We start from the raw sequence: 57,671 nt of genomic DNA on the forward strand, positions 1-57,671 counted from the left end.
CGCGAAGCACGACGCTGCCTCAAGCGCTACATCGCTCGCGACCTCTACCGACAACTCGAAAACCCCACCCCGACCACTTGACGAACCATAGGAGCGTCCTTCGGGCACGATGCCGGAAGGGTGGGTGCAACGGGTCACCGGGTCTCGAGACGGTCGCTGCGCGACCTCCTCGACCAACGGGCCGACGGTCGCTGCGCGATCAGCTCAGGTCGAGGCCCGGGTAGAGCGGGTGCTTCTCGAGCAGGTCGGCCGAGCTGGCGCGGACCTTGTCGGCCACACCCTCGCCCAGCACGTAGGTCGCCTTGGACGGTGCGCCGGCCTTGTTGGTGCCGGCTTCGGTGTTCTCCAGGACGTGGACGATGAGGTCCGCGACCGCGTCGAACTCGTCGAGACCGAAGCCGCGGCTGGTCAGCGCCGGGGTACCGATCCGGATGCCGGAGGTGTACCAGGCGCCGTTGGGGTCGGAGGGCACCGAGTTGCGGTTGGTGACGACACCGGCCTCGAGCAGCGCCGACTCGGCCTGGCGACCGGTGAGGCCGAACGAGCTGACGTCGAGCAGCACGATGTGGTTGTCCGTGCCATCGGTGACCAGCTTGGTGCCGCGGCGCATCAGGCCCTCCGCGAGACCCTGCGCGTTGTCGGCGACGGCCTGGGCGTAGGTGCGGAACTCCGGCGTGCGGGCCTCGGCGAACGCGACCGCCTTCGCAGCCATCACGTGCGACAGCGGGCCACCGAGCACCATCGGGCAGCCGCGGTCCACGCTGGGGGCGTACTCCTCGGTCGCGAGGATGAAGCCACCACGCGGGCCGCGCAGGGACTTGTGCGAGGTGCTCGTGACCACGTGGGCGTAGGGGATCGGGTCCTCCTCGCCGGTGAACACCTTGCCGGCGACCAGGCCGGCGAAGTGGGCCATGTCGACCATCAGCGTGGCACCGACCTCGTCGGCGATCTCGCGCATCTTGGCGAAGTTCACGCGGCGCGGGTAGGCGGAGTAGCCGGCGACCAGGATGAGCGGCTTGAACTCCTTGGCCTTGGCGCGCAGGGCGTCGTAGTCGATCAGGCCGGTCCCGGGGTCCGTTCCGTACTGCTGCTGGTGGAACATCTTGCCGCTGATGTTCGGGCGGAAGCCGTGGGTCAGGTGGCCGCCGGTGTCCAGGCTCATCCCGAGCAGACGCTGGTTGCCGAGCTCGTGGCGCAGCTTCTCCCAGTCCGCGTCGGAGAGGTCGTTCATGTTCTTGACGCCGATGTCCTTGAGCCAGGGGCCCTCGACGCGGTGGGCCAGGATCGCCCAGTACGCCGTGAGGTTGGCATCGATGCCGGAGTGCGGCTGAACGTAGGCGTACTCGGCGCCGAACAGCTCCTTGGCGTGCTCGACAGCAAGGGACTCGACCGTGTCGACGTTCTGGCAGCCTGCGTAGAACCGGTGGCCGACCGTGCCCTCGGCGTACTTGTCGCTGAACCAGGTGCCCATCGTGAGGAGCACGGCGGGCGAGGCGTAGTTCTCGCTCGCAATCAGCTTGAGCGAGGCCCGCTGGTCGGCGAGCTCCTGGCGCGTGGCGTCCGCGATGCGCGGCTCCACCGACGCGATGACCTCGAGCGCCTGGCGGTAGGCACTGCTGACGAGTTCGCCGTTGAGGGTGTTGTCGCTCATGGCGCACAGCGTAGTGGTGATGGCCGACAGGATCGGCACGGGCGCGTGCACCGGAGTGACTGGCGAGGTGACAGGCGACGCCTCGTGTGACCTGCGTCGCAGCAGAGGAGCGTTCACGCTCAGGACACCCTCCGTGCGTCCAGAATTCGAGACGCACGTCCACATCATGAGATCGACATTTGGTGGGAGGACGTCCGAAGGATGAGACTCGTTGACATGGTCACTGCTGCTACCCATGCGCACCTCGTGGTACGACGCCACGTGGACTTCGGGCGCACGCGCAGCATGTTGTGTTGGCCCCGCTGATCACGCCGACCTCCAACCCGACGAGCCGCGTGTCGATGATCCCTTGAGGATCGATCGAACGCCATCAGCGAAGGACCTCCTCTCCGCATGCCCGACCTGCGCTTCCAGTCCCAGCCCCCTCGCCACACCGAGGTGCCCCGCCCCCGCCGCGCGGAGGGCCAGTGGGCATTCGGCTACACCGAGCCGCTGAACAAGAACGAGCAGTCCAAGAAGGACGACGACCCGCTGAACGTGCGGGACCGCATCCTCTACACGTACTCCAAGCGTGGCTTCGACTCGATCGATCCCGCCGACCTGCGTGGGCGCTTCCGCTGGATGGGCCTCTACACCCAGCGCCGCCCCGGCATCGATGGTGGCCGCACCGGGTCCATGGAGGAGGAGGAGTTGGACGACCGCTTCTTCATGCTGCGGGTCCGTTCCGACGGCAAGCTCCTCTCCCCCGCCGCCGTGCGCACCCTGGGTCAGATCGGCGTCGACTACGCCCGGGACACCGCCGACGTCACCGACCGCCAGAACATCCAGTACCACTGGATCGAGATCGAGAACGTCCCCGCGATCTGGGAGCGCCTCGAGGCGGTCGGCCTGCACTCCCTCGAGGCCTGCGGCGACTCGCCGCGCCCGTTCCTGGGCTCGCCGGTCGCCGGCGTCGCCAAGGACGAGATCATCGACGGCACGCCTGCGCTGGAGGAGATCGAGCGCCGCTACATCGGCAACAAGGACTTCTCGAACTTCCCGCGCAAGTTCAAGACCGCGGTCACCGGCCACCCCAGCCACGACATCTCCCCCGAGACCAACGACGTCTCCTTCGTCGGCTCGATCCACCCCGAGCACGGCCCGGGCTTCGACGTCTGGGTCGGTGGTGGCTTGTCCACCAACCCGATGCTCGCCCAGAGCCTCGCGGTGTGGATCCCGCTCGACGAGGTTCCCGACGTGTGGGCCGGCGTCGCCGGCATCTTCCGTGACTACGGCTACCGCCGGTTGCGCTCGCGCGCCCGCCTGAAGTTCCTCGTCGCGGACTGGGGCGTGGAGAAGTTCCGCGAGGTCCTCGAGAACGAGTACCTCGGCAAGAAGCTCGTCTCCAACCCGACGCCGCCCGCGCCCGTGGGTCACCGCGACCACATCGGCGTGCACGAGCAGAAGGACGGCAAGTTCTACATCGGCGTCGCGCCGACTGCCGGCCGCGTCTCCGGCACCGACCTGGTCCGTCTCGCCGACCTGCTCGAGGAGTACGCCGTCACGGGGGCCCGCCTCACGCCGTACCAGAAGATCGTGCTGATCGGCGTGGACGCCGACAAGGTCGAGCCCCTGCTGGACCGGCTCGACGAGATCGGTCTCAGCGGCCGCCCGTCGAACTGGCGCCAGAACACGATGGCCTGCACCGGCATCGAGTTCTGCAAGCTCGCGATCGTGGACACCAAGGAGCGCGCCCGGCTGCTGATCGCCGAGCTCGAGAAGAGGTTCCCCGGTCTCGACGCGCCGATCACGATCAACGTCAACGGCTGCCCCAACGCCTGCGCGCGGACCCAGATCGCCGACTTCGGCCTCAAGGGCCAGCTCGTCGTCGACGAGAACGGCGACCAGGTCGAGGGCTTCCAGGTGCACCTCGGTGGTGCGACCGGCCTGCGCGCCAACTTCGGCCGCAAGCTGCGCGCCCACAAGGTCACCAGCAAGGGCCTGGACGACTACATCACCTCGGTCGTGAGCAACTACCTGACCGACCGGACCGCCGACGAGGCCTTCGACGCGTGGGTCCACCGCGCGGCCGAGGAACTGCTGCGCGGCGAGGTCACCCTGGAGCCGAAGGCGCTGGAGTCGGTCTGATGACGGAGTCGGCATCGTCACGGGCAGTGCCGTACCACTGCCCGTACTGCGGCGAGACCGACCTCTGGCCCCACGAGCCGACGGGTTGGGAATGCCGCGGCTGTCGGCGGGCTTTCAAGGTCGAGATGCTCGGCCTCACGCCCACCACCCGAATCACTGAAGAAGGAGGTGCCTCATGACCGCTCCGGCCACCGCCAGCGCGCGGAACTTCCGAGGCATCCACACCGAAGGCCGCTCCTCCGAGGAGCTGCGCGAACTGGTCTCGCACTGGGGAGCCGAGCTCGAGCTCGCCCCGGCGGAGGTCATCATCGAGTGGGCCGCCGCCACCTTCGGCGACCGGTTCTGCATCACCTCCTCGATGGGTGACGCCGTCCTCGCCCACCTCGCCGAGAAGGTCGTCCCGGGCGTCGACGTCGTGTTCCTGGACACCGGCTACCACTTCGTCGAGACCATCGGCACCCGCGACGCCGTCGCGGCCACGATGAACGTCAACCTGATCACGATCAGCCCTGTGCAGTCCGTCGCGGAGCAGGACGCCGAGTACGGCCCTGAGCTGTACAAGCGCGACCCCGACCTCTGCTGCGCACTGCGCAAGGTGAAGCCGCTGGCCGACTCGCTGGCGAACTACGACGCCTGGGCGACGGGACTGCGCCGCGCCGAGACGCACAACCGGGTGATCGCGCCCGTCATCGGCTGGGACGCCAAGAAGCAGAAGGTCAAGGTCTCCCCCATGGCCCGGTGGAGCGACGAGCAGATCGAGCGCTACATCGCCGAGAACGGCGTACTCGTCAACCCGCTCGTGTACGACGGCTACCCGTCCATCGGCTGCGCGCCGTGCACCCGCCGGGTCGCCCCCGGCGAGGACCCGCGCAGCGGCCGCTGGGCCGGCACCAACAAGACCGAATGCGGCATCCACTCATGACGACGACGTCATCGGTGGCAACCGACCGCATCGTCCCCGACGAGAGGGGTATCTCCTGATGGCTGCTCCCGCACTCATCGCCCTGGCCCACGGCAGCCGCGACCCGCGCTCCTCGGCCACGGTCACGGCACTGATCGACGCGACCAAGGCGCTGCGCCCCGACCTGCGCATCGAGAAGGCGTTCCTCGACCTGGCCAAGCCCGGCTTCCAGACGGTCGTGGACCGCCTCGTCCGCGCCGGGTTCGACGAGATCGTCGTCGTCCCGCTCCTGCTCACCGAGGCCTTCCACGCCAAGGTCGACGTGCCCGAGGCGATCGCCGAGGCGACCACACGTCACCCCGGCCTGAAGATCCGCACCACCGAGGTCCTCGGCCTCGAGCCGCGCTTCCTCGAGGTCCTCGACGAGCGTCTTCGTGAGGCCCTGCGCGGTGCGCGGGTCCGCGAGCTCGACGCGCTCGTGCTGGCGGCGGCCGGCTCGACCGACCCGCTCGCCAACCAGGCCGTCGCTCGCCTTGCGCGGCTCTGGGGCGCGCACCACCGCCTCCCGGTGACCGCTGCCTACGCCTCCGCCGCACCGCCCGCCACCGGTGAAGCCGTGCGGGCGTTCCGGGCCGAGGGCCGTCGCCACATCGCCGTCGCCTCGCTGTTCCTGGCCCCCGGCAACCTGGTCGACCGGGCCTCCGAGCTCGCCATCGAGGCCGGCGCCGTCGCCGTCGCCGAGCCGCTCGGTGCCCACCCGGAGATCGCGCGGACGATTCTCGCGCGGTATGCGGTCGGGGCCGTGGAGCTCGTCCCTGTCTGACGGCAGTTTCACCGCCTAAGCGGTGAAACTGCCCCTGGGCGCACGGAATTCCCTGTGCCCAGAGGCAGTTTCCTGTGCCCAGTCCGGCTCTAGAGCACCATCGTCTCGAGCAGTCGCTCCAGGGTGCGGGCCGGGTCCGAGGTGACGCCGCCGTGCACCGGACCGGGTTGCAGGACCGTGCTGCGCGGGGCCTTCAGGAAACCGAACCGGGTGCTCGCATCGTCGCGTTCGGCGCGCGATCCGTACGCCGTCGCCCGCATCCCGACGCCGAAGCCGGTGTGCGCCTCGCCGCTGCACACCCGCTCGACCGCGTCCAGCGCGGCCTGGACGGCATCGAGGTCGACGTCCGCGGAGAGCGCGCGGATCCGCGCAGTTGGCACCGCGGACCGGACCCCGAGGAAGTCCTGGTCCGGGCAGTGCAGCACGACGGCGACGTTGACGAACTCCTCACGCTCCACGCGCGGGACGCAGCGCAGTGTGACGTACTGGTACGGGCTCACGCCCCGGCCTCCGTCGGCGTCGCGGGGAGCCACGCTCGCCCACCGTCGCGGCGTGCCACGAGGAACGCCAGGTAACGGGCGCGCAGTTCGTCCGGGGTCTCGGCCTCCGGGGCCGGCTCGAGCCAGTCGTCACTGACGTCGGCCAGGACGGCCGACAGGGCGTCGTCGGTCAGCAGCGAGGCGAGCTTCTCGTCCTGGTCGCGCGCAGCAGCGGCGTACCTGCCGAGGATGTGCTCGGAGGCGTCGTACGGCTGACGCGCGAAGCGAGCAGGATCGCCGGGACCGCCCGGCCAGGAGTGGTGGAAGTAGAGCGACGCACCGTGGTCGATGGCCTGGAGGGTCCCCCGCCACACGAGCAGGTTGGGGTTGCGCCAGCTGCGGTCCACGTTGGCGGTGAAGGCGTCTAGCCAGAGCACCCTGCCCGCGAGGTCGCTGTCGGGCGACGTGCTGGGGTCGTAGCCGAAGGAGCCCGGGAGGAAGTCGATGCCCAGGTTGAGGCCGGCACTGGCGTTGAGGAGGTCCTGGACCTCCTCGTCCGCCTCGTAGCGGGCGATCTCGGGGTCGAGGTCCAGCACGACCTGGTCCGGAGTGGGGATGTCGAGCAACCGGGCGATGCCCGCGACGATCACCTCGGCCACGAGCACCCGCGGCCCCTGACCGGCGCGGCGGAACTTGCAGACGTAGGTGCCCAGGTCCTCCGCCTCGACGATGCCGGGCAGGCTGCCGCCCTCGCGCAAGGGCGTGACGTAGCGGGTGACCCGGACCTGAGGAAGCGAGGTCACAGGGGCATCTCGTTCTCGAGCCGGCTCTTCTGCTCCGCGACGTCGAAGTCGGCCGCCGGCCACTGGAGGTCCAGGGACCGCAGGGCATCGAGGAGCAGGGTGCCGATCGCGAGGTTGCGGTACCACTTCTTGTCGGCCGGGATCACGTGCCACCGGGCAGATTCGGCGTTGGTGCGCTCGATCGCGACGTCGTACGCCTCCTGGTACGCCGGCCACAGCTCACGCTCGTCCAGGTCCCCCGGGTTGAACTTCCAGTGCTTCGTCGGGTCGTCGAGGCGAGCGGCCAGACGGATCCTCTGCTCCTCGGCCGAGATGTGGAGCATGCACTTGATGATCGTGGTGCCCCGCGCGGCAAGCGCCGCTTCCCAGTCGTTGATCGCGCCGTAGCGGCGCTCGATCTCCTCGGCCGGCGCGAGGCCACGGACCCGCGCGATCAGGACGTCCTCGTAGTGCGACCGGTCGAACACACCGATCAGGCCCACCGACGGCAGGGCCTTCTCGATCCGCCAGAGGAAGTCGTGGCTCCGCTCCTCCTCCGTCGGCGCCTTGAACGAGGTGATCCGCACCCCCTGCGGGTCCATGAGACCGACTGTCGACCGCAGGGTGCCGCCCTTGCCTGAGGTGTCCATGCCCTGCAGCACCAGCAGGATCGACCTGTTGCCGCCCGCCTTGCCGTCCGCGAAGAGCCGCTCCTGGAGATCGGCGAGCTCGGTCTCGAGTGCGAGCAACGCCGCCTCGCCGTCAGCCTTCTTGCCCTCGAAGCCGGGCGCCGCATCGGTGTCGATCGAGGCGAGGTCCACCGGCCCGGGCGGGATCCGAAGTGAGGAAGTCAGGTCCGAGGTGGGGAACGCGGTCATGCCAGAACCCTAGATGAGTGAGTCCTTGGACTTGCTCACCTAGTGCGCCTGACCACCACGCCGGTCGACGATCGGAGGCGTCGAGGACCACGGGAAGTCGATCCACGCGTCGGTACGACGCCAGACGTACTCCGGGTTGATCACCGTCCACGGCTTCTCGTAGATCACCGCCGTACGAGCCTCCGCGACGTGGTCGACGAAGAAGTCGCGCACGACCTCCAGCGTCTTGCCGGTGTCGGCGACATCGTCGGCGATCAGGACCTTCATGCCGGTCAGGTCGATTGCGGCCGGCGTCGGCGGCAGCATCATCGGGACGTCGAGGCGCTGGTTGACGCCGGTGTAGAACTCCACGTTGACCGCGGAGAGGTTCTTGACGTCCAGCGCGTAGCCGAGCCCCATCGCCAGGCCGAGGCCTCCACGTGCGATCGCGAGCACGATGTCCGGCTCGAAACCGTCGTCGACCACCTGCTGGGCGAGATCACGCACCGCCGTGCCGAACAGCTCGTAGGTGAGGATTTCGCGCTGCGGCGCCGTGGGCTCAGTGGTCACCGGACCATTCTGCACCGGCCGCATCCGCGCCGAGCTCCTGGCGCACCACCGAGTAGGCCATCCCCGGGGAGTAACCCTTGCGGGCGAGCATGCCGACCAGTCGCCGAGTGGCGACCTGCTGGTCGAGCCCCCGCATGGTGCGCAGCTTCTTCTGGACCAGCTGGCGTGCGGCGGCATCCTCGTCACCGGGGTCGACCTCGGCCAGCACGGTCTTCGCCGTCTCGTCGGCGATGCCCTTGCGGCGCAGCTCCATGGCCAGCGCCGTCCGGGCCAGGCCGCGGGTGCGCTGGCGGCTCTCGATCCACGCCCGGGCGAAGGCCTCGTCGTCGACGAGTCCGACCTCCTCGAACCGGTCGAGCAGGCGCCCGGCCACGTCCTGCGGCACGTTGCGCTTCGCCAGGCGCTCCTCGAGCTCGTGGCGGCTGCGGGCCTTGATGCTCAGCTGGTCCAGCAGGATCTTGCGCGCCACCGACTCCGGGTCGGCGTCCTCACCCGGCACACCGGGCGGGGGTTCGGCGAAACGAGCCATCTCGGGCTTCCTCCTGTGTCGTGCCTTCAGTCGGTCGTGCCTTCAGTCGGTCGTGCCTTCAGCTGGTGCAGGTGGCTAGGTTCGTTCGGGCGCCTTCGGCGCCTCCCGGRCTGYCCCGWGCGGCTCGAAGCGGGGACCCCGCCGCCGGCCCCCTCACCTGCGCGACGGTCATCTCACGCGTTCGCCGACGGCACCCCGACATCGCCGCACGGGCCACCCGTCCGGCACCGAAGACACCCGAACGAATCAACCTCACGCGGGAGCTCCGGCGCCTCCCGGACTGCCCCGWGCGGCTCGAAGCGGGGACCYCGCCGCCGGCACCCCGACATCCCCGCACGGGCCACCCGTCCGGCACCTAAGACACCCGGACGGGTCGAACTCACGCGAGCGCGATGACTCAGAAGCTGTCGACCCCGATGGGCTCGTCGGAGAGCTCGGTGAAGTCGCCGTCGACGGTCGGGGTGACGCCGAGCTTCTCGAGGATCTTCTTCTCGAGCTCGTTGGCGAGGTCCGGGTTGTCCTTGAGGAAGGTGCGGGCGTTCTCCTTGCCCTGCCCGAGCTGGTCGCCCTCGTAGGTGTACCAGGCGCCAGCCTTGCGGACGAGGCCTGCCTCGACGCCGACGTCGATCAGGCCGCCCTCGCGGCTGATGCCCTTGCCGTACATGATGTCGAACTCGGCCTGCTTGAACGGCGGAGCGACCTTGTTCTTGACGACCTTGACCCGGGTCCGGTTGCCGACCATGTCGGTGCCGTCCTTGAGGGTCTCGATGCGACGCACGTCGAGGCGCACCGAGGAGTAGAACTTGAGCGCGCGGCCACCGGTGGTGGTCTCGGGTGAGCCGAACATGACGCCGATCTTCTCGCGCAGCTGGTTGATGAAGATGGCCGTCGTCTTGGACTGGTTGAGGGCACCGGTCATCTTGCGCAGTGCCTGGCTCATGAGTCGGGCCTGGAGGCCGACGTGGCTGTCACCCATCTCGCCCTCGATCTCGGCGCGCGGCACGAGGGCGGCCACGGAGTCGATGACGATCAGGTCGAGGGCGCCGGAGCGGATCAGCATGTCGGCGATCTCCAGGGCCTGCTCACCGGAGTCGGGCTGGGAGACGAGCAGGGCGTCGGTGTCCACGCCGAGTGCTGCGGCGTAGTCGGGGTCGAGGGCGTGCTCGGCGTCGATGAACGCGACGATGCCGCCGGCGGCCTGGGCGCTGGCCACCGCGTGCAGGGCGACCGTCGTCTTTCCGCTGGACTCCGGTCCGTAGATCTCCACCACGCGGCCGCGGGGCAGGCCGCCGATGCCGAGCGCGACATCCAGCGCGATGGCTCCGGTGGGGATGACGTCGAGCGGGGCACGCGTCTCGTCGCCGAGTCGCATCACCGAGCCCTTGCCGTACTGCTTCTCGATCGTGAGAAGTGCGGTCTCGAGTGCCTTGTTGCGGTCGTCTGCAGCCATCTGCCTTCAGTCCTTAGGTCGTGGTGGGCCAGGTACAGCGGCGACGTTACGACGAGGTCCCGACACAGCCTGGTCAGCTGTTTCGTGGTTGTGGACAAACCCGCCCGACGTCGTACCTGTGGACAGCTGGTGGTCACACCGAACCGTCGTGCGACACAACCTAGCCGAACACGTGTTCGAAGTGGCGCTACGTCGTACGGCGTGTCGTCGTGTCGCCGTCGCGGGCGCCCTCGGCTGCCGCACGAAGGGCTGCGCCGAGGACACCGGCGACCATGACGAGGCTGAGCAGGGCGAGTGCGGGGTAGTCGGCGACGCCCACCACGACGCCTGCCAGTCCCCCTGCGCCAGCGGCGGTCACGCCCATCACCAGGTCCGAGGTGCCCTGCACCTCGGTGCGCGCCGAGGGCGGGGCGTGCTCGGCGACCATGGTCGAGGCGGACACCATCGCCAGGGACCAGCCGAGGCCGAGCAGGAACAGTCCGGCGGTCACCTGCCAGGACATCCCGGTCGGCGCGGAGGCACACAGGAGCAGCGCCACCAGGAGCGTCACTCCCCCGGCGCCGAGGACCGGCGGTCGGCCGAAGCGGTCGGCGAGCAGTCCGACCAGGGGCGAGAAGGCGAACATCCCGAGCACGTGCACGCTGATCACGACGCCGATCACCTCGAGTCCGGACCCGCCGTGCTCCATGTGCAGGGGCGTCATCACCATCACCCCGACCATCGTGGCGTGGCTGAGGGCGAGTCCCGCGATGGCGTAGCCGATCACGGGTCGCTCCCGGATCGCGTCGACGGCGCGGGACCAGGAGGACCCGGTGACAGGCGGAGCCGTCGTCCCTGCGGCGCGTCCGGCAGCGTCCCCAGCGGCCTGGGCGAGCAGGAGCGGGTCGGGGCGCAGGAGCACGCCGACGACCAGCGCGGCCAGCGCCATGCCCACCGCCCCCAGGGCGAACGGACCCGTCAGCTCGGGGATGTCGACGGCGTCGGCGAAAGAGCTGGCGGGGCCGGTCAGGTTCGGGCCGGCGACAGCACCGATCGTCGTCGCCCAGACCACGATGGACAGTGAGCGTGCCCGGGTCTCGTCGGTGGCGAGGTCGGTGGCGGCGTACCGCGCGGCGCTGTTGGCCGACGACCCGGCGCCCAGCATCACCGCGCCGACCAGCAGGAGCGGCATCGATCCGACGACCCCCGCCACGACGGCGAGCGCTCCCCCGCCGGCACCGACGAGATAGCCCGTGACCAGGCCGCTCCGGCGCCCCCGGGCACCCATCAGCGGTGCGAGCAGGAAGGAGATGACCGCAGCACCGAGCACCTGGGCGGTCTGGGCAAGGCCCGACAACGTCTCGGAGCCGGAGAGGTCGCGCGCCAGCAGCGAGGCCGTGGCGACACCGATCGTGATGCCGACCGCGCCGACCGCCTGGGTGAGCGCCAGGACCCGCACGGTCCGGCGCTGGGCGGCGACGAGTGCCGGGTCCTGCAGCTCGGTCACCGCTCGGATGCCGGCAGGTCGAGCGTGGCCCAGACCGCGCGCCACACCTGCTTCGGGTCGAACCCGTCGGCCAGCGCCTCGATGACGGTGCGGTGACCGAGCTCGCCGATCACGACCTGGTCCGCCCACACGCGGGCATAGCTCTCCCCGAGGTGGTGGTCCATCCGCGTCCAGAACTCCGTGTGCCGCACCGATCCATCATCGCGGGTCGAGCCACCGCACGTCCCAGCGGTGGTGCACCAGGTCGTGGAGGTGGTAGCGACCGAGGGTCTCGACGGTGAAGATGCTGCCGTTGCTGCGCCGGCCCGGGCGCGCCCACTGCGCGTCGCCGACCCGGTCGTACCAGCTGGCTGCCAGCTCGGCCGTCGCCAGGAGATCGGGTACGACGTCCGCGGCGGCCTGCAGGTCGTAGCGCTCCGCCACAGCCGTCTCGTCCTGGTCCCAGTTCGCGAACTGCGGGTCGTCCTGGTCCAGCAGCTGCTCGATGCGCCCGGCGAACACACGGTTCACGTCGCGGACGTGGCAGGCGTACTCGGTGGGCGACCAGGTGGTCGCGGCCGGACGGTCACCGGCACGCGGGTCGGTCAGGACCTCGGCCCAGAAGGCCGCGTTGTCGCGGACGGTCGCGGCGATCGCCGTACGGTCGACGGAGGCCGCCCCGAAGCCGCAGTCCGGGCAGCGCTCGTCGAGCACCCAGGTCCAGTCCTTGGTGTCCGGCTCGCTCGGCGGTGCCTGCTCGGTCGTCATGGGTCGAGTCTGGCGGGCCGACCACGGCCGGACGAGCGATATCCGGTCAGCGGCCGTCGATGTGCCGCCAACCTGCGACGGTCCCCGCCGACAGCCGGACGACGGTCAGGATGCGATGTCGGCGGTGCCGAAGGCGACGTTGAACCGGTCGCACCAGATCACGACCGACTGCATGTCGGCGAGGTCGGCGCCCTCGGGGATCTCGTAGCTCTGGTTGCCCTGGTTGCCCTTGAGCGCACCGAGCTTGACCTTGGCGCCGTCGTCGTAGATGCCCCACGAGTCGAAGCACCCCTCGCAGTCACCGCCGCTGGGCTGGTCGGTGATCCAGACGTGCAGGTCGGGGCCGTTGGAGGTGTCGAGGTCGCCCAGGCGCAGGAAGCGCGACCCGTCGCTGCGACGGAAGATCGTGGCCCGTCCGGACGTGCCGTGCTCGGCATCGATGAACTCGGCCGAGGCCAGCTCGACGCGGGTCGTGGTGGACCCGCTCGCCTCGGGGACCGTGGTGTCGCTCAGCCCGGCGGAGGCCGTGCCGACGACCGCGCTGCCGTCGTCGGCCTCGTCGACCTGGTCGTCGATGAAGAGCAGCCACGGCTGGAACACGAGGGCACCGACGACGGCCACGACGAGCAGCACACCGCCGATCGTCAGCCAGATGGCGCGTCGACGGCTCATGGTCCGAGCCTACGACGTGGGCACGCCGGACTGCCACGTCTGCGTGACGAGGGGGACACCCGGCCGGTAGGCGAGGTGCACGTGGGTGGGGGCGTCGAGGAGCACGAGATCGGCGCGCGCTCCCGGCACCAGGACGCCGACGTCAGTGCGCTCGAGCGCGGCGGCGCCGCCCGCGGTGGCGGCCCAGAGCGCCTCGGCCGGGGTCATCCCCATCTCCCGGACGGCGAGCGCGATGCACAGCGGCAACGAGCTCGTGTAGCAGGAGCCCGGGTTGCAGTCGCTCGCGAGTGCGACCCGCACTCCCGCGTCGAGCAGCCGCCGTGCGGACGGGTAGGGCTGGCGGGTGCTGAACTCGACGCCCGGAAGCAGCGTCGCAACGGTGCCGGCGTCGCGCAGCGCGTGCACGTCGTCGTCGTCGAGGTGGGTGCAGTGGTCGACGGCGGTCAGGCCGAGCTCGGCAGCAAGCCTCGCCCCGGGTCCGGGCCCGAGCTGGTTGGCGTGCAGGCGTCCCTGCAGGCCGGCGGCCTCGCCGGCGCGGAGGATCGCGCGGGCCTGGTCCTCGTCGAAGGCGCCCTGCTCGCAGAAGACGTCGATCCAGCGGGAGTACGGCGCCGCGGCGGCCAGCATCGGACCGGTGACCAGTGCGACGTAGCCGGCGGGGTCGTCGGCGTACTCGGCCGGGACGACGTGCGCGCCGAGGAAGGTGGTCTCCTCGGTGACCTCGCGGGCGATCCGCAGCGAGCGCGACTCGTCGGCGACGGTGAGTCCGTAGCCCGACTTGATCTCGACGGTGGTCGTGCCCTGGCGACGCATCTGCGCGACGTGGCGGGCGACGCCCGCTGCGAGCTCGGCGTCGGTGGCGGCGCGGGTCGCGGCGACCGTCGTACGGATCCCGCCGGCGGCGTACGGCTCCCCGGCCATCCGGGCCTGGAACTCCAGAGCGCGGTCGCCCGCGAACACCAGGTGGCTGTGGCTGTCGACGAAGCCCGGGATCACGGCGGCACCGGCGGCGTCGACGACGTCGTCGGCCGGGGGTGCATCGGCAGCGGCCCCGACCCAGGCGATCCGCCCGTCGTCGATCACCAGAGCGGCGTCGGTGCGGACCCCGAGCAGGTCGTCGGCGGCGGGGTCGTTGGTGACGAGCTCACCGATGTGGGTGATCAGCGTGGTCCCGGCGCGCAGGCTCATGCCCACACCTTGCCGATCGCCGTGCCGAGCTCGCGACCGACGCGCCCGTGGTCGCCGTCGAACACCAGCCGGCCGTCGATCACCACCTGGGTGACGTCGGAGGCCGTCGCCGCGAACACGGCGGTGTGCTCGTCGGCGCCGGTCCCGGCGGTGCGCGGGCTCACGAGGTCGAGGGTGACGAGATCGGCGCGACAGCCGACGGCGATCTGGCCGGCGTCGGCCCAGTCGAGGCTGACGTGGCCGTTGAGCGTGCCGAGCTGGAGCAGCTGCGCCGCCGTCCAGCCACCTCGTGCTCGCGTGGCCAGCCGCTCGTTCAGCTCGAGCGCCCGCATCTCCTCGAACGGGTCGATGACCGCGTGGCTGTCCGAGCCCAGGGTCAGCTCGGTGCAGCTCGCTGCGCGCAGCCGGTCGGTCGGACCGATGCCGTCGCCGAGGTCCCGCTCGGTGGTGGGACAGATCGAGATGAACCCGCAGCGCTGGGCGAGCAACTCGATGTCCGCATCGGTCAGGTGCGTCGCGTGCACGACGCTCGTGGTGGCGCCGAGCAGACCGGCGTCGGCCAGGAGCCGGGTCGGCGTCACGCCGTGGCGCGCGAGGCACTCGTCGTTCTCCGCCACCTGCTCGGACAGGTGGACGTGCAGGGGGAGGTCGCCGTCGAGGACGGCCGCGGCCGCCAGCTGTTCGCGTGGCACGGCCCGGACCGAGTGGACGGCAGCGCCGACGCACACGCCCGGCTGGCCGGCCAGCTCGTCGGCCAGGTCCGCGCGGCGGATCAACCACTGCTCGGCGTCGCCGTCGCTGAAGCGCCGCTGCACACCCTCGACCGGCGCCCCGAAGCCGCTGGACAGGTACACCGTGTCGAGCAGGGTGATGCGGATGCCGACGTCGCGCGCCGCGGCAATGACGGCGTGACCCATCGCGTTGGCGTCGTCGTACGGGCGACCGTCGGACTGGTGGTGCAGGTAGTGGAACTCCCCCACCGACGTGTGGCCCGCGGCGACCATCTCGGCGTACGTCGCGCGGGCGAGGTCGTAGTAGTCGTCCGGAGTGAGACGACCGGCGACGTCGTACATCTGGTCGCGCCACGTCCAGAAGGTGCCGCCCTCGCGCTGCGCTCGTCCCCGAAGCGCGCGGTGGAAGGCGTGGCTGTGGGTGTTGGCGAGGCCGGGAAGGGTCAGTCCACGGACCGGGGTCGCGGGGCGCTGGGAGTCGGGCTCGACCTGCGTGAACCGGCCGTCCTCGATCTCGACCCGCACGGTGTCGCGGACTCGGCCCTCGATCCACGCGTGCTCGAGGAGGTACGACGTCACGTGACCAGTCCCGTCAACGCGTCGGCCAGCGCGTCGACGCCCGCCAGGCAGTCGAGCACCTCCGCGGACTCGAAGGGCGAGTGCGAGACGCCCGACGGGTTGCGGACGAAGAGCATCGCCGAGGCGATGCCCGCCTCCTGCAGGATCCCCGCGTCGTGTCCGGCCTGCGTCGGCAGCACGGGGACGTCGCCCAGCCTGCTGGAGAGCGCGTCGCGCAGGACGCCGTCGAAGGCGACCTCGCCGCTGACGGACTCGGCGGTGACCTCGACCCTGGTGGCGTCGCGGGACGCGCGATCGGCGGCCTGCTTGGCGATCGCCGCCACCATCGTCTCCAGCGCGACGTCGGACTCGGCACGCGCGTCGAGCCAGGCCGTCACCTGCGAGGGCACGGCGTTGGTCCCGTTGGGGTGCACCTCGATGCGGCCGAAGGTCGCGCGCTGCCCGGAGAGTCGCGCCTGCTTGTTGGCGGCCAGCGCGGTCATCGCGAAGGTCAGCATCGGATCGACGCGGTCCTCCATCCGGGTGGTGCCCGCGTGGTCCGCGCGTCCGGCGATGTCGTAGCGGTAGCGGCCGTGCGGCCAGATCGCGCTGCCCACCCCGACCGGAGCGTCGAGGTCGATGAGCGCACGCCCCTGTTCGACGTGGAGCTCGACGTAGGTGTCGACCCCGTCGAGCAGCGAGGACTCACCGCCCTCCAGCACGTCGCCGAGGCGTACGCCGTCCCGGTCGGTCAGCTCGCGGGCATCGGCCCACGACGTGGCACCGACCGCGAGCCGGGAACCGAGGCAGGCCCGCCCGAAGCGGGATCCCTCCTCCTCGACGAAGGCGGCGACACCGATCCGGCGGAGCGGTTCGACCCCGCGCTCGCGCATCAGGTCGACGGCCGCCAGGGAGGACACGACACCCAGCGGGCCGTCGTACGCACCACCGTCGAGGACGGAGTCGAGGTGGGAGCCGGTGAGGACGTGGCCCGCGCCAGGGGTCCCGAGGCTCGTCGCCGGCGCTCCGCGCACCTCGGCCGCCGGAGCCGGTCCCCACCAGGCGACGAGGTTGCCGAAGGCGTCCTCCTCGATCTCGAGGCCACGGGCGGTCGAGGCCTCACGGAACCACGCACGCAGCTCGAGCTCGGCCGACTCCCACGGCTGGCGGAAGTATCCGCCCGATGCCGTGGATCGCCCGATCGGCGCGAGATCGCGCCACATCTGCTCGAAGTCGGCGAGCACGCTCAGCCTTCCTCGGACATGGGAATGCGCACGTCCCGCTCGGCGGCCACCTCGACGGCACGGTCGTAGCCGGCGTCGACGTGGCGGATGACGCCCATCCCGGGATCGTTGGTCAGCACGCGCTCGATCTTCGCAGCAGCGAGGTCGGTGCCGTCGGCGACGCACACCTGGCCGGCGTGGAGGGAACGGCCCATGCCGACGCCCCCGCCGTGGTGGATCGACACCCACGTCGCACCGGAGGCGGTGTTGACCAGCGCGTTGAGCAGCGCCCAGTCGGCGATCGCGTCGGAGCCGTCGAGCATCGCCTCCGTCTCGCGGTACGGCGACGCGACGGATCCGCAGTCGAGGTGGTCGCGGCCGATCACGATCGGCGCCTTCAGCTCGCCGGAGGCGACCATCTCGTTGAACTTCAGCCCGGCCAGGTGGCGTTCGCCGTACCCGAGCCAGCAGATCCGGGCCGGCAGGCCCTGAAAGTGCACCCGCTCCTGGGCCATGCCGATCCACTTGTGCAGACGGGCATTGTCCGGGAAGAGCTCGAGGATCGCCCTGTCCGTGGCGGCGATGTCGGCCGGGTCCCCCGACAGCGCGGCCCAGCGGAACGGTCCCTTGCCCTCGCAGAACAGCGGCCGGATGTAGGCCGGCACGAAGCCCGGGAACTCGAAGGCCCGGTCGTACCCGCCCTTGCGGGCCTCGTCGCGGATCGAGTTGCCGTAGTCGAAGACCTCCGCGCCAGCGTCCTGGAACTCCACCATCGCCCGCACGTGCGTGGCCATCGAGGCCTGGGCGTCCTTGGTGAAGCCCGCCGGGTCGGCCTGCGCCCGCTGGTGCCACTCCTCGAACGGGACGCCGAGCGGCAGGTAGGACAACGGGTCGTGGGCCGAGGTCTGGTCGGTCACGATGTCGATCGGGGCCTCGATCTCCAGCAGGCGCGGGAAGATCTCGGCGGCATTGCCGAGCAGGCCGATCGACAGGGCGCGGCGCTCGTCGCGGGCCGCGACGGCCAGCTCCAGGGCGTGGTCGAGCGAATCGGCCTGCACGTCGAGGTAGCGGTGCTCGATGCGCCGCTTGATGCGGGTGTCGTCGACGTCGACGCAGATCGCGACGCCGTCGTTCATGGTGACGGCGAGGGGCTGCGCACCACCCATGCCGCCGAGACCGGCGGTGAGGGTGATCGTGCCGGCGAGGGTGCCCTGGAAGCGCTTGTCGGCGACGGCGGCGAAGGTCTCGAAGGTGCCCTGCAGGATGCCCTGCGTGCCGATGTAGATCCATGAACCGGCCGTCATCTGGCCGTACATCGTCAGGCCGAGCTCCTCGAGGCGACGGAACTCCTCCCAGTTCGCCCAGTCGCCGACCAGGTTGGAGTTGGCGATCAGGACTCGCGGCGCCCACTCGTTGGTGCGCATGACACCGACCGGCTTGCCGCTCTGCACGAGCATCGTCTCGTCGTCCTCGAGGTCGCGCAGGGTGCGGACCAGGGCGTCGTACGCCTCCCAGTTGCGTGCGGCCTTGCCGGTGCCGCCGTACACGACGAGGTCCTCGGGACGCTCGGCGTTCTCCGGGTCGAGGTTGTTCATCAGCATCCGCAGCGGTGCCTCGGTCTGCCACGACTTCGCGGTCAGCTCGGTGCCGGTGGCGGCGTGGATGGGCAGGCGCGGGTTGGGCGTGGTCACTGGAGTTCTCCGATCACGGCGGCGACGGCGGCGGTGACCGCGCGGCTGAGGACGAGCTGGTGGGCGGATTCGATCTCGGGGGCGAGGAAGCGATCGGTGCCGGGACCGCCGACGCCGGCGTCGCGCAGCAGCGCCACGACCGCGCCGGTGGCCGGGCTGGGGACCAGCGGGGCCCGGAGGTTCAGGCCGCGGGCCGCGGTCATCAGCTCGATGGCGAGCACCCGGCGCAGGCCGTCGATCGACCGACGCAGCTTGCGGGCCGAGGACCAGCCCATCGAGACGTGGTCCTCCTGCATGGCGCTGGACGGGATCGAGTCGACGCTGGCGGGAGCGGCGAGCCGCTTGAGCTCGGAGACGACGGCGGCCTGGGTGTACTGCGCGATCATCAGGCCGGAGTCGACACCGGGATCGTCGGCGAGGAACGGCGGCAGGCCGTGGTTGCGGGCCTGGTCGAGGAAGCGGTCCGTACGACGCTCGGCGATCGAGGCGACGTCGGCCGCGACGATCGCGAGGAAGTCCAGGACGTAGGCCACCGGTGCGCCGTGGAAATTGCCGTTGCTCTCGAGTCGGCCCGACTCGGGCAGCACCACCGGGTTGTCGACGGCGGAGGCCAGCTCGCGCGACGCCACGGTCGCGGCGTGGGCGACAGTGTCGCGCGCGGCGCCGTGCACCTGGGGTGAGCACCGCAGGGAGTAGGCGTCCTGGACGCGGTGGCACTGTGTCTCACTTCCGGGGGAGCCGCGGTGCGAGGCCACGACACCGGAGTCGCGCAGCAGCGCGGTCAGGTTGGCAGCCGACAGCGCCTGGCCCGGGTGTGGCCGGATCGCCTGGAGCTCGGGCGCGAACACCCGATCGGTACCGAGCTGTCCCTCGACCGACATGGCGGCGGAGATGTCGGCGACCTGCAGCAGGTCGGTCAGGTCGTGGATCGCGAGCACCAGCATGCCGAGCATCCCGTCGGTGCCGTTGATCAGCGCGAGTCCCTCCTTCTCCTGCAGCTGGATCGGCTCCAGGCCGGCCGCCGCGAGGGCACTCGCGGCGTCGGTGAGCCCACCGTCGGCCGTCCGGACCGGCCCCTCGCCCATCAGCGCCAGCGCGCAGTGGGCCAGCGGGGCGAGGTCGCCGGAACAGCCGAGCGAGCCGTACTCGTGGACGACCGGGGTGATCTGGTGCGTCAGCAGCGCTGCGATGAGCTGCGCGGTCTCGCGGCGTACGCCGGTGTGGCCGGTCGCCAGCGTCGAGAGCCGCAGCAGCATGAGCGCCCGGACCACCTCGCGCTCGACCTCGGGTCCGCTGCCGGCGGCGTGCGAGCGCACCAGGGATCGTTGCAGCTGGGCACGGAGCTCGGGCGCGATGTGGCGCGTGGCCAGGGCACCGAACCCGGTCGAGACGCCGTACGCCGGCGTGGGTGACGCCGCGAGCTCGTCGACCACGGCTCGCGCCCGGTCGATCGCCGCCAGCGCCTCCGCGCCCACCTCGACGCTGGCACCCTCTCGCGCCACGGCCACCACGTCCTCGAACGACACCGGTCCGGTCCCGACGATCACTGTCTGCATGAGTCGATTCCACCGCGGACGACTGGCGCGCGCCAGTGTGTCGCGCGATGATGTGTCTCGTATCCGAGACAGGAGCAGACGTGGCACAGGTACCGGCGGCGACGAGGACACTGCGCGTCCTCAGGTTCCTCGCGACCCAGCCGGAACCGGTGCCCGGCGACCGGATCGCGCGCGAGCTCGGGATCCCCCGCTCCACGACCTACCACCTGCTGCAGACGATGGCGGACGAGGGTTTCGTGGTGCACCTCGCCGACGATCATGCCTGGGGCCTGGGCGTCGCGGCCTTCGAGGTCGGCAGCGGCTATGCCCGCCAGGCGCCCCTGCAGCGGATCGCCCGGCGTCCGCTGGCCACGCTGGTCGACCGGACCGGGCACAGTGCCCACCTGGCCGTCCCCCACGGTCGCGACGTGCTCTACGTCGTCGAGGAGCGGGCACCGGGTCGCCCACCGCTGGTGACCGACGTCGGCGTACGACTCCCGTCCCACCTCACCGCGAGCGGGCGCGCGATCCTCGCCCACCTGCCGGCCAACCAGGTGCGGGCGCTCTATCCGGACCGGTCCGCCTTCGTCGACCGCACCGGTCTCGGACCGGGTTCACCGACCGCGTTGCGCTCGGTGCTGGCCGAGACCCGCCGGCGCGGACACGCGATCGAGGACGGCGAGGTCTCCCCCGGAACCGCCAGCGTCGCAGCGGCCGTGCTGGACCACAACGCACTGCCGGTCGCCGGTGTCGCGATCACCTACCCAGTCGACGAGCGCACGCCCGTCGACCGCGATGCGCTCGCCGTTGCGGTCACGGCGACCGCGGCGGCCCTCACCCGCCGCCTGCACGGCCGCTGACCTCGCGCCCCGTTGTCGGTAGTCCCGGGTCAAAAGCACCGGATCGGACCGATCGAGGGTGCTTTTGACCCGGGACTACCGCGCGCGGGACTACCGCGGCCGACGAACCCGGTCCCACCACCAGTCGAAGCAGTCAGGGTGCGTCCCCGCCTCCCCCGCCCTCGTGTACGCCGCCGCCATCACCCGCCCGACCTCGCCGAGCAGCTCGACCCGGGCGTCACCCTCGGCCGCCTGCGCGCGACGGGCCAGGTCGGCGCCGACTGCCCACGCGCTGCGGTCGGCGGGGAGCGGGAGGGCGGCGAACTGTCGGGCGCTGACCTTGACCGAGCCGGGCGACAACCCGGTGCCGAGGTAGCGCGCTGCTGCGTGTGCGACGACCGGCGGGGCGAGGGTGAGGGCGAGCAGGCGCCACACGTCGGCCGGGTCGTGCGGGGCGACGCTGAGGACGGGCACCGACGGGAGCCAGGCGCCGGCCTCGTCGGCCACGGCCTCGATCACCCGGCCCTGTCCGGCGACGAGCAGCTTGGGCACCAGCCGCGCATCGGCCCATCCGGCGAGTCGGCCGTCGGCGCGCAGCGCGTCGAGGTCGACCGACGGGGCGTCGTACCCACGGCGCGCGAAGCGGGTGGCGGTGCGCCCCCAGCGGAGCTCAGCGGGATCGATCAGGCCACTGGTGACGAGGGGCGTGCCGCCCGGGAGACCGTCGCGGACGAAGGGTTCGAGTCCGTAGTACTGGTCACGGAAGTCGGCCGTGCACGTGGCGAGGTCGCCGACCTGTCCGTGCGTCACGGGCAGGGACACCGCAGGGATGTCGAAGGTCGGCGCCGCCAGCGCACCCCAGGCGTCCGGGTCCGAGCCGTCCGGGCCCGAACCCCCTGCGCCGATCCGCACCACCGGCACGCACGTGAGCACCGGGGTCCCGTCGAAGACCGGCGTCCGGGAGCACCAGAAGTCGGTGATCGACCCCGCAGCGGCGACGGCGGAGCGGACGGGTCCGGCGTCGCGGGCGGCGAGGACCGAGAGCGGCTGGACGAGCGCGACGACTCCCCCGGCCCCGACGAGGTCGAGGGCACGGTGGAGGAACACCGCACTGGTGTCGGTGTAGGCGCCCAGCCCACGGCGGCGTGGTTCCGACTGTCCCGACGTACGGCGGCGCAGCTGGCCCAGGAACGGCGGGTTGCCCACGACGGCGTCGAACCTGCGCCCCGCCCAGACCTCGAGGCCGTCGCCGACGACGACCTGTCGGGCGATGTCGGCTGTCGGGACGGACGGGTCCTCGGCGGCGAGCCGCTCACGGGCGATCCGCACCGCCTCCGGGTCGAGGTCGGAGCCGTGAACCGCCCGGACACCGACCCGACGTGCGGCGGCGACCAGGAAGTGACCGGTCCCGCACGCGGGGTCGAGCACGCTGGCCGCCGAACCGGCGGTCAACGCCCGGTCCAGGATCCAGTCGACGAGGTCGGGCGGGGTGTAGAACGCGCCGCGGCGACGGCGCTCGTCCGGTCGGTCGACGGAGAGCTCCTGCTCGTAGGCGGAGGCGAGGTCCGCCGTCCGCTCCCGCTCCTCCGACACACCCCGACACTAGTGTCGAAGCCAGTGACCTTGCCCGACCCTGTTATAGTCATCTTGACTACAACATCGAGGAGCACCGCGATGGACCGCACCGGACTGCTGACCGACCGCTACGAGCTGACCATGCTCGACTCCTTCGTCCGGGACGGCAGTGCCGGGCGACCTGCGGTCTTCGAAGCCTTCGCCCGCCGCCTCCCCGAGGGACGCCGCTACGGCATGCTCGCCGGCCTGGGCCGACTGCTGTCGGGCATCGAGAACTTCACCTTCGACGCCGACGAGGTCGCCTGGCTCCAGGAACAGGGAGTGATCGGCGACGCCACCGCCGCCTACCTGCGGGACTTCCGCTTCCGCGGCGACATCGACGGCTACCGCGAGGGCGACCTCTACTTCCCGGGCAGTCCGGTCCTCACCGTGACGGGCACCCTGGGCGAGGGCGTCGTCCTCGAGACGCTCGTGCTGAGCATCCTCAACCACGACACCGCCATCGCGAGCGCGGCCGCCCGCATGGTCGACGCCGCGGGCGATCGCCCGATCATCGAGATGGGCGGACGTCGTACCCACGAGGAGGCCGCGGTCGCCACCGCACGGGCCGCCTACCTGGCCGGATTCGGCTCGACGAGCAACCTCGCCGCGGGTCGCAGGTTCGGCGTTCCGACCGCCGGCACCGCCGCCCACGCCTTCACCCTCGCCCACGCCAGCGAGGCCGAGGCGTTCCGCAGCCAGGTCGACGCCCTCGGCGTGGGGACGACGCTGCTGGTCGACACCTACGACATCGAGCAGGGCATCCGCACGGCCGTCGAGGTCGCCGGCCCCGGGCTCGGTGCGATCCGGATCGACTCGGGCGATCTCGCCGAGGAGGCCCACAAGGCCCGGATCCTGCTCGACGAGCTCGGCGCGACCGGCACCCGGATCGTGGTGACCAGCGACCTCGACGAGTTCGTCATCGCCGCCCTCGCCGACGCCCCGATCGACGGCTACGGAGTCGGCACCCGGGTCGCGACCGGCTCGGGCCACCCGACCGCGAGCATGGTCTACAAGCTCGTCGCCATCGCCGACGGCCCCGGCGCGACCCTGCGACCGGTGGCGAAGAAGTCCAAGGACAAGGCGTCGGTCGGCGGGCGCAAGCACCCGTTCCGCGAGTACGACGCCGCCGGACTCCTCCTCGCCGAGACCTACACCCGCGACGGAGCCAGCACCCCCACCGGATCGGCGACGCAGGTCCCACTGGTCCGCGCCGGCGAGGTCGTGCACCGGCCGAGCCTGGCCGAGGTCCGCACCTTCGCCGCCTCCGCGCTCGCCACCCTGCCCCCCGACGTCCGGGGCGTCGCCGCCGGACCGGCCCACCTCAGCGCCACCCCCTTCGAGGACCCCGCTGCTCTCGCACAGCCCGCCCCAGGAAAGGAAGGCACCATGAACGACTCCACCCGCGCACTCATCGTCGTCGACGTGCAGAACGACTTCGTCGAAGGCGGATCGCTCGGCGTCGACGGCGGTCGTGAGGTCGCCGGCCGGATCACCCAGCACCTCCTCGACCACGCGGCGGAGTACGTCGTGGTGGCCGCCTCGCGGGACTGGCACCACTCGGACGACAGCAACGGCGGGCACTTCCACCAGCCCGGCGAGGACCCGGACTACGTGACCACCTGGCCGGTCCACTGCGTCCAGGGCCAGCCCGGCTCGGACTACGCACCCGAGCTCGCGACCGACGCCGTGACCCACCACGTGGTCAAGGGCATGGGCGTCCCGGCGTACTCCGCCTTCGAAGGGGTCACCGACGCCGGCGAGCGACTCGCGGACGTGCTCCGCGACGCGGGCGTCAGCCACGTCGACGTCACCGGGATCGCCACCGACCACTGCGTGCGGGCCACCGCCCTCGACGCCCGCGAGGCCGGCTTCGAGGTACGCCTCCTCGCAGGCCTGCACGCCGGCGTCGCGCCGCAGACCTCGGCCGCGGCCCTCGAGGAGATGGCGAGCGCAGGGGTGGAGGTCCAGCGATGACCACCTGGCCCCCGTTCGCCGTGGCCGTCGACCTGGCCATCTTCACCATCCGTGACGGCGCCCTCGCGGTGCTGCTGGTCGAGCGCGGCGAGGAACCGTTCGCCGGGTCGTGGGCCCTGCCCGGCGGGTTCGTCGAGCCCGACGAGGACGCTGAGCAGGCCGCCTGGCGCGAGCTGCGCGAGGAGACCGGTGTCGAGCGCTTCCCCGGCCACCTCGAGCAGCTCCGGACCTACTCCGCCCCCGACCGCGACCCGCGGATGCGTGTCGTCTCGGTCGCCCACGTCGCCCTCGCCCCTGGCCTGCCCGAACCGCAGGCCGGCACGGACGCCGCCGACGCCCGGTGGTGGGTCGTGGAGGACCTGCTCGACGAGGACGGCCCCACGCTGGCCTTCGACCACCGCCAGATCCTGCTCGACGCCCGCGAGCGGGTACGCGCCAAGCTCGAGTACACGACCCTGGCGACCGAGTTCGTCGCCGAGCCGTTCACCCTGCCCGAGCTGCGCCGCGTGTACGCCGCCGTCTGGGGCGCTCCCCCGGACCTCGGCAACTTCCGCCGCAAGGTGCTCGGCACCGAGGGGTTCGTGGTCGCCACCGACACCCACGGCGAGCCGACGGAGAGTGGCGGGCGGCGGGCGCTGCTCTACCGGCGGGGTCCGGCGGGCGTCGTCCAACCGCCGATGGTGCGGGGCTGATCTCGCTTGTAACTAAGGGTTCATGTCGATGTCCACAGGTCACAGCGCCCGGGTAGGTGCTTGGACACGTAGTTACAAGCGGCGACCGCGTCTGCAACCAATTGGTTGACAAAGGCCGCCGGGAAGCGTTTACTCAACCACATGGTTGACAACGACGATCGGCTGACGCTGGTCTTCGGGGCGCTCGCCGACCCGACGCGCCGCGACATGGTGGCTCGGCTCACCGCCGGCGACGCCACGGTCGGCGAGCTCGCCGCGCCGTACGACGTGTCGCTGCAGGCCGTCTCCAAGCACCTCAAGGTGCTCGAGGAGGCCGGCCTGGTGAGTCGCAGCCGCGACGCGCAGCGCCGACCGGTCCACCTGGATGCGGAGGTGTTCGACCTGATGACCAAGTGGATCGAGCGTCACCGAGCCCGGGTCGAGGAGCGCTACCAGCGCCTCGACCAGGTCCTCGCCCGGCTGCAGGACCAGGACGCCAGCACCTCCCCCAACACCGACACCGACATCGACACCGCCGCCGGGGACACCCCCCACGCCGAAGGAGCATGACGATGGACACCAGCACCACCCACCCCGGCACCACCATCGAGGCCGACCCCGATGTCCCGACCGTGCGCATCGTGCGCGAGTTCGACGCTCCCCGCGAGCTGGTCTACCGGGCCCACGTGGAGCCCGAGCTGGTCAGGCAGTGGCTGGGCCCGCACTCCATCGGGATGGACATCGACGTCTGGGACATCCGCACCGGAGGCGAGTACCGCTACACCGCCACCCGCGACGGCGAGGAGGTCGCGCACTTCTACGGCGCCGTCCACCGCGTCACCGAGAACGAGAGGATCGTGCAGACCTTCGGCTTCGAGGAGATGCCCGACGCGGTCAGCCTCGACACGCTGGTCCTGACCGAGCTGCCCGGCGGGCGCACGCGCCTCGAGGCGCTCTCGGTCGTCTACGACTTCGAGTCGCGGGCCGGGATGCTCGCCAGCGGCATGGAGGTCGGCGTCAACGAGGGGTACGACGCCCTCGACACCCTCCTCGCCGAGATGACCGCAGCGCAGGGTGGGACCGAGTGATCCCCGCCGAGCCCGCAGCCGAGCACCGCACCATCGCGGGGGTCTTCACCAGGCGGACCAGGGGCGTCGCTCCCAGCCAGTGGTCCTCCCCCTCCCCCGTCGCCGAGTGGCAGGCCCGCGACGTCGTGCGCCACCTCGTCGAGTGGTTCCCCCACTTCCTCACCGGCGGCTGCGACATCCAGCTCCCCGCCGGACCGTCGGTGGACGAGGACCCGGTGGCGACCTGGGAGCACCACGCCGCCGCGGTCCAGGCCGTGCTCGACGACCCGGCCAGTGCGGACGTGACCTTCGCCCACCCGCACCTCCCCGAGATGCCGCTGCCCCGGGCGATCGCGCAGTTCTACACGAACGACGTCTTCATGCACACCTGGGACCTTGCCCGCGCGACCGGTCAGGACGACACCCTCGACCCGGCTCGTTGCGAGGAGATGCTCCGGGGCATGGAGCCGATGGACGAGATGCTGCGCCAGAGCGGCCAGTACGGCCCGCGGGTGCCCGTCGCGGACGACGCGTCATGGCAGGACAGGCTGATGGGGTTCATCGGGCGCGACCCCGCCTGGTCGCCGTGACGATTCAGCGAATCACGCCGCTGCGGAAGGTGTAGACGAGGTCGCGGTAACCTCGGCGCTCGACGATGATCCGCGCCTTGATCCGCTTGCCGCGGTACGCACGGAGGACCTTGAGCTCCGGTCGGGTCGTTCCGATGCGGCGTGACCCGACCGTCCAGACGATGCGGGTCGTAACGACCCCCGGGTCGTAGGTTCCGCGCCGGACGCGGATCGTCTGCCCGACCCGGTTCGCCGCCACCAACCGGGGCGCAACCGTTGGACGGATGAGGCACGCGGAAGCGGGAAATGACAGGTCCCTCACCGCCGACTGCCCAGCAAGGACGTCGACGTGGACGATGCCGGCCAGGTCCTTCGGCCCTTGAAACATGGCGGGGGTGTCGCAGTAGACGCGGAAGCTGTAACGCCCGGGCTGCAGCCCCGTGAGGTTGAAGGTGCCGCCAGCCGAGGTCAGGAAGTAGTGCACCTCGTCGTCGGAATAGGCGTAGTCCGGTGACACCGAGTCCACACGGATAGGTTTGCCCGCCAACGCCATTCCATCGAGCCGGACAGTGCCGCGAACCTGTGCGGTGGCGGCGAGAGACCCGTCCTGGTCGGCGATCGTGACGCCCTCATTCACCACGACGCGCCGGGCCGAGGACAGCCGGAAACCCCCGCCGAGGAACGTCGCGGCATGGCGCCGGTCCGAAGTCCGGAACCCGAGCGTGTAGATGCCGGGGCGCAAGCCGCTCAGCTCGTACGCTCCGGAGCTGTCAGTCCAAGAATCGGCGATTCCGATCCAGTCGCCGGACTCCAGGGCCATCGCCTGGACCCGGACACCGGAGGCTGGCGCCCCGGCCAGGTCCGACACACTTCCAGTGATGGTTGCCGTCGCCGTCAGGACGGCGTCGATTCCTGACGTCACCCGGCCCGAGCGAACGAGGACACGAGGCGCCTTGAACGGATCCAGCGAGTCGTCGAAGTACTCCTCGACGTACCCGCTCCCGTTGAAATGCACCAGGTGCTCCCCCGGTGTCACCGGAGCCAACGTGTAGGTGCCGTCGGCGGCAGTCGTGGCATGTACCTGAGGTCCCTCTCCAGCCGCCCGCAACTTCACCCCCGAAAGCGGGAGTCCGCTCGCGTCGGTCACCCGCCCGGAGATGCTCCCCGGGGGCGCCACCCGGATCTCTCCGAGGGACGTCACGTCCGCGGGCGCGACGACGACCGGAGTCGACAACTGGCGGCTCGCGGCGTCCGAGAACCACTCCTCCACGGAGTACTCCGCACGGACGACCACGCGGTAGGTTCCGGCCGACAGCCCCCGGACCTCGAATCGCCCGTCGGGCGCAATGGTCACCCGACCAGCATCGTCGTCGGCCAGTCCGCGGTACACCTGCACCGAACCGAAAGCAACGGGTCCGCGCCCGTCGTCGAACACGACGCGGCCGGTCAGGCTGGAAGACTTCACCAGGCTCGCGTCGATGCCGCCGATCGTCGCTCGCGACGGCACCCCGATCCACGCTGCCGTGGCCCAGGTGCTCTTGTCGGACCAGTACTCGGGCAGGTGGCTCTGGTCCGGTGTGAACTGCACCCGGTAGCGGCCGGCCTCCAGGCCGCCGACGTCGTAGGACCCGTCTGCCGCCGTCCTCGCCGAACGCGCTGTCTGAGGTGCGCCGTCGATGTCCGTCGTCAACACCTGCACTCGGACGCCGGCCATCGGAGACCGATCGACATCGGATCTGACCGAGCCCTTGACGTGGCCGGCGCGTGGCAGACGAAGCACGATCTCGCGGGTCTCACCGGGACCGACGACGATGTCGGTCGCAGCGAAGACGTCGGTCGCCCCGCCGTACCACCTGCCGACGTAGTCGTGAGTGGTCAAGACGTTGAGCCGGTACTTCCCGGGTGTCACCCCCACATAGATGCGACCGTCGGCCGAGGTCTTGGGATCCCCGAGGTCGACCGGTCCCCACGACCTCGTGCCGTACTCACGAGCAAGGCCCCATGGGGCGTTGGAGACCGGGGCGCCGGTCACGTCATCGACCACCGTCACGTGGATGGACCCGTAGTCGACGGCGCGGACCGGTGCCGCGAATCCGAGCGTCAGTCCGGAGGCCAGGAAGACCACCAAGGACGCGACCACGGCTGGGACTCGAAGACAACTCACGGCAGGCCCTTTCGACCGCGCCTCGGGAGCTGAGGCCAGACCAGAATAGGCGGTCGTGGCGCATTCCGTTCGCCGTTTCAGCAGGCCATCACCAGTTCCGAAACCAGTTCGGCGATGTCGGCGATCCGGCCTAGCCTGCTGTCATGGCGTACGACGAGGTGCTGGCCGCGCGGATCCGCGACCTGGTGACCGGCGAGGAGACACTCGACGGCCACGAGGTCACGGAGAAGAAGATGTTCGGCGGACTCGGCTTCCTGGTCGGCGGCCACCTGGCGGTGGCGGCCAGTGGCCAGGGCGGACTGATGGTCCGCATCGACCCGGCGGACAGCGAGGATCTCCTCACGAGCACGTCCGCCCGCCCGATGGAGATGCGCGGCCGCGAGATGTCCGGCTGGCTCCGCGTCGACGACGCCGACCTGCGGGATGAGGCCGGCCTGGCCAGCTGGGTGACCCGCGGGACGGCGTACGCCGCGTCCCTGCCCGCGAAGTGAGGGCCTTCTGGGCGGCCCTGCCCACCGAGGGGCGCTGGCTGCTCTCGACCGTCGCGATCCAGACCCTGGGGCGCGGCCTCACCCTGCCGTTCACGCTGATCTACCTGCACGAGGTGCGCGGCTTCGACCTCGGCCTGTCCGGCACCCTGATGGCACTGATCGCCATCGTCGGCCTGCTGGTCACCGGACCGGGTGGCGCGCTGACCGACCGGTACGGCGCCCGGGCGGTCCTGCTCGTCGGCATCGTCGCGATGATCGTCGGCAACACCCTGCTCGCCTTCGCGACGACACCGGCCCTCGCGGCGGTGGCGCTGATCCTCATCGGGTTCAACTTCGGCGTCTCCTGGCCCGCCTTCAACGCCCTGATCGCCGCTGTCGTCCAGGGCGACCTCCGCCAGCAGTACTTCGGCATCAACTTCGCCCTGGTCAACCTCGGCATCGGGGTCGGTGGCATCGTCGGCGGCCTCTTCGCCAACGTCGACCGGCCCGACACGTTCACCATGATCTTCCTCGGCGACGCCGCCTCGGGACTGATCCCGATGGCCCTGTTGCTCGGGCCGCTGCGCCACGTCCACGGCCGGGCCGAGCGCGCCGCCGACGACGACACCACCGGCAGCTACCTCGCGATCCTGCGGGAACCGGCCGTGCGCTGGCTGACCGCGCTGACCTTCGTCGCGATGTTCCTCGGCTACGGCCAGCTCGAGGCCGGACTGCCGGCGTACTCCCGTCAGGTCGGTGAGGTCTCGACCCGGACCATCGGGCTCGCCTTCGCCGTCAACACGGCCGTCATCGTGATCCTGCAGTTCTCGGTGCTCTCGCGGATCAGCGGGCGGAGGCGGACGCGTGTGATCGTGGTGATGGCGCTGATCTGGGCAGCCGCGTGGGGCCTGCTGGGGATCGCGGGCGCGTCCCCGGGCGGCGGCATCGCCATCGCCGGCGTGCTCGGCTTCATGGCGGTGTTCGCCCTCGGCGAGACCCTCCTCCAGCCGACGGTCCCGGCGATCACCAACGATCTCGCGGACGACCACACCCGTGGTCGCTACAACGCCGTCAGCGCTGCGGCCTTCCAGTGCGGCGCGATCGCCGGGCCGGTCGTGGCCGGCTTCCTGCTCGAGCACGACCTCGCCGGCGTCTACATCGCCGCGATGGTCACCGGGTGCGCCGCCATCGCTGGCATGGCGCTCGTCCTGGAACGCCACGTGCCCGACACGGCCAACGGTGTCAAGGTTCCCGACGGTACGTCGGGCGCCGAGTCCCTCAGCTGACCGGCGCGGTCTCCGCCGGCGCGGTCTCCGCCAGCACGGGCTCGGCGAACCACAGCGTCCGGTGCGACCAGTCCCCCGGGCCGCGCCGCTGTCCGGAACACACCACGATCACGACCTCCGGCGGGCCGTCCTTCGCGGACCATCCCGGCGCCCCGTCCTCGACGCGCACCTCCCGGCGCTCGGAGACCCGGTAGCACGCGACCTTCCCGGGACGCCCCAACCGCAGCTCGTCGCCGACCTCGAGCTCGGCGAGCAACCGATTGCCCATCGCGGAGCCGTCCGGCCAGGTGTGGGTGTTCAGCAGGACGTGGCCCTCGTCCGAGCCGGGCTCGATGCCACCGAGGTCCCAGGCGAAGACCTCCTTGTCGGCGATCGGCGGGACCCCGGGAACGCCGGCGCCGTCGCGCGGCAGGCCCACGACCGCGGCCCGGCCGGTGACGCCCTCGACGCTGATGGTGGTCGGCACGAAGCCGGCCCGCGCCTGGGTCGCACACGGGTCGACGGGAGGCGTCGGCGTGGGAGTCGGGGTGGGGGTGGGTACGGCGACGGGGGCAGGCTCGGCGGCCGGCGGCGGCCCGACGTCCTCGCGGGAGAGCCACCACGCCATCAGCGCGACCAGCACGACCGCAGCCGAGAGCGCCACGATCATCTGCGCGGTACGACGTCGCCTCTCCTCCACCCGACCATTGTGGACCCGCTGTCGGTGGCGTGCGCGAGGATGGAGGAATGCAGGGAGATCCCGACCCGCTGGCCGCCTTCAGCGCACCGACCCGGACCTGGTTCCGGGCCGCGTTCGCCGAGCCGACTCCGGCACAGGCCGGGGCGTGGGACTCCATCGGCCAGGGTCGCCACACGCTCGTCGTGGCGCCCACGGGGTCCGGCAAGACCCTCAGCGCCTTCCTCGCCTCGATCGACCGGCTGCTGACCACGCCCGTCCCCGAGGACAAGCTCCGGCGGACCCGCGTGCTCTACGTCTCGCCGCTCAAGGCGCTGGCCGTCGACGTCGAACGCAACCTCCGCGCCCCCCTGATCGGGATCCGCCAGACCGCTGCTCGTCTCGGCGGACCGGAGCTGCCGGAGGTCACCGTCGGGATCCGCTCCGGTGACACCGCTCCGGCCGACCGGCGCCGGCTGGCGACCCGCCCGCCCGATGTCCTGATCACCACTCCCGAGTCGCTCTTCCTCATCCTGACCAGTCAGGCCCGCGAGACCCTGCGCGGCATCGAGACCGTCATCCTCGACGAGGTCCACGCCGTGGCAGGCACCAAGCGCGGCGCGCACCTGGCGGTCAGCCTCGAGCGCCTCGACGCACTGCTCGCGACCCCCGCCCAGCGGGTCGGCCTGTCCGCGACCGTGCGGCCCGCCGAAGAGGTCGCCCGGTTCCTCGGCGGCAACGCCCCGGTCGAGATCGTCGCGCCGCCGGCCCACAAGGAGTGGGACCTGCGGGTCGAGGTCCCGGTCGAGGACATGACCGAGCTCGGCAAGGTGGTCGACGACCTCGAGGACCCGACCGCCCCTCCTGCACGCGCCAGCATCTGGCCCCACGTGGAGCAACGTGTCGCCGAGCTCATCGGCGAGCACCGCTCGACGATCGTGTTCACCAACGGCCGCCGCACCGCGGAGCGGCTCACCGCGCGGCTCAATGAGATCTCCGCCGAGGCGTCGGCCGACGGACTCGCCCCGCCGGCGCAGATCATGGCGCAGTCGGGGGTCTCGGCCGGCTCACCCCCGGTGCTCGCGCGCACCCACCACGGCTCGGTGTCGAAGGAGCAGCGCGCGCAGGTGGAGGACGACCTCAAGGCCGGCCGGCTGCCCGCCGTGGTCGCCACCAGCAGCCTCGAGCTCGGCATCGACATGGGTGCCGTCGACCTGGTCCTGCAGATCGCGTCGCCACCGAGCGTCGCGAGCGCCCTGCAGCGCGTCGGTCGCGCCGGTCACCAGGTCGGCGAGACCTCGCGCGGGATCTTCTTCCCTCAGCACCGCGGTGACCTCGCCCCCGCGGCGGTCTCGGTCGCCCGGATGCGCACCGGCGGGATCGAGGAGCTCCGGATCCCGGCCAACCCCCTCGACGTGCTCGCCCAGCAGGTGGTCGCAGCCACCTCCATCGAGGAGTGGGACGTCGAGGAGCTCTTCGACCTGGTCCGCCGCGCTGCGCCCTACGCCCACCTCCCCCGCGCCGCCTACGACGCCGTCCTCGACCTCCTCGCCGGGCGCTACCCGAGCGACGAGTTCGCCGAGCTCCGACCGCGCGTCACCTGGGACCGCGTGAGCGGGCGCATCGTCGGCCGCCCCGGCGCCCAGCGCCTGGCCGTGACCAGCGGAGGCACCATCCCCGACCGCGGCCTGTACGGCGTGTTCCTCGTCGGCGAGGGCGCCAACCGACGGGTCGGCGAGCTCGACGAGGAGATGGTCTACGAGAGCCGCGTCGGCGACGTCTTCGCCCTCGGTGCCACGAGCTGGCGCATCGAGGACATCACCCGCGACCAGGTCATCGTGACGCCCGCTCCCGGCGTTCCCGGCCGCCTGCCGTTCTGGAAGGGCGACACCGCAGGCCGGCCCACCGAGCTCGGCGAGGCGATCGGCGCCTTCACCCGCGAGCTCGTGGCACTGCCCGACGCCGTTGCCGAGCAGCAGGCCCGCGACATCGGCCTGGACGACAACGCCGCCGGCAACCTCCTGACCTATCTCCGCGAGCAGGTCGAGGCGACGCGGGTCCTGCCCAGCGACACGACCGTGCTCGTCGAGCGCTTCCGCGACGAGCTCGGCGACTGGCGCCTCGCCGTGCACTCCCCCTACGGCACGGCCGTCCACGCCCCCTGGGCGCTGGCGATCAACGCGCGCCTGCGGGAGAGGTACGGCGTCGACGGCCAGGCGATGGCGTCCGACGACGGCATCGTGATCCGGATTCCCGACACCGACGCCGAGCCTCCGGGCGCCGACCTGATCACCTTCGAGGCCGACGAGATCGAGGAGATCGTGACCCGCGAGGTCGGCGGCTCCGCGCTGTTCGCGGCCCGTTTCCGCGAGTGCGCCGCCCGCGCCCTGCTGCTCCCGCGCCGCGACCCGGGCCGCCGGTCCCCCCTGTGGCAGCAGCGCCAGCGCGCGGCCGCTCTGCTCGAGGTCGCCGCCCGCTACCCGTCCTTCCCGATCATCCTCGAGACGATCCGCGAGGTGCTCAACGACGTCTACGACCTTCCGGGCCTGACCACGCTGCTGCGCCGCGTCGACCAGCGCGAGATCACGGTCACCGAGATCGAGACGACCCAGCCGTCGCCGTACGCCCGCACGTTGATGTTCGGCTACGTCGCCCAATTCGTCTACGAGGGCGACTCCCCGCTCGCCGAACGCCGTGCGGCTGCGCTGACTCTCGACCAGGGCCTCCTCGCCGAGCTCCTCGGACGCGCAGAGCTGCGTGAGCTCCTCGATCCCGACGTCCTCGCCGAGGTGGAGGCCGAGCTCCAGCGCACCGTCCCCGAGCGCCGTGCCCGCGACGCGGAGGGTGTCGCCGACCTGCTGCGGCTGCTCGGTCCGCTGAGTGTCGCCGAGGTCGTGGCCCGCTCCCGTGACGATGCCCCGGTCCCGGACTGGCTGGCCGACCTGAGGGCCAGTCGTCGGGTGGTTCCGGTGCGCACGGCCCAGGGTGAGGCCTGGGCCGCGGTGGAGGACGTCGCCCGTCTGCGTGACGGGCTCGGCGTCCCGGTCCCGCCCGGCACCCCGGTCACCTTCACCGAGCCGGTCGAGGACCCGCTGGCCGACCTGATCGGGCGCTACGCCCGCACCCACGGCCCGTTCACCGCGGACCAGGTCGCCACCCGGTTGGGGCTGGGCATCGCGGTCGTGCGCCACACCCTGCAACGCCTGGAGGCACGCGGACGTGTCCTGTCCGGCGAGTTCCGACCGGTGGGGGCCGGCGAGGAGTGGTGCGACGTCGAGGTGCTGCGCCGTCTCCGCCGTCGCTCGCTCGCCCGGCTGCGGCACGAGATCGAGCCCGTCGAGCCGACCACCCTGGCCCGCTTCTCGGTGGCATGGCACGCGATCTCGTCGGGCGGGACCAGCGGCAAGGGCCTGCGGGGCATCGACGGACTGCTGCGCACCGTCGAGCAGCTCGCCGGTGCGTCCGTCCCTGCCAGCGCCCTCGAGCCACTGGTCCTCGGGACCCGGGTGCGGGACTACGAACCCGCCCTCCTCGACGAGCTGACCGCGACCGGCGAGGTCCTGTGGGCCGGGCACGGCGCGCTCCCCGGCAGCGACGGCTGGGTCTCGCTGCACCTGGCCGACCGTGCCCACCTCACCCTCCCGGCACCGCAGGCCGTGGCCGATCCGCTGCAGCAGCGGGTCCTCGACGTGCTCGCCCCCGGCGGTGCCTGGTTCTTCCGCCAGGTGGCCGACCAGGTCGCCCGCGCGGCCATCGACGCCGGTGACACCGCGCCGACCGACGACGCCCTGAGCGCCGCGCTGTGGGGCCTGGTCTGGTCCGGGCACCTCACCAACGACACCCTCACCCCGCTCCGCGCCCTGACCCGGAGCGGCCGCGCCGCCCACCGGACGCGGCGCGCCGCTCCCCGCCCGGGCCGCGTCGCCCGCACCGGTCCGCCGGAGACCGCCGGCCGCTGGGCACTGCTGCCGGCGATCGACCCCGATCCGACCCGCCGGGCCCACGCACTCGCCGAGCAGCTGCTCGACCGGCACGGAGTGGTGACCCGGGGCGCGGTGGCCAACGAGCGTGCGCCGGGCGGATTCGCCGCGGTCTACAAGGTCCTGAGCGCCTTCGAGGACTCCGGCCGTTGCCGGCGGGGCTACTTCGTCGAGGGCCTCGGGGCAGCACAGTTCGGCACCCCCGGCGCCGTGGACCGCCTCCGCACCTTCACCTCCACCGACGACGACAAGGCGGTCGCCGTGGCGTTGGCGGCCACCGACCCGGCACAGCCTTTCGGTGCTGCCCTCCCCTGGCCCGACGCGTCCCGCGGTGAAGGTGAATCGGCCGGCCACCGACCGGGCCGCAAGGCCGGTGCGCTCGTGGTTCTCGTCGACGGCGCGCTCGTCCTCTACGTCGAGCGCGGCGGGCGCACCCTGTTGACCTGGACCGATGATCCCGATGTCCTCACCCCGGCGGCGGAGGCGCTGTCGTCGGCCGTACGACGCGGCAGCCTGGGACAGCTCACCGTCGAGAAGGCCGACGGTGCCGCCCTGCTCGGCAGCGGCAGCCCGTTGCGCGATGCCCTCGCCGCAGCCGGGTTCGTCGCCACTCCCCGGGGTCTGCGGGTCCGTGCCTGAGGGCGACGCGGTCCGGCGTACGGGCGACCGACTCGACCGTGCCCTCGCCGGGCAGGTCCTGACCGCCTCGGACCTGCGCGTGCCCGCACTGGCGACCACCGACCTCACCGGCGCCCTGGTCGAGCGCACCCACACCCACGGGAAGCACCTGCTGACCCGAGTCGTCCCGACCAGCGGGCCGCCGCTGACCCTCCACACGCACCTCAAAATGGAGGGCAGCTGGCGAGTCGCGGCGGCAGGCGAGCGTCGCCCCGGCCCGGCCGCCGATGCCCGGGTGATCCTCACGACGGCACGCGTCGTCGCGGTCGGCCTCCGCCTCGGACTGGTGGAGCTCCTCCCCACTGCCGAGGAACACACCGTCATCGGCCATCTCGGCCCGGACCTGCTCGGCCCCTGGACCGACCAGGACCGGTCCGAGGCCGTCGCCCGTCTGGTCGCCGATCCCGACCGCGTCCTGGGCGAGGCCCTGCTCGACCAGCGGGTCGTCGCCGGGATCGGCACGATCTGGCTGGCCGAGAGCTGTTTCGTCGCCGGGGTGTGTCCGATCGGTCCCGTCGCCCAGGTCGCCGATCCGGCACGTTTCCTCCACCGAGCCCGCACCATGCTGCAGTCCGCAATGCTCACCGGTCGCCCGGTCACCACCGGCGATCGCCGCGACCCGGTGTGGGTCTACCGCCGGCACCGGCAGCCCTGCAAGCGATGTGGCACCACGCTGGTCAGCGGACAGGTCGGCGTCGCGCCGCGGGAGCGCACGACCTACTGGTGCCCGCGATGCCAACCGGCACCACCGGACAGGACCTGATCGGGTCCGCAGCGCCGGATCAGGCGGCGGAGGCCACGACCTGGCCAGTACGACGCGGGGCGATCGGCGTCGGGGCCGAGGCGATCAGCGCGGCCTCCTCGAGCGCGACGGCGTCGGCGACCTCGCGGAGCACGTCGGAGAGCGGCATCTCGAGCGCGTCGCACAGCGAGGAGAGCAGCTCGGAGGAGGCTTCCTTCTGGCCACGCTCGATCTCGGAGATGTAGCCCAGGCTCACCCGGGCAGCTCCCGAGACCTCACGCAGGGTCAGACCGAGCTCGGCGCGGCGACTGCGAAGAATGTCACCGAGCGAGCGGCGAAACAGCACCATCTCGATCTCCTCTCCCCTGCTCGTGGTCGGGTACTGGACCCAACGCTACCGGAGCCCCGAATCTTCCGGCCCCGAAATGTCCATCCCGACGTCACGACGAGGTGGTCAGGCCGATCATGTCAGCCAGGGCCGACAGTGCGTGGTCGACACTCGCTTCCTGGATCGTGAAGCGGTCCCCCGAGAGCCTCAGGGCGAGGACCTCGGCGCCGTCCGGCCCGGCGATGCCCACGAACACCGTGCCGACCGCCTGGTCCTCCTGACGGTCGGGACCGGCCACGCCCGTGGTGCTGAGGGCGTAGGTCGTGCCCAGCAGACGGCGCGCACCTTCGGCCATCTCGACGGCGCACTCGGCCGAGACGACGCCGTGTCGCTCGACCGTCTCCGCGGCGACGCCGAGCACGTCGACCTTGATCCGGGTCCAGTAGCTGACCACTCCCCCGACGAAAACGGCGGAGGACCCTGCGACATCGGTCATCCGGGCCGCGAGCCGTCCTCCCGTCAGCGACTCGGCGCAGGCGAGGGTGGCGTCACGCTCGCGCAGCGCATGGACAAGCAGCTCGGCCGGCGATCCCACGTGACGATGGTGCCACGTGCGATCGCCGGCCGGTGCCGGTCCCCGTCCCTGACTAGCGGATGACGGTGATCGTCTTGCTCAGCTTGAGACCCGCCAGTGCGCTGCTGCCGTTGTAGCGGACCACCAGCGTCTTCTTGCCACGGGTCCGGAACAGCGGCAGCTTGGTGGTGGCCCTGCCGTCCACCAGCTTCACGGTGATCGAGCCGACGCCGGTCGCGGCGATGGTCACCGTGCCGTTGGCGGCCAGTCCACTGGCGTTGGACACCCTCACCGTGACGGTGGTGCGGGTCCGGTTCACGCGGATCGGGTCGCTGTGGACGTAGGTCATCTTGACCGCGCCCTTGACGACCGTCAGCGGTCCGGTGCCCGTCCCGGTGCCGACCCCGGCGTTGCCGCCGTAGGTCGCCGTCACCGCGTAGAGCGAGGTCGACGGCTTCACGATGCGGGCCGCGATGGAGATCCGGGCGACGCCGTTCAGGGCGACGGTCCCCGTCCCGATCACGCTGCTGCCGATCCGGAGCGTGACCGGCCCCCCGGCTGCCGAGGTCCCGGGGGCCGTGACGGTCACGTTGATCGTGCCGACCTTGCCGTACTCGATCCGCGACGTCGCCACGTTGATCGACGGCGTCGCCTTCGCGACCGCGACCGTGGCGTTGGACAGTGCGACACCGTCCGCGAAGCCGGCCGCCGAAGCGGTGACCTCCACCGTGATGACCTTGCCGACCTCGTTCGCCGTCAGCGTGTACGTCGAGGCGGTGGCCCCGGCGATCTCCACGTTGTCCGCGAGCCACTGCCAGGTGGTCGTCACCGCAGCCGGGTTCCAGGTGCCTGCCGTGGCGGTCAGCACCCGACCGACCCGAGCGGTGCCGGTGACCTCAGGGGCCGCGACGTTGGCGATGACGTCGAGGTCCGCGGCCACCACTGCTGCGGTCGCAGCCGAGACGGCGGAGCCGTCGGCGTACCCGTCCTTGGTGACGCTGACCTCGACGGTGACGGTCTTGCCGATGTCACCGACCACGGGGGTGTACTTGTCCGTCGTCGCGCCGACGACCTCGACTCCGCCGACCGACCACTGGTAGGCGGTCGTCGTCGGGTCCGGGGTCCACTCGCCGGCCGTGGCCGAGAGCTCCACGCCCACCTTCGGGGTTCCGGTGATGACGGGGAGGGAGTCGTTGACGAACTCGCCCTCGTCGACCGTGACGGGAACTCGCGAGACCGTGCCCGTGGTGGCGCCGACGAGCGTCAGCTCCACCACACCGTCGGCCTGGTCCTCGGGGATGGTGATCTCCACCGATGCGGTGCCGTAGGGGTCGTACCTCTCGGTCCCGACGGTGTTGTCCACCGGGAAGGAGTCGAGCAGGTCCTCGCCCAGCTTCACCTGGAGCTCGGTGTCGGTCGCGTCGCCCGGAGCCGTCATGGCCCACGACCCGACGGAGAAGGACACCGTGTCGCCCGGCGCGTAGGACGCCGGGGCGTCGACCGGGAACTCGACCTCGACCGCGCGCTGGCTGTAGTCCACCGGCAGCGGGTCGGTGGCAGCGAAGGTCGCCATGTAGTCGACCATCGCCGCCAGGTCGACCTTGCCGGTGTCGGCCTTGCCGGTCCCGTTCGCGAACTCGCGGAAGTTGTCGCCTCCGGAGCCCAGGAAGGAGTTGACCGTGACCGAGTACGTCGCGGCCGCGTCGATGGGCTCGCCGTCGAGCCACATCCCGGTCACCTCACCCTGGAAGGTCTGGGTGCCCATGACGGTCACCGGGGTCTCCACGTAGGTGTAGGTGAAGCCCTCGGAGGCACCCAACCGCAGGAACGGCCGGGTCGGCACGGTCCCCGTCGTCGTACGCTGCCACTGCTGCTCCAGCGCCGTCTCGATCTGGGCACCGGTCAGGTCCATGTTGACCAGCGTGTTCGCGAACGGCTGGACCACGGCGGCACCCTTGTAGGTGAGCTCACGGACGTCGCCGTTGAGCGTGCCGGCCATGTCCGAACGGAGGCCGCCCGGGTTCATGAACGCGATCTGGGCAGAGCCGGACTCGGGCTTCTCCGTGGCCCACCTCTGCACCTCGGCCACCTGGTTGCTCAGCGTGGACTCCCCACCGCGGTTCGGGTCGGTGTTGCCCGTGATGCGGGCCCGGTTGAAGGGCGCCTCGAGCTCGCCGATCTTGACCGAACCCTGGACCTCGGCCTCGGCCTTGGCGGCGTTGACGATCGTCTCGACGGCCGGGTCCTTCGGTGAGGCGGCGGTCAGCGCGACGATCGACTGGGTCTTGGCGACCACGTCGCCGGTGCTGCCGTCGATCGAGAACACCAGTTTGTTGATGTTCTGGCCGTACTGACCGGCAGAGACCACGGGACGCTCGACAACGTCGCGCCCCTCGGTCGCCCACTCGGGCACCGGGATCGAGCAGTTGTAGGCGAGGTGCGTGTGACCGGAGACGATCGCGTCGACGTCGGCCGACACGTTCTGGGTGATGTTGCCCCAGATCGTGTTCTCGTCCAGGAACTGCGGCGAGGCACAGCTGGTCGAGGCGGAGCCCTCGTGGACCAGGAGGACCACCAGGTCGACCGGACCGCCCGGGTTGCCCGGAGCACGAAGCGCCGCAGCGGCGTCATTGGTCGAGTCCACGATGTCGGACACCGTGATCCCCTCGATGCCGTCGGGGCTCACCAGCGACGGCAGCTCCTCGGTGACGGCGCCGACGAAGCCGACCCGGACCCCGTCGAAGTCCTTGATCCACGTCTCGGCCAGGTCGTCGCGGCCCTCGGGCTCGTTGACGTTGGCTGCGATGTACTCCCACTCCGCACGGTCCTTGACCCGACCGACGAGATCCTCGTAGCCCTGGTCGAACTCGTGGTTGCCAGCGGCAGACACGTCGAGACCGGCTTCGTTGAGCACGTCGATGGTCGGCTCGTCGTCCTGCACGAAGGACTCGAAGGTCGAGGCCCCGATCAGGTCACCGGCCGCCACGAAGACGGTGTCCGGGTTCTCCGTGCGCAGCTGCTTCACCGTGCCGGAGAGCACCGACGCGGGGCAGAGCACCGTCGCGCAGGTGGCATCCGCCGGCGACTCGTCGACCAGCAGACGACCGTGGAAGTCGTTGGTCCCGACGATCTGGATGTCGCGGACGTCATCGACCTCGATGAAGTACGGGATCGACGTCTTGGTCGTCGGCCCGTAGACCGTCAGCTCCTGGACACCGTTGCCGATGCCCTCCGGCAGCGTGAGCGACACGGTGGCCGTGCCGTAGTTGTCGTAGGGCAGGTTGCCGATGGTGTTGCTCACCGCGAAGGTGTCGATGATCTCGTCGCCGAGCTTGACCTGCAGCTCGGTGTCGGTCGCGTCACCGACCGCCGACATCGCCCACGAGGCGATGGTGAAGTCCACCGTGTCGCCCGGCTTGTACGACGCCGGGGCATTGGCGGCGGGGGTCAGCTCCACGCCGCGCTGGCTGTAGTCGACGGGGAGCGGGTCCGCGTTGTCGTACTGCGCCATGTAGTCGACCATCGCCTGCAGGTCGATCTGCCCGGTGTCGACCTTGTCGGTGCCGTTGGCGAGCTCCCAGAAGTTGTCGCCGCCCGTCCCGAGGAACGAGTTGACCGTGACGGAGTACGTCGCCGCCAGGTCGATCGGCTCGCCGTTGAGCCACATACCAGTGACGGTGCCCTTGAAGGTGTTGACCGGGGCCGTGCTCGGCAGGGTGACGACCTCGGGAGTCTCGTCATAGGTGTAGGTGAAGCCCTGCGAGATGCCGAGCCGCAGGAACGGCCGTGACGGCACGCCGCCCTGGGCATTGCGCTGCCACTGCTGCTCGAGCACCGTCTTGAGCTGGGCACCGGTGAGCTTCAGGTTGACCAGCGTGTTGGCGAACGGCTGCACGTCGGCCGCGTCGCGGTAGGTCAGCTTCCGGTTGGTGCCGTCGAGGATTCCGGGCATGTCGGCGCGAAGGCCGCCCGGGTTCATGAAGGCGATGTCGGTCTCGATGCCGGCCTCGTCGGTGGCCCAGCGCTGGACCTCGGCGACCTGGTTGCTCAGCGTCGACTCGCCACCGCGGTTCTCGGTGGCGTTGCCGCCGGGAAGGTAGCGAGCCCGGTTGAACGGACCCTCCATCCGGCCGAGCTCCTGGGCACCTGCGGTCTGCGCGAAGTCGACCGCGGCGTCCACGATGTCCTGCACGTCCTCGTCGGGCGCGTAGCCGACACCCGCCGTGGCGATGACGTCCTGCGTCACCGCGGCGAGCTCGCCGGTGCCCTCGTCGAACTTGAAGACCAGCTTGTTGAGGTTGGTGCCGTACTGGCCCGCCGAGACGACCGGGCGCTGCTTGACCGCCCGGTCGGCGTCGTCGGCCCAGGCGGCGACGGGGTACTTGCAGTTGTAGGCGAGGTGCGTGTGGCCGGAGATGATCGCGTCCACGTCGCCCGAGGTGTTCTGGACGATGTTGCCCCAGACCGTCGCCGGGTCGGTGAACTGCGGCGAGGCGCAGTTCGTCGAGGGCGAGCCCTCGTGCACGAGCAGGACGACGAGGTCGACCGGCCCGCCGGGGTTGGCCGCCGAGCGCAGCGCGGTCGCGGCAGCGTTGGTCGCGTCCACCACGTCGGTGACGGTCACGCCCTGGATGCCGGCCGGGTTGACCAGTGCCGGGAGGTCCTCGGTGACGGCGCCGACGAAGCCGATCCTCTTGCCGTCGAGCTCCTTGACCCACGTCTCGGCGAGCTGGTCCGGAGCGGCGATCGAACCGTCGTACTCCAGGTTGGCGGCGATGTACTCCCAGTCCGCACGGTCGCGGATGCGACCTTCGAAGTCGGCGTACCCCTTGTCGAACTCGTGGTTGCCCGCAGCGGACACCTCGAGTCCCATGGCGTTGAGAGCGTCGATCGTCGGCTCGTCGTCCTGGATGAAGGACTCGAAGGTCGACGCACCGACCAGGTCACCCGCCGCCACGAAGACCGTGTTCGGGTTCTCGTCGCGCAGCTCGTCGATAGCCGAGGCGAAGGGTGCCGCACCCGCGGCGTTGCCTCCGTCGGGCAGCAGGCGACCGTGGAAGTCGTTGGTGCCGACGACCTGGATCTCCTGGTACGACGGCTCCGTCGCGTCGGGGAGGTTCAGCCCGACGATCTCGGGGTTGTGGTCGGAGGTGCCGAACGGCAGGTTCGGCTCCCAGAAGTCGGTGACGTTGTAGTTGTAGCGGCTGTACTGGTAGGAGATCGCCTCGTTGGCGTTGATCTCCCAGATGTCAGCGCCGGTCACCATCGACATCGCGGCCTCGTTGCCGAGCACGTGGTCGAGCGAACCGGAGTACCCGGAGAACGAGTAGCTCTCCTCACCGGCGGTGTCGGACTCGATCAGCTCGAAGCCGGCCGACTCGAGGACGTGGATCGGGTCCTCCCTCGAGTAGGCGTTGAAGTCACCAGCGAGGAAGACGGCCTCGATGCCACGCTCCTCGGCGAACTCGTCGGCGAACTGGGTCAGACGCGTCGCCTGACGAGTGCGGTCGCCGTTGAAGGCGCCGTAGTACGGGCTGTTGGTGTTGTCACCGCTCTGGCACAGCGCCGGCGGGTCGTTGGTGGAGCAGCTGTCGCCCTTGGACTTGAAGTGGTTCACGATGACGGCGAACGCGTCGCTGTCCAGGCCACCGGTCTTCTTGAACGCCTGGGCCAGCGGCTCGCGGGCGTTGGTGAACTCCGTCGTGCCGAAGAGGATGTCGGACTGCCCGACGGGGGTCACCGCGGCCGGCTTGTAGATGAAGGCCGGACGGATGACGTCCTGCTCGGCAATCGCGCCGGCCGTGTTGGCCTCACCGGGACTGCGGACGTACTTCCAGGTGCCCGGACCCTCGACACCGTTGAGGAGCTCGACCAGTCGGGCCACCGCGTCGTCACGGTTGGCCTCGCCGGGGAGCTTGATCGAGTTCTCGATCTCCTCCAGGCCGATCACGTCGGCGTCCATCGCGGCGATCGTGTTGGCGAGCTTGATCTCCTGACGGGTCAGACTGACGGACGTCGCCGCACCACGCGGCCCACGACCGTCGTTGGTGGTGCCCTCGTTGGCCGGCGTGCTCGGGTCGTCCAGCAGTCGCACCCCACAGGAGTTGTTGCCGATCCGGTTGCTCGCCCGGTCCGTGTAGTAGGTGCAGAACGTGTCGAGCGGCGGGTTCTGCGACGCGCCGGAGGCGGCATAGGCCTCACCGGTGGTGTTGAAGTAGTTGAGGACGTTGAAGGTGGCGATCTTGACGTCACCGCCGACAGGCGCCGGGGTCAGGTTCGGGGTCCTGTCGTCCGCGAACGTCACGACACTGGCACCGTTGAGCGTCACCTGCGTCTGGGGCTGGAACTTCCAGACGTTGTTGCGCCAGTCGAGCACGACGGGAGCCTCCAGGCTCGCCTCGGCGCCGACCCGCGGCGGGTTCGGGTTGGCCGAACCGTTGGCGATGGTCAGGTACGGGACCGGGAGCGCCTTCGTGGTCTGGTTCTGCAGGAAGTTCGTGGTGGCACCGTCGTCGAGGACGACCCCGCGGGCGAGGTTCTCCGCGTCGATGGCTTCGAGGGCAGCGGCGTCATCGTCGTCCGCGAACTCGGTCGGCTGCTTGAGCGGGGTGGTGCCCACGGCCAGCCCGATCTCGCCGTACTGGTTGGTCGAGTAGTTGTTGGAGACCGTGAACGTGTCGGTCGGGGCGAGCAGCTCGCCCTCACGGACCTCGCGCTCCTCGGCCGTGGTCGGGAACGCCACCACGCGAGGCGTGATCGTGCCGAGCGAGGTGTCGAGCTTCGTGACTCCGGCCGCACCGGGCACGATCTGGGTGAGGTCGAAGAACTCGGCGATCGGGCCGGTGACGCGCACCGAGTCACCGACCTGGATCCCAGCCGGGATGTTGGCGTTGGTGGAGCCGCCGTAGACGAAGATGCCGTCGGAGGCGCCCACGGTGTCAGCACCAGGAGTCTGGATGTAGAGACCGTTGTAGCCACCCGACGGATAGGCCGCGGTCACCACACCCTCGGTGGACTTGATCTCGGTGCCCGCGGTGTTGCCGGTGGCCGGAGCGAACGGCGAGCGCGCGCCCGTGCCCTGAAGCTCTGCGATGGAGGTGATCGAGAGCGGCGCGGCGACGGCGATCGTGAACGTCGCGGTAGCGGTCGCGTCGACGTCGTCGGTCGCGGTGACGGTGATCTCCACCGGCGATTCGGTCACCGTGGTCGGCGTACCGGTCAGCAGCCCGGTCGCAGACAGCGAGAGGCCAGCCGGGAGCGTGCCGTTCGTGACCGTCCACTCGTACGGCGACGTACCACCGCTCGCAGCGAGCTGGACGGGCGTGATGGCCTGGTTCTGCGTGAAGGTCTTGTCGCCCGGGTCGGTCGCCACGAGCGGCTCGGGCTCGCTGGTTCCACCCGAGGTGATGGTGATGTTGTCGATGCCGACGTGCTCATTGCTGCCGGTGGCGTTGTCGAGCGTCATGACGCGGACGTAGACGTCGGCCTTGTCGTCCGCCGCGGCGGGCAGAGCGGCCTCGACGTGCGTGGTCACGACCGCCGGGTTGGAGGCGACGGTGGCATCGGTGAGGTAGCCCGCTGGAATGTTGGTGTAGGCACCCGAGGTGCCGACGCGGTACTGCAGCGCGACCCTGGTCGGTTGGTCGTCAGTACCGCTGTCGAGGTCCTGGACGTCGTACTCGATCCCGATGCCGGACTCACCGGTGGTGTCGAGGTGGAACACGAGCAACGGCGTCGTGATCGACCCCGTGGCGCTCAGCGCGAGGGTCTTGTTCGTCGCCGAATGGAAGGCGAGTACGCCGCCGGTCGACACCGTGTTGGGCGTGTTGGCCGCCTGCAACGACAACGACGACACCAGGGTGCCCTCAGCCGTGAGCGTCCCGACGTCCGTGGTGTTCGCCGGGTTGGCCGCCGAGATCGTCGTGGTGGTCGAGAATCCCTCCACCCCGTCGAAGTCCCCCCACGTGCTGGCGGACGACAGGGTCGACCAGTCCTGGACATAGGGGAACGTCGTGATCTTGGCCGAGACGCTGGCCTCGGCGGGGCTCGCTGCGACGGCCGCCAGGCCGGACACGGCCAGTGCCGCACTGAGGGAACCGAGCAGGAACTTCTTCGCTGAACGCATCGATCTTCTTCCGTGGTCGCAAGCGGCAGCCGCGACGCAGTGCCGAGATGCGAGGCGAACGTGGGGGGAAGGAGCCCTGACCATAGACCGGGGAACCGGTCACCTGACAAGAGACTGAGAAAATCTCCTGCAACGATTTGATGAAGAAACGGTGCCGGGAGCACACAGGAGCCGCACAGACCGCGGCATCGGACCTCAGGCCGCGGATGAATTCCCGGTGCGGCGCAGCGACCCGCGCTGGCGCCACACGTCACGGAAGAACTCGTAGCCCGACCAGAGGGTCAGCGCGAAGGCGACCAGCAGCAGCACGATCGCCACGCCGTAGGTCACCTCGCCCGGGACGTCGAGCCAGCCGTCGACCTCGAGCAGCGGCAGGGTGAGGAAGCCGAGGGCCAACGCCTGGGCGACGGTCTTCCACTTGCCGCTCTGCGCGGCGGCGATCACGACGGACTTCAGGACCGACAGGCGCAGCAGGGTCACGGCCCACTCGCGGACCAGCACGATGACGGTGATCGCCCACATCCACCAGGTGTCCATGATGATCGACAGGCCGATGAAGGCCATGCCGGTGATCGCCTTGTCCGCGATCGGGTCGGCGATCTTGCCGAAGTCGGTGACCAGGTTGCGCGCCCGAGCGATGTCGCCGTCGACCTTGTCGGTGACCATGGCGACGAAGAAGATGCCCCACGCGACCGTGCGCCAGGTGACCGAGTCGCCGCCGTCGACGAGGAGCGCCCACCCGTAGAACGGCACGAGGAAGATCCGCAGCGTGGTGAGCGCGTTGGGGATGTTCCAGTTGCTCGGCACGGCCGAGGTCGGGGTCTCCCCCGTGCTGGTGTCGCTCATCAGTTGCCCTCCTGGGGCTCGGCGATCAGGTCGACACCGTCGGAGGCGACGACGACCGCGCGGACGAAGTCGCCCACCCTGGCTTCCGGGACGCCGAGGACGCGGGTGCTGCCGTCGACCTCGGGGCCCTGAACGGCTGCACGACCCTCAACGGTTCCGTCACCGGTTCCGTCGGGGTCGACCTCCTCGACGAGCACCTCGACGACCTCGCCGATCCGCTCCTCCGCGCGCTGCGCGGTGAGCTCGGAGACCAGGTCGGTGACGTGCTGGACGCGGGCGCGGATCTCATCGTCGTCGAGCTTGCCGTCGAACGACTCCGCCTCGGTGCCGTCCTCGTCGGAGTAGCCGAAGACACCGGTCACGTCCATCCGCGCTGCTTCGAGGAAGTCGCACAACGTCTGGAACTCCTCCTCGGTCTCACCGGGGAAGCCGACGATCACGTTGGAGCGCACCCCGGCCTCCGGGGCGAGTCGACGGACCTGGTCGAGCAGGCCCAGGAAGCTCTCCGGGTCACCGAAGCGGCGCATCCGGCGCAGCACCGTGGCGCTGGCGTGCTGGAAGGAGAGGTCGAAGTACGGCGCCACGCCCGGCGTGGTCGCGATCGCGCGGACCAGACCCGGACGGGTCTCGGCAGGCTGCAGGTAGGACACCCGCACCCGCTCGATGCCGTCGACGGCAACGAGCTCGGGCAGCATCGTCTCCAGCAGGCCCAGGTCGCCCAGGTCCTTGCCGTACGACGTGGAGTTCTCCGAGACGAGGAACAACTCCTTCACGCCCTGCTCGGCCAGCCACACGGCCTCGGCCAGGACGTCGGAGGGTCGGCGGCTGATGAAGGAGCCGCGGAACATCGGGATGGCGCAGAAGGTGCACCGGCGGTCACAGCCACTCGCGAGCTTCAGCGGGGCCATCGGGCTGTTGTCGAGCCGCTTGCGCAGTGCCGCGCGGCCCGGGATCGCGACCTCCTGGCCCGCGTCGGCCGGACGCTCCGCGACCGCCTGGCGCTCGGCCGGGCTGATCGGGAGCAGGAGCCGCCGGTCACGGGGGGTGTGCGGGTGCTGCTTCTCACCGGCCAGGATCGAGCGGAGCCGACCGGAGATGTCCTGGTAGTCGTCGAAGCCCAGCACGGCATCGGCCTCGGGCAGTGACTCGGCGAGCTCCTCGCCGTACCTCTCCGCCAGGCAACCGACCGCGACGACGGCACGCGTGCGTCCCGTCTCCTTCAGGTCGGAGGCGGCGAGCAGGGTGTCGATCGAGTCCTTCTTGGCCGCGTCGACGAAGCCGCACGTGTTGACCACGACGGTGTCGGCGTCCTCCGGGTCGTCCACGAGGGTGAACCCGTCGGCGGCCAGGCGGCCGGCGAGCTCCTCGGAGTCGACGTCGTTGCGGGCGCACCCCAGGGTGAGCAGGGCAACCGAAACGGGGGCAGGAGAAGTCGTCATGTCTGCTCGAGCCTACCGCTGACGGCGGTCTCGCCGGGATTCGTCAGGAGGCGCCCTTGCGCACGACAACCGTCTTGTTGACCTCGGCCCCGGTGTCCCCCAGCGCCTTCGCGCGGGCGGCACCGACGGCGTAGGTGACCGAGCCGTCCGTGCTGTAGATGCGGATGGGCGCAACGACCTTGAGCTCGGTGGTCTGGCCGAAGGCCAGGTTGCCCTCGAAGACGATCCGGCCCGCGGCATCACGCACGTTGAGCGTCGCGCCGCCGCCGGCAGCGGTCAGCGTCAGCTTCACCGGATCACCCTGAGTGGTGGTGGTCGCGTTGCTGAGGTCACCGAGCACGGGCGCATCGGCCACCGGGGCCGGGCCGTCAGTGACGAGCCGGGCCACGGACCACACCAGCACGGCGCCCATGACGGCAGCGATGAGCACCGACCAGTTGCGGCCGCCGCGGGTGCTGCGGATCGCACCGCCCGCTCCGGTCGCCAGCTCGGACTCGAAGACGCGTCGCGGGTCGACGGGAGCGTGGGCGTAGTGCTCGTCATAGGCCGACACCAGCGGTGCTGCGTCGATGCCCAGGACCCGGGCCAGCGTGCGCAGGTGGCCGCGGGCGTAGAAGTCGCCTCCGCAGGGAGCGAAGTCGTCGACCTCGATCGCCTCGATGACGTGCGGCCGGATCCGGGTCCGCTCGGAGACCTGGTCGATGGTCAGGCGCAGCCGCTCGCGGGCCGCGCCGAGGTCCGGTCCGATGACGGGCTCGGCGGCCGGCTGGACGGCCAGGTCCTCGAGGACGACGGTCATCGACTCGTGTGCCTCCAGGGAGGCCGGCGCGTGCGACTCGTCGACGTACTGCTGCCGCTCGGTCGCGTCGCGCTCGACGCGGGCCGGGAGCACGGTGGGACGCCCGGGCACCGGCGGATCGCCGCCCTGGTCGTCGCTCTGGTCGTGGTCGTCGTACTGGTCGTCGTCGTCCCCGACGAGGTCGATCTCGCCGGTCGCCTCGGCATCCCCGGCCGCAGAGGCAGCCGGGCCCAGCAGGATCTCGTCGGTGGTCTCGGTGTCGTCGACCAGGTCGGCGTCGACCCGCTCGATGCTGCCGGTGTCCCCGGAGGACTCACGGATCCGGGCCAGGCGCGAGCGCAGCCGGTCGACGTCCGCCTGGTCCGGGCGACCGAACTCGTCAGCAGGCGGGAGCACCATCTCCGGGTCGGGAGCGGCCTCCTCGGTGGCACCGGAGAGGCCGGCGGACACGCGCGCCGCGATCCCCCGCTTCTCACCGGGGACCGTGGCCTGCTCGTCGTCGCGGTACAGGTCGCTGAGTCGGGGAACCGAGGTCGTGGTCCGCACGCCACCGTCCTCGTCGAAGCCGGTCACGACCTCGACGACATCGGCGCGGCCGTCGGCCAGGTCGGCCAGCACGTCGCTCAGCGAGACCCCGGAGGCTCCCACGACCCGGGTGGCCAGGGTGAGCGGTACGACGAGCTGCTGGTCGTCGTACCCGTCGACGAGAAGGTGTCCGTCGCGGAGCAGTCCGCGACGCGGGAGGTGCTCCATGCAGTCGATCTCGGGCCAGGCGATGCCACGCCACACGGCGCCCTGGCGCACCCGGACACCATGGCCGTCGGCGATCAGGAGCGGTGCGCGGCTGTCGCCGAGCGAGGCGAGGTGCACGACGGTGACGATGCCGAGGACGGCGAACACCAACCAGTCCAGGCCGGTCCCGCCGGTGAACGCGCGGGCAGCGAAGGCCACGGTCAGGACGGCAGCGAAGCCGCCGATCGTCGAGGCGAGGGCGACATTGCGGCGCACCTCCACCTGGTGCTCGGGAAGCGAGCCGCGATCGTCGGGCCGGTCGAGGTCGTCGAGATGATCGACGTCGTCGAACTCGCCGAACTGGTCTGTGGCTGTCGGGTTCTCGCTCACCTGGGTCACGCCTCCCCCTGAATGGTCATGATCACGGAATCGAGCTCATCGGGCTTGACCAGCACGTCGCGCGCCTTGGACCCCTCGCTGGGGCCGACGACGCCCCGGCTCTCGAGGATGTCCATGAGTCGGCCTGCCTTGGCGAAACCGACGCGGAGCTTGCGCTGCAACATCGAGGTCGAACCGAACTGGGTGGAGACGATCAGCTCGATCGCCTGCACGACCAGGTCCATGTCGTCGCCGATGTCGTCGTCGAGGACCTTGTTCGCCGCCGCCGGGGCGGTGACGTCCTCGCGATAGTTCGGCTCGAGCTGGGTCTTGCAATGCTTGACGACCTGGTGGATCTCCTGCTCGGTGACCCACGCCCCCTGGACCCGGATGGGCTTCGAAGCGCCCATCGGCAGGAACAGGCCGTCGCCCTGGCCGACCAGCTTCTCGGCGCCGGGGGTGTCGAGGATGACGCGGCTGTCGGCGAGGCTCGAGGTCGCGAACGCCAGTCGGGACGGGACGTTGGCCTTGATCAGACCGGTCACGACGTCGACCGAGGGCCGCTGCGTCGCGAGGACCAGGTGGATGCCCGCGGCACGGGCGAGCTGGGTGATCCGCACGATCGAGCTCTCGACGTCACGCGGCGCGACCATCATCAGGTCGGCGAGCTCGTCGACGATGACCAGCAGGTAGGGGTACGGCGTGAGGACGCGCTCGCTGCCCGCAGGGACCTCGACCTTGCCCTCGCGCACGGCCTTGTTGAAGTCGTTGATGTGGCGGAACCCGAAGTTCGCGAGGTCGTCGTACCTCATGTCCATCTCGCGGCAGACCCACTCGAGCGCCTCGGCGGCCTTCTTCGGGCTGGTGATGATCGGGGTGATCAGGTGCGGCACACCCTCGTAGGCGTTGAGCTCCACGCGCTTGGGGTCGACCATGATCATCCGGACCTCGTCCGGCGTGGAGCGCATCAGCACCGAGGTGATCATCGAGTTGATGAAGCTCGACTTTCCCGAGCCGGTCGCACCCGCGACGAGCAGGTGGGGCATCTTCGCGAGGTTGGCGACCACGAAGCCGCCCTCGACGTCCTTGCCCAGACCCGACAGGAGCGGGTGGTGGTCGGTGCGCGCGACGTTCGAGCGGAGCACGTCACCGAGGGAGACGATCTCCTTGTCGGAGTTGGGGATCTCCACACCCACGGCGGACTTGCCGGGAATCGGGCTGAGGATCCGCACGTCCTCGGAACCGACGGCGTAGGAGATGTTGCGCTGGACGCCGAGGATCTTCTCGACCTTGACGCCGGTGCCGAGCTCGATCTCGTAGCGGGTGACCGTCGGCCCCCGCGTGTAACCGGTGACCTGGGCATCGACGTTGAACTCGTCGAGCACGGTCTGCAGTCGGTCGACGACCGCGTCGCTCGCCTTGGAGCGGGCCCGGTGCGGGTCGCCCGGCTTGAGGGCGGTGGCATCCGGGAGCGTGTAGACGATGTCGCCGGACAGCGCGAGCTGCTCGACGCGCTGCGGGAGGTCGGCGTGCGGCGGCGGCTCGAGGTCGCCGGTCTCCTCCGGCGTGGCCTTCGCCCGGCCGAGACGACGCGAGATGAGGGCGTTGCTGCCGGCCTCCGGGTCGATCGGCTCGTCGTCGACGAGCGGGAGGTCGATCGGCTCGAGAAGCTCCATCGACTCCTCGGCCGGGTTCTCCTCGGCCTTCTTGCGGCGGCGCTTCTTCGGCTCCGCGACGACCGGGGAGTCGTAGGCGGGGTCGCCCATCCGCTCGAAGGTGTCGTCCAGGCGCATCGCCTGGGTCTCGTCGCCGAGGTCCTCGTGGTGGCGACCGAACAGCATGTCGCTGAGATCGCGCAGCCGGTCCGGAACGCGGTACAGCGGCGTCGCGGTGATGACCAGCACGCCGAAGAAGGAGAGCAGTGCGAGCAGCGGCACGACGACCGAGGCCGACCGCAACAGGTCCAGCAGGAGCGCGGAGACGACGTACCCGACCGCTCCCCCGCCCTCACGCAGCGCGGAGGTGTCGCCCTGGACGGGCTCGGGGGTGCCGTTGGCGATGTGGACGATGCCGAGCAGGCCGAAGGAGAACGCCGACCAGCCGATGACCTGACGACCCGCGGGGCCGTTGCCGGCCGGGTCGCGCATGATCCGCCAGCCGGCGAGGAGCACCAGCAGCGGGACGAACCAGCCGATCTTGCCGACCGTGCCGGAGACCGCGGTGCGGGTGAAGTCCATGACGCCGCCGGGCACCTCGAACCACACCGCGGCGGCGATGATCAGTGCCACCCCGCACAGGAGCAGTCCGAAACCGTCACGGCGCTGCTCGGGCTCGATGTCGCGGGCGCCGTGACCGATGCCGCGAGCGACGGCACCGATGCCGTGCGCGAAAGCGATCCACACCGCCGCCACACCACGTCCGAGCGCCGTGAAGGCGCGCGCAACCGGCCCGGGGCCGCTTCGGACGGCGCGCGGAGCTGGCCGCCTGGCCGAAGTCGACTTCTTGGCCGGTGGCTTCTTCTTGGTGGTCGTACTACGAGATCGCGAGCTGGTCGTCTTCTTCGCGCCCGAGCGAGAAGAAGCGGCGGTCCTGCTACGCGACGCCGTCGGGGAAGACGTACGGGTCGCCATGCTCACAACTTACCCACAAGTCCCATCTGTCACAGGGACAACACGCGAACGGGATTCCCTGGCTGGGGATTGCGGCCCGCCGCCGCCCGCCGCAAACCTTCCTGCCCAGACCCACCCGACAGGGAGATCTTGCGCCGGGACTCTGGACCTCCCGCGTTCCGGGCGCCTAGTGTGCCGACCACGTGCTTGGAGCGGGCGACACTCGGGCCCCACCGACGGCACGTCACATCTCGAGGAGAACATTCGTGGGACACACCTTGTCCGGGCTCCTGAGGAGAGGCATCGGCCTCTCCCTCGTGGGAGCCGTCGTGGCCGTGGTGCCGTCGGCGCCCGTCACCGCAGCACCGAAGGACCCGTCCGTCGTCCAGGAAATGCGCACCGAAGCCGATGGGGACGTCACGGTGACGACGTCGCCGGCGACCGACCAGGTCAGCTTCGTCAGCGCCAGCAACGACCTCTTCCCGTCCGAGCGTGCGGCGAAGTCCCTGACCGGGGCGAGCGCCAAGGCCAACGGGTACGTCGAGAAGTACGCCCGTGCGTTCGGGGCGACCCCCGCCCAGCTCGGCAAGGGCACCTCCACGCGCAACGCGGCCGGTTACACCGTCGACTTCACCCAGAGCTACCGGGGCGTGCCGGTCTTCGCCTCCCGCCTGCGCGCCCAGGTCGACAACCAGGGCGACCTCACCTCGGTCTCCGGGTTCGTCGCACCGAAGCTCGACCTCGACGTGACGCCCCGCCTCGACGAGGCTGCCGCCACGGCGAAGGCGATCAAGCTGGCCAGCCAGTCCCCCGCGGGTGTCGGCGACAGCGCTCCCGACAAGCCGAAGGCGAGCACCCTGTCGGCCACCAGCGCCGAGCTCGTGATCTACCGCACCGGCGCCATCCAGGGCGTCGAGGGCCGCAACCTGCTGGCCTGGGTCGTGGAGGTCACCGACGGCAAGCAGGTCCGGGAGACCAGCATCCTCGACGCGCGCACCGGCAAGCCGGTCAACCGCTACTCGATGATCGCCCACGCGCTCGACCGCGAGCTGCACGAGGAGTCCATCGACTCCGAGCCCGTGTGGTCCGAGGGCGACGACTTCCCGGGTGTCCTCGACGGCGACCAGGCCAACGAGGTCATGGGCACGGGCGAGGCGTACTGGCTCTTCAAGAACTCCTTCGGTCGTGACTCCTACGACGGCGCCGGCGCGAAGATGATCACGGTCAACAACGACCCGACCATCGAGTGCCCCAACGCCAACTGGAACGGCACCTCGACGAACTACTGCTCGGGTGTCTCCTCCGACGACACCGTCGCCCACGAGTGGGGCCACGCCTACACCGAGTACACCTCGGGGCTGCTCTACCAGTGGCAGCCGGGCGCGATGAACGAGGCGTACTCCGACATCTGGGGTGAGAGCGTCGACATGCTCAACAACCGCCTCAACGCCCCCGACGAGGACACCCTCCGCACCGACGGCCTCTGCTCGAAGGGCACCCGCGGCGACATCGCCGTCGTGATCAGCGCCCCCGTGGGCAGCTGCACCGCAGCGCCGGCGGCCTTCGGCCCGATCATCGATCACGTCGAGGGATCCCTCGTCGTCGGCACCGATGCGGTCGAGGAGGAGGACGGCGAGGTCGTCGGCACCGAGACCGACGGTTGCTCGCCCTTCGACAACGCGGCCGCGCTGAGCGGCAAGTTCGTCTACGTCGACCGGGGCCTGTGCCCCTTCGCCGACAAGATGGCCAATGCGGAGGACGCCGGCGCCACCGGCATCGTCTTCGGCAACAACCGCGAAGGCGTCTCGTCGGTCGCCGGCGACTCCGACCTGTACGGCGCCATGGTCAGCCAGGAGGACGGCGCGGAAATCAAGGCCGCCGAGGTCCCGCTGACGATCACCCTCGACGACGCGGTCACCGACCCGCGTGACGCCAGCTACCGCTGGCTCTCCGGTGAGGACGACCCCGCCTTCGGCGGCGCGATCCGCGACATGTGGAACCCGAACTGCTACGGCGACCCGGGCAAGGTGTCCGACGAGGAGTACTTCTGCGACACCGACGACAGCGGCGGCGTGCACAGCAACTCCGGCGTGGTGAACCACGCCTACGCACTGCTCGTCGACGGCGGCTCCTACAACGGCATCACCGTCCCGGCCCTCGGCCTGGACACCGCTGCCAACATCTTCTGGCACACCCAGGCGTCGTACCTCACGCCGACCTCGGGCTTTGCCGAGCTCGCCGACAGCCTCGAGGCGTCCTGCGCCGTGCTGACCGGCAACACGGGCCTGAAGAAGCTCACGCTCGGCGTGAGCGCCACCGGTGGCGCCGAGGCCGAGGCGCCGGCACTGCCGCCGATCACGGCCTCGGACTGCGAGGCCGTCACGAAGGTCATCGCCGCGACCGAGCTGCGCGTCGAGCCGGTCCAGTGCAACTTCCGCCCGATGTTCCGGCCCGGCACGATCGGCTGCGGTGACGGCACGGTCACCAAGAAGGTCTGGTCGCAGGACTTCGAGTCCGGTCTTCCGGCCACGTGGACCAAGGACGTCGAGGCGGACAACGCCTACTTCGAGCCCACGGTCACCACCTCCCTCCCCCTCGTCACCAAGGGCGGGACGCAGCACAAGGGTGGTTCGTCGGTCCTGTACTTCGACGACAAGGGCGAGGCCGGCAACTTCGGCAGCTGCAACGGTGACGCCGAGGACTACTCCTCGCGGGTCGGCGTGGCCACGCCGAGCGTGACCGTGCCCGTGGGAGCGCTCCCCCGGTTCTCGTTCGACCACTACATGGCGTCCGAGGTGTCCTTCGACGGCGGCAACGTCAAGGTCAGCGTCAACGGCGGCGCCTACGAGCTGGTTCCCGACGGTGCGTGGCTCTACAACGCTCCGGGCGGACAGCTCGAGAGCCTCAGCGGGGGCAACACCAACCCGATGGCCGGGGAGACCGCCTTCACCGGGACCGACGGCGGCGAGCCGACCGGCGCCTGGGGCTCCTCGGTGATCGACCTCGGCGAGATCGCCGACGCCGGTGACAAGGTCCGCTTCCGGTTCGACTTCGGCATGGACGGCTGCAACGGCATCGACGGCTGGTACATCGACAACGTCGCGGTGAGCATCTGTGAAAAGCCGGCCACCCCGCCGAAGCCCAGCTCGGCCACGGTCGCCAAGACCGCGACCGCGAAGAAGGGCGTCGTCAAGATCTCGGTCAAGGTCGCCAGCGGCGCCACGCCGAGCCGGTACGTCATCGTCCGGATCAAGAACCGCACCTACACCGGCAAGGTGGTGAAGGGCGTCCTGACCATCAAGGCCAGGCCGCAGCTGCGCCGGCTGTGGAACCGGGGCGTGCGCAGGGTCAACGTGAGCGTGACGTACGCCGGTGACGCCAAGGTCGCCCGCTTCAGCGGCACCGTTAGGGTGAAGCTGGCCGGACGACAGTAGGCCGGGGACGCAGAACGCCCCGTCCCTCCATCGGAGGGACGGGGCGTTCCGCTTGCTGGTGGTGCGCTGCTTGCTGGCGTGCGTCGTGGCGTCAGGCCTCGACGACGACCGGGATGATCATCGGCCGGCGCTTGTGGGTGTTGCTGACCCAGCGCCCGATGGTGCGGCGCACGACCTGCTGCAGCTGGTAGGTGTCGGTGCTGCCCTCCTCGATGGCGCGGTTGACCGCGTCGAGGATCGGCTGCTTGATCGGACCGAAGTCGGAGTCCGCCCAGGCGTGTCCGCGGGCGTGGATCTCGGGCCCGGCGGCGACCTTGCCGGAGACCGAGTCGACGACGAGGATGACCGACACGAAGCCCTCCTCGCCGAGGATCCGGCGGTCCTTGAGCTCGGCCTCGGTCACGTCGCCGACGGTCTGGCCGTCGACGAACACCAGGCCGCACTCGACCTTGCCGACCACCTTGGCGACACCGTCGACGAGGTCGACGACGACACCGTCCTCGGCGTACACGACGTTCTCGACGCCGGTCTGCCTGGCCAGGTCGCCGTTGGCGAGCATGTGCCGGACCTCGCCGTGGACGGGGAGCACGTTGCGCGGCTTGACGATGTTGTAGCAGTAGAGGAGCTCACCGGCGCTGGCGTGCCCGGAGACGTGCACCAGTGCGTTGCCCTTGTGGACGACGCGGGCGCCCAGGCGGGACAGGCCGTTGATCACGCGGTAGACGGCGTTCTCGTTGCCGGGGATCAGGCTGGAGGCGAGGATGACGGTGTCGCCCTCCTCCAGGTGCACGAAGTGGTGGGTGCGCTGGGCGATCCGGGCAAGCGCGCTGAGCGGCTCGCCCTGGGACCCGGTCGAGATCAGCACCTGGCGCTCAGGGGCGAGGTCGGCGAGCTCCTTGGCCTCGACCATCACGCCCGGCGGGACCTTGAGGTAGCCGAGGTCACGGGCGATGGCCATGTTGCGGACCATCGAGCGGCCGACGTAGGCGACCTTGCGGTTGTGCAGGACAGCGGCGTCGAGCACCTGCTGGACCCGGTGCACGTGGGAGGCGAAGCAGGCGACGATGATGCGCTGCTTCGACTCCGAGAACGCCTGGTTGAGGACCGGGGTGATCCGCTTCTCCGACGTCGTGAAGCCGGGGACCTCGGCGTTGGTGGAGTCAGTCAGGAAGAGGTCGACCCCCTCCTCGCCGAGTCGGGCGAACGCGCGGAGGTCGGTGATGCGCCCGTCGAGCGGGAGCTGGTCCATCTTGAAGTCACCGGTGTGCAGCACCAGGCCGGCGCCGGTGCGGATCGCGACCGCGAGCGCGTCCGGGATGGAGTGGTTGACCGCGACGAACTCGAGCTCGAAGGGCCCGAAGGAGATCTTGTCCCCCTCCTTGACCTTGTAGAACGGGGTCTGGCGCAACCGGTGCTCGCGGAGCTTGGAGTTGACCAGCGCGAGGGTGAGCTCGGAGCCCACCAGCGGGATGTCCTGGCGCTCGCGCAGGAGGTACGGCGTCGCGCCGATGTGGTCCTCGTGGCCGTGGGTCAGGACCAGGGCCTCGACCTTGTCCAGGCGGTCCCGGATCGCCGCGAAGTCCGGCAGGATCAGGTCGACGCCCGGCTGGTGGTCGTCGGGGAACAGGACGCCGCAGTCCACGATGAGCAGGCGGTCGGCGTACTCGAAGACGGTCATGTTGCGACCGACCTCGC

At 70.7% G+C, this 57,671-nt stretch carries 41 protein-coding genes (1 of these 41 running past the window's edge); 14 read left to right on the forward strand and 27 right to left on the reverse strand.

What is annotated here, in order from left to right; genetic code table 11:
• Positions 1–199: 199 nt before the first annotated feature.
• Entirely contained in the window at positions 200–1,651 is a 1,452-nt protein-coding gene (locus ASE01_RS20595) for a glycine hydroxymethyltransferase (protein ID WP_056758137.1), read from the reverse strand.
• 393 nt (positions 1,652–2,044) lie between these two features.
• On the opposite strand from ASE01_RS20595, the gene ASE01_RS20600 reads away from it, so the two are divergent.
• The 3 genes from ASE01_RS20600 to ASE01_RS20610 all read left to right on the forward strand — a co-directional run bounded on the left by ASE01_RS20600 (position 2,045) and on the right by ASE01_RS20610 (position 5,502).
• The gene (locus tag ASE01_RS20600) at positions 2,045–3,778 is read left to right on the forward strand and encodes a nitrite/sulfite reductase (protein ID WP_056757069.1); all 1,734 of its coding nucleotides are present in this window, start codon (positions 2,045–2,047) and stop codon (positions 3,776–3,778) included.
• Between the two features lie 175 nt (positions 3,779–3,953).
• On the forward strand, positions 3,954–4,700 hold the full coding sequence (locus ASE01_RS20605; RefSeq protein ID WP_082606271.1) for a phosphoadenylyl-sulfate reductase: 747 nt from the start codon (positions 3,954–3,956) through the stop codon (positions 4,698–4,700).
• A gap of 58 nt (positions 4,701–4,758) precedes the next feature.
• Positions 4,759–5,502: a sirohydrochlorin chelatase gene (locus tag ASE01_RS20610; protein ID WP_056757073.1), complete on the forward strand. Its 744-nt coding sequence runs from the start codon at positions 4,759–4,761 to the stop codon at positions 5,500–5,502.
• A gap of 89 nt (positions 5,503–5,591) precedes the next feature.
• Here the strand turns inward: ASE01_RS20610 and ASE01_RS20615 are convergent, their stop codons facing one another.
• From ASE01_RS20615 to hutH, 15 genes are all read right to left on the reverse strand, one after another.
• Positions 5,592–6,002 carry a DUF3037 domain-containing protein gene (locus ASE01_RS20615; RefSeq protein ID WP_056758144.1) on the reverse strand — a complete coding sequence of 137 codons (411 nt, stop codon included), beginning with the start codon at positions 6,000–6,002 and terminating at the stop codon, positions 5,592–5,594.
• Positions 5,999–6,784, reverse strand: coding sequence for a HipA family kinase (locus ASE01_RS20620; RefSeq protein WP_056757077.1), 786 nt, complete (start codon positions 6,782–6,784; stop codon positions 5,999–6,001). The genes ASE01_RS20615 and ASE01_RS20620 overlap by 4 nt, the downstream gene beginning before the upstream one ends.
• Entirely contained in the window at positions 6,781–7,641 is an 861-nt protein-coding gene (locus ASE01_RS20625) for a polyphosphate kinase 2 family protein (protein ID WP_056757080.1), read from the reverse strand. Before ASE01_RS20625 ends, ASE01_RS20620 begins: the two co-directional genes overlap by 4 nt.
• Before the next feature lie 39 nt (positions 7,642–7,680).
• Entirely contained in the window at positions 7,681–8,190 is a 510-nt protein-coding gene (locus ASE01_RS20630) for a phosphoribosyltransferase (protein ID WP_235536136.1), read from the reverse strand.
• Entirely contained in the window at positions 8,180–8,719 is a 540-nt protein-coding gene (locus ASE01_RS20635) for a regulatory protein RecX (RefSeq protein ID WP_056757088.1), read from the reverse strand. Before ASE01_RS20635 ends, ASE01_RS20630 begins: the two co-directional genes overlap by 11 nt.
• A gap of 397 nt (positions 8,720–9,116) precedes the next feature.
• A complete protein-coding gene (gene recA, locus ASE01_RS20640; protein WP_056757091.1) occupies positions 9,117–10,169 on the reverse strand; it encodes a recombinase RecA in 1,053 nt (350 codons plus the stop codon).
• A gap of 187 nt (positions 10,170–10,356) precedes the next feature.
• Positions 10,357–11,655: an MFS transporter gene (locus ASE01_RS20645; protein WP_157537651.1), complete on the reverse strand. Its 1,299-nt coding sequence runs from the start codon at positions 11,653–11,655 to the stop codon at positions 10,357–10,359.
• A complete protein-coding gene (locus ASE01_RS20650; RefSeq protein ID WP_056757095.1) occupies positions 11,652–11,846 on the reverse strand; it encodes a DUF3046 domain-containing protein in 195 nt (64 codons plus the stop codon). The genes ASE01_RS20645 and ASE01_RS20650 overlap by 4 nt, the downstream gene beginning before the upstream one ends.
• Positions 11,847–11,853: 7 nt before the next feature.
• On the reverse strand, positions 11,854–12,402 hold the full coding sequence (locus ASE01_RS20655; RefSeq protein ID WP_056757098.1) for a DinB family protein: 549 nt from the start codon (positions 12,400–12,402) through the stop codon (positions 11,854–11,856).
• A 105-nt stretch (positions 12,403–12,507) separates the two neighbouring features.
• Complete coding sequence (locus ASE01_RS20660; protein WP_056757099.1) at positions 12,508–13,074, reverse strand: DM13 domain-containing protein; 567 nt, start codon at positions 13,072–13,074, stop codon at positions 12,508–12,510.
• A 9-nt stretch (positions 13,075–13,083) separates the two neighbouring features.
• Positions 13,084–14,262 carry an imidazolonepropionase gene (hutI, locus tag ASE01_RS20665; protein ID WP_056757102.1) on the reverse strand — a complete coding sequence of 393 codons (1,179 nt, stop codon included), beginning with the start codon at positions 14,260–14,262 and terminating at the stop codon, positions 13,084–13,086.
• A complete protein-coding gene (locus tag ASE01_RS20670) occupies positions 14,259–15,572 on the reverse strand; it encodes a formimidoylglutamate deiminase (protein ID WP_056757106.1) in 1,314 nt (437 codons plus the stop codon). Before ASE01_RS20670 ends, hutI begins: the two co-directional genes overlap by 4 nt.
• Positions 15,569–16,795, reverse strand: coding sequence for an allantoate amidohydrolase (locus tag ASE01_RS20675; protein ID WP_235536137.1), 1,227 nt, complete (start codon positions 16,793–16,795; stop codon positions 15,569–15,571). The genes ASE01_RS20670 and ASE01_RS20675 overlap by 4 nt, the downstream gene beginning before the upstream one ends.
• 2 nt (positions 16,796–16,797) lie before the next feature.
• Positions 16,798–18,465, reverse strand: coding sequence for a urocanate hydratase (gene hutU, locus ASE01_RS20680; protein WP_056757110.1), 1,668 nt, complete (start codon positions 18,463–18,465; stop codon positions 16,798–16,800).
• Entirely contained in the window at positions 18,462–20,021 is a 1,560-nt protein-coding gene (gene hutH, locus ASE01_RS20685; protein WP_056757113.1) for a histidine ammonia-lyase, read from the reverse strand. Before hutH ends, hutU begins: the two co-directional genes overlap by 4 nt.
• Positions 20,022–20,101: 80 nt before the next feature.
• On the opposite strand from hutH, the gene ASE01_RS20690 reads away from it, so the two are divergent.
• The gene (locus ASE01_RS20690; protein ID WP_056757116.1) at positions 20,102–20,860 is read left to right on the forward strand and encodes an IclR family transcriptional regulator; all 759 of its coding nucleotides are present in this window, start codon (positions 20,102–20,104) and stop codon (positions 20,858–20,860) included.
• A 90-nt stretch (positions 20,861–20,950) separates the two neighbouring features.
• Here ASE01_RS20690 and ASE01_RS20695 read toward each other — a convergent pair whose 3' ends face one another.
• The gene (locus ASE01_RS20695) at positions 20,951–22,432 is read right to left on the reverse strand and encodes an N-6 DNA methylase (RefSeq protein ID WP_056757119.1); all 1,482 of its coding nucleotides are present in this window, start codon (positions 22,430–22,432) and stop codon (positions 20,951–20,953) included.
• A gap of 24 nt (positions 22,433–22,456) precedes the next feature.
• Between ASE01_RS20695 and ASE01_RS25610 the strand changes: the two genes are divergently transcribed.
• The 5 genes from ASE01_RS25610 to ASE01_RS24850 all read left to right on the forward strand — a co-directional run bounded on the left by ASE01_RS25610 (position 22,457) and on the right by ASE01_RS24850 (position 26,758).
• Positions 22,457–24,430 carry a nicotinate phosphoribosyltransferase gene (locus ASE01_RS25610; protein WP_414858542.1) on the forward strand — a complete coding sequence of 658 codons (1,974 nt, stop codon included), beginning with the start codon at positions 22,457–22,459 and terminating at the stop codon, positions 24,428–24,430.
• Entirely contained in the window at positions 24,427–25,122 is a 696-nt protein-coding gene (locus ASE01_RS20705; RefSeq protein WP_056757123.1) for an NUDIX hydrolase, read from the forward strand. The genes ASE01_RS25610 and ASE01_RS20705 overlap by 4 nt, the downstream gene beginning before the upstream one ends.
• 141 nt (positions 25,123–25,263) lie before the next feature.
• Positions 25,264–25,671 (forward strand): ArsR/SmtB family transcription factor, encoded by a 408-nt coding sequence (locus ASE01_RS20710; RefSeq protein ID WP_056757125.1) that lies wholly within the window; start codon positions 25,264–25,266, stop codon positions 25,669–25,671.
• Positions 25,672–25,673: 2 nt separating this feature from the next.
• The gene (locus ASE01_RS24845; RefSeq protein ID WP_056757129.1) at positions 25,674–26,189 is read left to right on the forward strand and encodes an SRPBCC family protein; all 516 of its coding nucleotides are present in this window, start codon (positions 25,674–25,676) and stop codon (positions 26,187–26,189) included.
• Positions 26,186–26,758, forward strand: coding sequence for a TIGR03086 family metal-binding protein (locus tag ASE01_RS24850; RefSeq protein ID WP_056757132.1), 573 nt, complete (start codon positions 26,186–26,188; stop codon positions 26,756–26,758). Before ASE01_RS24845 ends, ASE01_RS24850 begins: the two co-directional genes overlap by 4 nt.
• A gap of 4 nt (positions 26,759–26,762) precedes the next feature.
• On the opposite strand, the gene ASE01_RS20725 is transcribed toward ASE01_RS24850, so the two are convergent.
• On the reverse strand, positions 26,763–28,877 hold the full coding sequence (locus tag ASE01_RS20725; RefSeq protein ID WP_056757135.1) for a collagen binding domain-containing protein: 2,115 nt from the start codon (positions 28,875–28,877) through the stop codon (positions 26,763–26,765).
• A 167-nt stretch (positions 28,878–29,044) separates the two neighbouring features.
• On the opposite strand from ASE01_RS20725, the gene ASE01_RS20730 reads away from it, so the two are divergent.
• A complete protein-coding gene (locus ASE01_RS20730) occupies positions 29,045–29,392 on the forward strand; it encodes a TfoX/Sxy family protein (RefSeq protein ID WP_056757139.1) in 348 nt (115 codons plus the stop codon).
• Positions 29,389–30,657: an MFS transporter gene (locus ASE01_RS20735; RefSeq protein WP_235536138.1), complete on the forward strand. Its 1,269-nt coding sequence runs from the start codon at positions 29,389–29,391 to the stop codon at positions 30,655–30,657. Before ASE01_RS20730 ends, ASE01_RS20735 begins: the two co-directional genes overlap by 4 nt.
• On the opposite strand, the gene ASE01_RS20740 is transcribed toward ASE01_RS20735, so the two are convergent.
• Complete coding sequence (locus ASE01_RS20740; protein WP_200958937.1) at positions 30,650–31,336, reverse strand: class F sortase; 687 nt, start codon at positions 31,334–31,336, stop codon at positions 30,650–30,652. The genes ASE01_RS20735 and ASE01_RS20740 overlap by 8 nt on opposite strands.
• A 47-nt stretch (positions 31,337–31,383) precedes the next feature.
• Here ASE01_RS20740 and ASE01_RS20745 point away from each other — a divergent pair, with 47 nt between their 5' ends.
• Together ASE01_RS20745 and ASE01_RS20750 are read left to right on the forward strand one after the other, a co-directional pair.
• A complete protein-coding gene (locus ASE01_RS20745; RefSeq protein WP_056757148.1) occupies positions 31,384–35,931 on the forward strand; it encodes an ATP-dependent helicase in 4,548 nt (1,515 codons plus the stop codon).
• On the forward strand, positions 35,924–36,733 hold the full coding sequence (locus ASE01_RS20750; RefSeq protein WP_056757151.1) for a DNA-formamidopyrimidine glycosylase family protein: 810 nt from the start codon (positions 35,924–35,926) through the stop codon (positions 36,731–36,733). The genes ASE01_RS20745 and ASE01_RS20750 overlap by 8 nt, the downstream gene beginning before the upstream one ends.
• A 19-nt stretch (positions 36,734–36,752) precedes the next feature.
• Here ASE01_RS20750 and ASE01_RS20755 read toward each other — a convergent pair whose 3' ends face one another.
• From ASE01_RS20755 to ASE01_RS20785, 7 genes are all read right to left on the reverse strand, one after another.
• On the reverse strand, positions 36,753–37,061 hold the full coding sequence (locus ASE01_RS20755; RefSeq protein ID WP_056757154.1) for a helix-turn-helix domain-containing protein: 309 nt from the start codon (positions 37,059–37,061) through the stop codon (positions 36,753–36,755).
• Positions 37,062–37,152: 91 nt separating this feature from the next.
• Positions 37,153–37,635, reverse strand: a complete 483-nt coding sequence (locus ASE01_RS20760) for a CinA family protein (RefSeq protein WP_056757157.1) — start codon at positions 37,633–37,635, stop codon at positions 37,153–37,155.
• Between the two features lie 52 nt (positions 37,636–37,687).
• Entirely contained in the window at positions 37,688–45,739 is an 8,052-nt protein-coding gene (locus ASE01_RS20765) for an ExeM/NucH family extracellular endonuclease (RefSeq protein WP_056757159.1), read from the reverse strand.
• Between the two features lie 195 nt (positions 45,740–45,934).
• On the reverse strand, positions 45,935–46,585 hold the full coding sequence (gene pgsA, locus ASE01_RS20770) for a CDP-diacylglycerol--glycerol-3-phosphate 3-phosphatidyltransferase (RefSeq protein ID WP_056757162.1): 651 nt from the start codon (positions 46,583–46,585) through the stop codon (positions 45,935–45,937).
• On the reverse strand, positions 46,585–48,024 hold the full coding sequence (gene rimO / locus ASE01_RS20775; protein WP_056757165.1) for a 30S ribosomal protein S12 methylthiotransferase RimO: 1,440 nt from the start codon (positions 48,022–48,024) through the stop codon (positions 46,585–46,587). The genes pgsA and rimO overlap by 1 nt, the downstream gene beginning before the upstream one ends.
• A 43-nt stretch (positions 48,025–48,067) precedes the next feature.
• On the reverse strand, positions 48,068–49,954 hold the full coding sequence (locus tag ASE01_RS20780) for a helix-turn-helix domain-containing protein (RefSeq protein ID WP_056757167.1): 1,887 nt from the start codon (positions 49,952–49,954) through the stop codon (positions 48,068–48,070).
• Positions 49,951–52,563 carry an FtsK/SpoIIIE family DNA translocase gene (locus tag ASE01_RS20785; RefSeq protein WP_082606275.1) on the reverse strand — a complete coding sequence of 871 codons (2,613 nt, stop codon included), beginning with the start codon at positions 52,561–52,563 and terminating at the stop codon, positions 49,951–49,953. Before ASE01_RS20785 ends, ASE01_RS20780 begins: the two co-directional genes overlap by 4 nt.
• A 245-nt stretch (positions 52,564–52,808) precedes the next feature.
• On the opposite strand from ASE01_RS20785, the gene ASE01_RS20790 reads away from it, so the two are divergent.
• Entirely contained in the window at positions 52,809–55,976 is a 3,168-nt protein-coding gene (locus tag ASE01_RS20790) for a M4 family metallopeptidase (RefSeq protein WP_157537653.1), read from the forward strand.
• A gap of 91 nt (positions 55,977–56,067) precedes the next feature.
• Here the strand turns inward: ASE01_RS20790 and ASE01_RS20795 are convergent, their stop codons facing one another.
• Positions 56,068–57,671: the 3' portion of a ribonuclease J gene (locus ASE01_RS20795; protein ID WP_056757172.1), read on the reverse strand. Its footprint extends 82 nt past the window's final position; the window shows 1,604 of its 1,686 coding nt (coding positions 83–1,686); its start codon lies beyond the right edge, outside the window; its stop codon occupies positions 56,068–56,070.

The sequence above is a fragment of the Nocardioides sp. Root190 genome (genome assembly GCF_001428565.1).
Taxonomy (GTDB): Bacteria; Actinomycetota; Actinomycetes; order Propionibacteriales; family Nocardioidaceae; genus Nocardioides.

Excerpts from the sequence above, each read along its gene's own strand:
- ASE01_RS20635 (WP_056757088.1), bottom strand. The coding sequence starts at position 8,719 with ATGGCTCGTTTCGCCGAACCCCCGCCCGGTGTGCCGGGTGAGGACGCC.
- ASE01_RS20600 (WP_056757069.1), top strand. The coding sequence starts at position 2,045 with ATGCCCGACCTGCGCTTCCAGTCCCAGCCCCCTCGCCACACCGAGGTG.
- pgsA (WP_056757162.1), bottom strand. The coding sequence starts at position 46,585 with ATGAGCGACACCAGCACGGGGGAGACCCCGACCTCGGCCGTGCCGAGC.
- recA (WP_056757091.1), bottom strand. The coding sequence starts at position 10,169 with ATGGCTGCAGACGACCGCAACAAGGCACTCGAGACCGCACTTCTCACG.
- ASE01_RS20730 (WP_056757139.1), top strand. The coding sequence starts at position 29,045 with ATGGCGTACGACGAGGTGCTGGCCGCGCGGATCCGCGACCTGGTGACC.
- ASE01_RS20655 (WP_056757098.1), bottom strand. The coding sequence starts at position 12,402 with ATGACGACCGAGCAGGCACCGCCGAGCGAGCCGGACACCAAGGACTGG.
- ASE01_RS20595 (WP_056758137.1), bottom strand. The coding sequence starts at position 1,651 with ATGAGCGACAACACCCTCAACGGCGAACTCGTCAGCAGTGCCTACCGC.
- ASE01_RS20605 (WP_082606271.1), top strand. The coding sequence starts at position 3,954 with ATGACCGCTCCGGCCACCGCCAGCGCGCGGAACTTCCGAGGCATCCAC.
- ASE01_RS20755 (WP_056757154.1), bottom strand. The coding sequence starts at position 37,061 with ATGGTGCTGTTTCGCCGCTCGCTCGGTGACATTCTTCGCAGTCGCCGC.
- ASE01_RS24845 (WP_056757129.1), top strand. The coding sequence starts at position 25,674 with ATGGACACCAGCACCACCCACCCCGGCACCACCATCGAGGCCGACCCC.
- ASE01_RS20625 (WP_056757080.1), bottom strand. The coding sequence starts at position 7,641 with ATGACCGCGTTCCCCACCTCGGACCTGACTTCCTCACTTCGGATCCCG.
- hutI (WP_056757102.1), bottom strand. The coding sequence starts at position 14,262 with ATGAGCCTGCGCGCCGGGACCACGCTGATCACCCACATCGGTGAGCTC.
- ASE01_RS20710 (WP_056757125.1), top strand. The coding sequence starts at position 25,264 with ATGGTTGACAACGACGATCGGCTGACGCTGGTCTTCGGGGCGCTCGCC.
- ASE01_RS20765 (WP_056757159.1), bottom strand. The coding sequence starts at position 45,739 with ATGCGTTCAGCGAAGAAGTTCCTGCTCGGTTCCCTCAGTGCGGCACTG.
- ASE01_RS20745 (WP_056757148.1), top strand. The coding sequence starts at position 31,384 with ATGCAGGGAGATCCCGACCCGCTGGCCGCCTTCAGCGCACCGACCCGG.
- ASE01_RS20610 (WP_056757073.1), top strand. The coding sequence starts at position 4,759 with ATGGCTGCTCCCGCACTCATCGCCCTGGCCCACGGCAGCCGCGACCCG.
- ASE01_RS20785 (WP_082606275.1), bottom strand. The coding sequence starts at position 52,563 with ATGGCGACCCGTACGTCTTCCCCGACGGCGTCGCGTAGCAGGACCGCC.
- ASE01_RS20660 (WP_056757099.1), bottom strand. The coding sequence starts at position 13,074 with ATGAGCCGTCGACGCGCCATCTGGCTGACGATCGGCGGTGTGCTGCTC.
- rimO (WP_056757165.1), bottom strand. The coding sequence starts at position 48,024 with ATGACGACTTCTCCTGCCCCCGTTTCGGTTGCCCTGCTCACCCTGGGG.
- ASE01_RS20705 (WP_056757123.1), top strand. The coding sequence starts at position 24,427 with ATGACCACCTGGCCCCCGTTCGCCGTGGCCGTCGACCTGGCCATCTTC.
- hutH (WP_056757113.1), bottom strand. The coding sequence starts at position 20,021 with ATGCAGACAGTGATCGTCGGGACCGGACCGGTGTCGTTCGAGGACGTG.